The sequence below is a fragment of the Streptomyces sp. NPDC051662 genome, from assembly GCF_040681655.1.
Lineage (GTDB): Bacteria > Actinomycetota > Actinomycetes > Streptomycetales > Streptomycetaceae > Streptomyces.
Genome location: NZ_JBFAZD010000001.1, coordinates 54,202 through 111,200 on the forward strand (window position 1 = coordinate 54,202; position 56,999 = coordinate 111,200).

General features: G+C 69.9%; 52 protein-coding genes (2 of these 52 only partly in view). 28 read left to right on the forward strand and 24 right to left on the reverse strand.

Going from position 1 to position 56,999, the window contains the following annotated elements; all coding sequences use genetic code 11:
• A protein-coding gene (locus AB0M67_RS00300; RefSeq protein ID WP_365740916.1) for a DUF6716 putative glycosyltransferase crosses the window boundary here: on the reverse strand, positions 1-38 show its start. 1,285 nt of this gene lie to the left of the window's left edge; the window shows 38 of its 1,323 coding nt (coding positions 1-38); the start codon lies at positions 36-38; its stop codon lies off the left edge, out of view.
• Between the two features lie 208 nt (positions 39-246).
• Between AB0M67_RS00300 and AB0M67_RS00305 the strand changes: the two genes are divergently transcribed.
• Positions 247-1,227, forward strand: a complete 981-nt coding sequence (locus AB0M67_RS00305) for a glycosyltransferase family 2 protein (protein ID WP_365740917.1) — start codon at positions 247-249, stop codon at positions 1,225-1,227.
• Complete coding sequence (locus AB0M67_RS00310) at positions 1,227-2,591, forward strand: alpha-2,8-polysialyltransferase family protein (protein ID WP_365740919.1); 1,365 nt, start codon at positions 1,227-1,229, stop codon at positions 2,589-2,591. The genes AB0M67_RS00305 and AB0M67_RS00310 overlap by 1 nt, the downstream gene beginning before the upstream one ends.
• Positions 2,592-2,670: 79 nt before the next feature.
• Here AB0M67_RS00310 and AB0M67_RS00315 read toward each other — a convergent pair whose 3' ends face one another.
• The 6 genes from AB0M67_RS00315 to AB0M67_RS00340 form a co-directional block, all read right to left on the reverse strand.
• Positions 2,671-4,854, reverse strand: coding sequence for a polysaccharide pyruvyl transferase family protein (locus AB0M67_RS00315; protein WP_365740921.1), 2,184 nt, complete (start codon positions 4,852-4,854; stop codon positions 2,671-2,673).
• Complete coding sequence (locus AB0M67_RS00320; protein ID WP_365740923.1) at positions 4,851-6,380, reverse strand: hypothetical protein; 1,530 nt, start codon at positions 6,378-6,380, stop codon at positions 4,851-4,853. Before AB0M67_RS00320 ends, AB0M67_RS00315 begins: the two co-directional genes overlap by 4 nt.
• 151 nt (positions 6,381-6,531) lie before the next feature.
• On the reverse strand, positions 6,532-6,705 hold the full coding sequence (locus AB0M67_RS00325) for a hypothetical protein (RefSeq protein ID WP_365740925.1): 174 nt from the start codon (positions 6,703-6,705) through the stop codon (positions 6,532-6,534).
• Positions 6,702-7,259 carry a GNAT family protein gene (locus AB0M67_RS00330; RefSeq protein ID WP_365740927.1) on the reverse strand — a complete coding sequence of 186 codons (558 nt, stop codon included), beginning with the start codon at positions 7,257-7,259 and terminating at the stop codon, positions 6,702-6,704. Before AB0M67_RS00330 ends, AB0M67_RS00325 begins: the two co-directional genes overlap by 4 nt.
• 25 nt (positions 7,260-7,284) lie before the next feature.
• The gene (gene leuE, locus AB0M67_RS00335) at positions 7,285-7,947 is read right to left on the reverse strand and encodes a leucine efflux protein LeuE (RefSeq protein ID WP_365740929.1); all 663 of its coding nucleotides are present in this window, start codon (positions 7,945-7,947) and stop codon (positions 7,285-7,287) included.
• A gap of 70 nt (positions 7,948-8,017) precedes the next feature.
• Positions 8,018-9,616 carry a methylmalonyl-CoA mutase family protein gene (locus tag AB0M67_RS00340; protein WP_365740931.1) on the reverse strand — a complete coding sequence of 533 codons (1,599 nt, stop codon included), beginning with the start codon at positions 9,614-9,616 and terminating at the stop codon, positions 8,018-8,020.
• Between the two features lie 325 nt (positions 9,617-9,941).
• On the opposite strand from AB0M67_RS00340, the gene AB0M67_RS00345 reads away from it, so the two are divergent.
• Entirely contained in the window at positions 9,942-10,898 is a 957-nt protein-coding gene (locus AB0M67_RS00345; RefSeq protein ID WP_365740933.1) for a L,D-transpeptidase family protein, read from the forward strand.
• Positions 10,899-11,109: 211 nt separating this feature from the next.
• Here AB0M67_RS00345 and AB0M67_RS00350 read toward each other — a convergent pair whose 3' ends face one another.
• The 5 genes from AB0M67_RS00350 to AB0M67_RS00370 all read right to left on the reverse strand — a co-directional run bounded on the left by AB0M67_RS00350 (position 11,110) and on the right by AB0M67_RS00370 (position 16,502).
• Positions 11,110-12,285: a hypothetical protein gene (locus AB0M67_RS00350; protein ID WP_365740935.1), complete on the reverse strand. Its 1,176-nt coding sequence runs from the start codon at positions 12,283-12,285 to the stop codon at positions 11,110-11,112.
• Entirely contained in the window at positions 12,285-13,004 is a 720-nt protein-coding gene (locus tag AB0M67_RS00355; protein WP_365741805.1) for an RNA polymerase sigma factor, read from the reverse strand. Before AB0M67_RS00355 ends, AB0M67_RS00350 begins: the two co-directional genes overlap by 1 nt.
• Before the next feature lie 388 nt (positions 13,005-13,392).
• Entirely contained in the window at positions 13,393-14,001 is a 609-nt protein-coding gene (locus AB0M67_RS00360) for a hypothetical protein (RefSeq protein ID WP_365740937.1), read from the reverse strand.
• A 113-nt stretch (positions 14,002-14,114) separates the two neighbouring features.
• Positions 14,115-14,645 (reverse strand): hypothetical protein, encoded by a 531-nt coding sequence (locus AB0M67_RS00365; RefSeq protein ID WP_365740939.1) that lies wholly within the window; start codon positions 14,643-14,645, stop codon positions 14,115-14,117.
• Between the two features lie 225 nt (positions 14,646-14,870).
• Positions 14,871-16,502 (reverse strand): glycoside hydrolase family 20 protein, encoded by a 1,632-nt coding sequence (locus tag AB0M67_RS00370; protein ID WP_365740941.1) that lies wholly within the window; start codon positions 16,500-16,502, stop codon positions 14,871-14,873.
• Between the two features lie 216 nt (positions 16,503-16,718).
• On the opposite strand from AB0M67_RS00370, the gene AB0M67_RS00375 reads away from it, so the two are divergent.
• The 6 genes from AB0M67_RS00375 (at position 16,719) to AB0M67_RS00400 (ending at position 21,844) form a co-directional block, all read left to right on the forward strand.
• Positions 16,719-17,444 carry a 2-oxo-4-hydroxy-4-carboxy-5-ureidoimidazoline decarboxylase gene (locus AB0M67_RS00375; RefSeq protein WP_365740943.1) on the forward strand — a complete coding sequence of 242 codons (726 nt, stop codon included), beginning with the start codon at positions 16,719-16,721 and terminating at the stop codon, positions 17,442-17,444.
• 195 nt (positions 17,445-17,639) lie between these two features.
• Positions 17,640-18,020 carry a succinate dehydrogenase, cytochrome b556 subunit gene (gene sdhC, locus AB0M67_RS00380; protein ID WP_365740945.1) on the forward strand — a complete coding sequence of 127 codons (381 nt, stop codon included), beginning with the start codon at positions 17,640-17,642 and terminating at the stop codon, positions 18,018-18,020.
• A 10-nt stretch (positions 18,021-18,030) separates the two neighbouring features.
• Complete coding sequence (locus tag AB0M67_RS00385; protein ID WP_365740947.1) at positions 18,031-18,522, forward strand: succinate dehydrogenase hydrophobic membrane anchor subunit; 492 nt, start codon at positions 18,031-18,033, stop codon at positions 18,520-18,522.
• Positions 18,523-18,541: 19 nt separating this feature from the next.
• Positions 18,542-20,296 (forward strand): succinate dehydrogenase flavoprotein subunit, encoded by a 1,755-nt coding sequence (sdhA, locus tag AB0M67_RS00390; RefSeq protein WP_365740949.1) that lies wholly within the window; start codon positions 18,542-18,544, stop codon positions 20,294-20,296.
• Entirely contained in the window at positions 20,296-21,084 is a 789-nt protein-coding gene (locus AB0M67_RS00395; RefSeq protein ID WP_249948222.1) for a succinate dehydrogenase iron-sulfur subunit, read from the forward strand. The genes sdhA and AB0M67_RS00395 overlap by 1 nt, the downstream gene beginning before the upstream one ends.
• A gap of 169 nt (positions 21,085-21,253) precedes the next feature.
• Positions 21,254-21,844 (forward strand): hypothetical protein, encoded by a 591-nt coding sequence (locus AB0M67_RS00400; RefSeq protein WP_365740951.1) that lies wholly within the window; start codon positions 21,254-21,256, stop codon positions 21,842-21,844.
• A gap of 1,153 nt (positions 21,845-22,997) precedes the next feature.
• Here the strand turns inward: AB0M67_RS00400 and AB0M67_RS00405 are convergent.
• Positions 22,998-24,032: a multicopper oxidase domain-containing protein gene (locus AB0M67_RS00405; RefSeq protein ID WP_365741807.1), complete on the reverse strand. Its 1,035-nt coding sequence runs from the start codon at positions 24,030-24,032 to the stop codon at positions 22,998-23,000.
• Between the two features lie 203 nt (positions 24,033-24,235).
• Between AB0M67_RS00405 and AB0M67_RS00410 the strand changes: the two genes are divergently transcribed.
• Together AB0M67_RS00410 and AB0M67_RS00415 are read left to right on the forward strand one after the other, a co-directional pair.
• Complete coding sequence (locus AB0M67_RS00410) at positions 24,236-26,716, forward strand: ThuA domain-containing protein (RefSeq protein WP_365740953.1); 2,481 nt, start codon at positions 24,236-24,238, stop codon at positions 26,714-26,716.
• Complete coding sequence (locus AB0M67_RS00415; protein WP_365740955.1) at positions 26,713-28,944, forward strand: family 16 glycoside hydrolase; 2,232 nt, start codon at positions 26,713-26,715, stop codon at positions 28,942-28,944. The genes AB0M67_RS00410 and AB0M67_RS00415 overlap by 4 nt, the downstream gene beginning before the upstream one ends.
• Positions 28,945-29,004: 60 nt before the next feature.
• On the opposite strand, the gene ligD is transcribed toward AB0M67_RS00415, so the two are convergent.
• Positions 29,005-30,021, reverse strand: coding sequence for a non-homologous end-joining DNA ligase (ligD, locus tag AB0M67_RS00420; protein WP_365740957.1), 1,017 nt, complete (start codon positions 30,019-30,021; stop codon positions 29,005-29,007).
• Positions 30,022-30,095: 74 nt separating this feature from the next.
• Here ligD and AB0M67_RS00425 point away from each other — a divergent pair, with 74 nt between their 5' ends.
• From AB0M67_RS00425 to AB0M67_RS00450, 6 genes are all read left to right on the forward strand, one after another.
• Positions 30,096-31,166, forward strand: a complete 1,071-nt coding sequence (locus AB0M67_RS00425) for an ATP-dependent DNA ligase (RefSeq protein WP_365740959.1) — start codon at positions 30,096-30,098, stop codon at positions 31,164-31,166.
• 111 nt (positions 31,167-31,277) lie between these two features.
• A complete protein-coding gene (locus AB0M67_RS00430) occupies positions 31,278-32,339 on the forward strand; it encodes an NAD-dependent epimerase/dehydratase family protein (protein ID WP_365740960.1) in 1,062 nt (353 codons plus the stop codon).
• A gap of 177 nt (positions 32,340-32,516) precedes the next feature.
• Positions 32,517-33,260 (forward strand): glycosyltransferase family 2 protein, encoded by a 744-nt coding sequence (locus tag AB0M67_RS00435; protein WP_365740962.1) that lies wholly within the window; start codon positions 32,517-32,519, stop codon positions 33,258-33,260.
• On the forward strand, positions 33,257-33,889 hold the full coding sequence (locus AB0M67_RS00440) for a DUF2064 domain-containing protein (protein ID WP_365740964.1): 633 nt from the start codon (positions 33,257-33,259) through the stop codon (positions 33,887-33,889). The genes AB0M67_RS00435 and AB0M67_RS00440 overlap by 4 nt, the downstream gene beginning before the upstream one ends.
• A complete protein-coding gene (locus AB0M67_RS00445; RefSeq protein WP_365740966.1) occupies positions 33,886-34,674 on the forward strand; it encodes a class I SAM-dependent methyltransferase in 789 nt (262 codons plus the stop codon). The genes AB0M67_RS00440 and AB0M67_RS00445 overlap by 4 nt, the downstream gene beginning before the upstream one ends.
• A 132-nt stretch (positions 34,675-34,806) precedes the next feature.
• The gene (locus tag AB0M67_RS00450) at positions 34,807-36,381 is read left to right on the forward strand and encodes an NAD(P)/FAD-dependent oxidoreductase (RefSeq protein WP_365740968.1); all 1,575 of its coding nucleotides are present in this window, start codon (positions 34,807-34,809) and stop codon (positions 36,379-36,381) included.
• Between the two features lie 235 nt (positions 36,382-36,616).
• Here AB0M67_RS00450 and AB0M67_RS00455 read toward each other — a convergent pair whose 3' ends face one another.
• From AB0M67_RS00455 to AB0M67_RS00480, 6 genes are all read right to left on the reverse strand, one after another.
• Positions 36,617-37,552 (reverse strand): DMT family transporter, encoded by a 936-nt coding sequence (locus AB0M67_RS00455; protein WP_365740970.1) that lies wholly within the window; start codon positions 37,550-37,552, stop codon positions 36,617-36,619.
• Positions 37,553-37,622: 70 nt separating this feature from the next.
• Positions 37,623-38,261 (reverse strand): TetR/AcrR family transcriptional regulator, encoded by a 639-nt coding sequence (locus AB0M67_RS00460; RefSeq protein WP_365740972.1) that lies wholly within the window; start codon positions 38,259-38,261, stop codon positions 37,623-37,625.
• A 10-nt stretch (positions 38,262-38,271) separates the two neighbouring features.
• Positions 38,272-38,589: a hypothetical protein gene (locus tag AB0M67_RS00465; protein WP_365740974.1), complete on the reverse strand. Its 318-nt coding sequence runs from the start codon at positions 38,587-38,589 to the stop codon at positions 38,272-38,274.
• Positions 38,573-39,778: a Glu/Leu/Phe/Val dehydrogenase dimerization domain-containing protein gene (locus AB0M67_RS00470; RefSeq protein WP_365741809.1), complete on the reverse strand. Its 1,206-nt coding sequence runs from the start codon at positions 39,776-39,778 to the stop codon at positions 38,573-38,575. The genes AB0M67_RS00465 and AB0M67_RS00470 overlap by 17 nt, the downstream gene beginning before the upstream one ends.
• 588 nt (positions 39,779-40,366) lie before the next feature.
• A complete protein-coding gene (locus AB0M67_RS00475) occupies positions 40,367-40,837 on the reverse strand; it encodes a YchJ family metal-binding protein (protein ID WP_365740976.1) in 471 nt (156 codons plus the stop codon).
• Positions 40,838-40,869: 32 nt separating this feature from the next.
• Positions 40,870-41,634: an IclR family transcriptional regulator gene (locus tag AB0M67_RS00480; RefSeq protein ID WP_365740978.1), complete on the reverse strand. Its 765-nt coding sequence runs from the start codon at positions 41,632-41,634 to the stop codon at positions 40,870-40,872.
• A 165-nt stretch (positions 41,635-41,799) separates the two neighbouring features.
• On the opposite strand from AB0M67_RS00480, the gene AB0M67_RS00485 reads away from it, so the two are divergent.
• Genes AB0M67_RS00485 through mmsB form a run of 6 tightly spaced genes read left to right on the forward strand, consistent with a single transcriptional unit; the run spans position 41,800 to position 48,960 of the window.
• Entirely contained in the window at positions 41,800-42,963 is a 1,164-nt protein-coding gene (locus tag AB0M67_RS00485) for a mandelate racemase/muconate lactonizing enzyme family protein (RefSeq protein ID WP_365740979.1), read from the forward strand.
• A complete protein-coding gene (locus AB0M67_RS00490) occupies positions 42,960-43,997 on the forward strand; it encodes an alcohol dehydrogenase catalytic domain-containing protein (protein ID WP_365740981.1) in 1,038 nt (345 codons plus the stop codon). Before AB0M67_RS00485 ends, AB0M67_RS00490 begins: the two co-directional genes overlap by 4 nt.
• Positions 43,998-44,049: 52 nt before the next feature.
• Entirely contained in the window at positions 44,050-45,027 is a 978-nt protein-coding gene (locus AB0M67_RS00495) for a hypothetical protein (protein WP_365740983.1), read from the forward strand.
• Between the two features lie 23 nt (positions 45,028-45,050).
• Positions 45,051-46,157 (forward strand): multiple monosaccharide ABC transporter substrate-binding protein, encoded by a 1,107-nt coding sequence (gene chvE, locus AB0M67_RS00500; RefSeq protein ID WP_365740985.1) that lies wholly within the window; start codon positions 45,051-45,053, stop codon positions 46,155-46,157.
• Complete coding sequence (gene mmsA, locus AB0M67_RS00505; RefSeq protein WP_365740987.1) at positions 46,154-47,704, forward strand: multiple monosaccharide ABC transporter ATP-binding protein; 1,551 nt, start codon at positions 46,154-46,156, stop codon at positions 47,702-47,704. The genes chvE and mmsA overlap by 4 nt, the downstream gene beginning before the upstream one ends.
• A gap of 5 nt (positions 47,705-47,709) precedes the next feature.
• On the forward strand, positions 47,710-48,960 hold the full coding sequence (gene mmsB, locus AB0M67_RS00510) for a multiple monosaccharide ABC transporter permease (protein WP_365740989.1): 1,251 nt from the start codon (positions 47,710-47,712) through the stop codon (positions 48,958-48,960).
• Positions 48,961-49,038: 78 nt separating this feature from the next.
• Here the strand turns inward: mmsB and AB0M67_RS00515 are convergent, their stop codons facing one another.
• From AB0M67_RS00515 to AB0M67_RS00525, 3 genes are all read right to left on the reverse strand, one after another.
• Positions 49,039-49,839, reverse strand: coding sequence for an SAM-dependent methyltransferase (locus AB0M67_RS00515; protein ID WP_365740991.1), 801 nt, complete (start codon positions 49,837-49,839; stop codon positions 49,039-49,041).
• 121 nt (positions 49,840-49,960) lie between these two features.
• A complete protein-coding gene (locus tag AB0M67_RS00520) occupies positions 49,961-50,197 on the reverse strand; it encodes a DUF397 domain-containing protein (protein WP_030350290.1) in 237 nt (78 codons plus the stop codon).
• On the reverse strand, positions 50,198-51,061 hold the full coding sequence (locus AB0M67_RS00525; RefSeq protein ID WP_365740993.1) for a helix-turn-helix transcriptional regulator: 864 nt from the start codon (positions 51,059-51,061) through the stop codon (positions 50,198-50,200). It lies immediately after the preceding gene.
• A 208-nt stretch (positions 51,062-51,269) separates the two neighbouring features.
• On the opposite strand from AB0M67_RS00525, the gene AB0M67_RS00530 reads away from it, so the two are divergent.
• The 3 genes from AB0M67_RS00530 (at position 51,270) to AB0M67_RS00540 (ending at position 53,518) form a co-directional block, all read left to right on the forward strand.
• The gene (locus tag AB0M67_RS00530; RefSeq protein WP_365740995.1) at positions 51,270-51,743 is read left to right on the forward strand and encodes an ATP-binding protein; all 474 of its coding nucleotides are present in this window, start codon (positions 51,270-51,272) and stop codon (positions 51,741-51,743) included.
• Positions 51,737-52,168, forward strand: coding sequence for a hypothetical protein (locus AB0M67_RS00535; RefSeq protein ID WP_365740997.1), 432 nt, complete (start codon positions 51,737-51,739; stop codon positions 52,166-52,168). The genes AB0M67_RS00530 and AB0M67_RS00535 overlap by 7 nt, the downstream gene beginning before the upstream one ends.
• 102 nt (positions 52,169-52,270) lie before the next feature.
• On the forward strand, positions 52,271-53,518 hold the full coding sequence (locus AB0M67_RS00540; protein ID WP_365740999.1) for an ROK family protein: 1,248 nt from the start codon (positions 52,271-52,273) through the stop codon (positions 53,516-53,518).
• Between the two features lie 40 nt (positions 53,519-53,558).
• Here AB0M67_RS00540 and xylA read toward each other — a convergent pair whose 3' ends face one another.
• Positions 53,559-54,728, reverse strand: coding sequence for a xylose isomerase (gene xylA, locus AB0M67_RS00545; RefSeq protein WP_365741001.1), 1,170 nt, complete (start codon positions 54,726-54,728; stop codon positions 53,559-53,561).
• 201 nt (positions 54,729-54,929) lie between these two features.
• On the opposite strand from xylA, the gene xylB reads away from it, so the two are divergent.
• Positions 54,930-56,405, forward strand: a complete 1,476-nt coding sequence (xylB, locus tag AB0M67_RS00550) for a xylulokinase (protein ID WP_365741003.1) — start codon at positions 54,930-54,932, stop codon at positions 56,403-56,405.
• A gap of 103 nt (positions 56,406-56,508) precedes the next feature.
• Positions 56,509-56,999 carry the 5' portion of a Clp protease N-terminal domain-containing protein gene (locus AB0M67_RS00555; protein WP_365741009.1) on the forward strand. The gene runs 241 nt beyond the window's last position, so only the first 491 of its 732 coding nucleotides appear in the window; the start codon lies at positions 56,509-56,511; its stop codon lies beyond the right edge, outside the window.

Below are 56,999 nucleotides of genomic sequence, written 5' to 3' on the forward strand. Positions count from 1 at the left end.
GCGACCCGGACCGCTTGACCGCTGGTACGTGATGGCACGACGAGGACGTTAGAAAGTCATTCCGTTTGTCGCCCCAACTCAATGGCAATAAAGGGTTAACAGCACGTCTACGAATGGCGACGCGGGCCCGGAACGGCCGGAAAACGACCCGGATCCGGACCGCTTCACCATTCCGCCATTCTTCGTTCACCTTCCATGCGCCCGGATGTCAGGCTGCATGACGCGCCGCCGCCTAGCGTCTCGCGGGTGGCCAAGCTCTCTGTTGTCGTGCCGTTCTACAACGTGCAGACGTACGCCCTCGAAACCCTTAGAAGCCTGCGCGCGAACAGCCGCGAGGACTTCCAGTTCGTTCTTGTCGACGACTGTTCGACGGATGGGACCCCACAGATCCTCGAACAGGCGGCGCGCGACCTCCCAGGGGCGGTCCTCCTCAGACATGAGAAGAACGGAGGGCTGGCCACCGCCCGCAACACGGGTCTGGACGCCGCGGACGGGGAGTACGTCACCTTCCTCGACGGCGACGACTGGGTGGCCCCCGGCTACTACGAACAGCTGCTCGCCTCCATTGAGGGGCTGGGCTGCGATTTCGTCCGTACCGACCATGTCCAGTTCACGGCCAGGGCCCGGACGATCCACCGTGTCCCCGTCGGCCGGCGCGGGGAGGTGCTGTCGCCCCGGGACGCGATCCTGCCCGCCGACCGCTCCACCGCGGTCGACTATCCGTACGCGTGGGCCGGCGTCTACCACCGCCGGCTCGTCGACCGCGGTCTGGTGCACTTCCCTGACGGGCTGCGGACCGCCGAGGACCGGCCCTGGATCTGGCGGCTGCACCGCGAGGCGGAGTCCTTCGCCGTGGTCGGACTGCTCGGAATCTTCTACCGGCGGGGGGTCGCCTCGTCGCTCACCCAGATCGGGGACGTACGGCAGCTCGATTTCATCCGCGCCTTCGACCAGGTCATCGAGGAGACCGCGAAAGACGCGGAAGCGGACCGTTTTATGCTGAAGGCCGTGCGCACCTACTGCGCGATCATTTCCCACCATCTGGCGTCCAAAGAGCGATTCGAACCGGCCGTGGCGCGACAATTGCGCACGATGAGTGCCGCCGCTCTGAAACGACTGCCTCAGGACGTCTTGAAGGAAGCGCTGGATTCGATGGACCTGGACCGCTCGGCCCGGCTGCGCCGCCTGCGAAGGCGGCATGTGTCCGCCGGGAAGGCGGCAGCGTGATGGCGTCGTCCCTCTTTCCGAGCGCGCCCGCGGCCGGGCGTACGACGCAGGTCTTCTGCGCCTCCACCCTCTACGGAGCGGCCACCCTGGCCGCCGCGATCGACGCCGGGCTCTTCCCCGCGGCCGGCCGCCGGCTGCTGGTCGTCTGCAACAACGCGGGCTCGCCCGAGCTGACGCCCTCGATCGACGAGATGCCCGGCTTCGACGAGCTGCGCGACCGGTTCGACGACCTCGTGTCGTGGAACGAGACCATCGCGCCGTTCCACCCGGGCAGCTGGGCGCCGCGCGCCGACGACATCCCCATCTGGGAACGCCATCTGCGGCTGGCCTGGCGGCTCGGTGACGACGACGTACAGCTGATCGTCGAGTCGATCCAGGTCAACCCGGCGCTCGCGATCGCGCAGATCTTCACCGGCGCACCGATCGAGGTGTACGCGGACGGGCTGATGAGCTACGGGCCCACCCGCTCGAAGATAGAGCCCCTGGTGGGCGAGCGGGTGCGCAGACTGCTGCATCTCGATCTCGTACCGGGACTCAAGCCGCTGCTCCTGACCGAGTTCGGCGTCGACGCCGAGCTGGTGCCGACGGACGCCTTCCTGCGCGTCCTCGACGAACTCACCGACGCCGAGCGGACCTTCGACACACCGTCGGAGCCCCCGGCGCTGCTCCTCGGCCAGTACCTCTCCGCGCTCGGGATCCTCACCGAGAGCGAGGAGGAGGAGCTGCACATCCGGATGGTGCGGGGCGCGGTCGACAAGGGCCACACCCAGGTGATCTTCAAGCCGCATCCCACGGCCCCGGCCGCCTGGTCGCGGAAGCTGGAGCAGGAGGCGAAGAAGCTCGGCGCCGAACTGACCATCCTGGACAGCCCGGTGCTCGCCGAGGTGCTCTACCGGCGGCTGAAGCCCGCGCTGGTGGTCGGCTGCTTCTCGACGGCGCTGTTCACGGCGTCCGCGTTCTACGGCATTCCGGTGGCGCACACGGGCACGGAACTGCTCCTGGAGCGGCTGACCCCGTACCAGAACAGCAACCGCGTGCCGGTGACGATCGTGGACGCGCTGCTGCCGTCGCTGGACGACAGTGACGCCGACGCCCAGACGCCGGACCCCCGGATCGCGGAACTGATCGCGACCGTCGGGTACGCGATGCAGCACCAGATCTACCCGGGACTGCGGCCCACGGCGGAGAAGTACCTCTCGGAGCATCTCGACACGCACACCTGGCGCTACTTCAAGCGTCGCCGGCTCACGGCGCTGGCACTGCCCGGCGCGGTCCCGGCGCAGCTGGCCCGTATCCCGCGCAACGCGACGGCCCGGCGGATGGTGCGCCGGGCGCGGAAGCTGCGCCGGGCGGTGCTGCGCTAGGTCTCGTACTCCCCATCGCCGGACGGGCCGATACGCGCCGCCCGTCCGGCGGGGAACAGACCGCCCGCCCGGCGGCGGCTCAGCCGACCGGACTTCCGGCAGGCGTCCGCGCGCCCGCCCCCAGGATCGCCCGCAGCTCGGCCGCGTTCGTCTCCGTCACCTTCCACAGCTCCCGCTGTCTGCCGTGTACGTCGGCGACGGACGCCGCGTGATCGTCCAGCAGCCCGAGCGCCCGCTCGGTCAGCACCGCCCCGAGGTTCTTGTCATGGACGGAGACGCCCCACTCCGGGCGTTCGATGTCGGACAGGAAGTACGCCATCTTGGGATGTGAGATCAGGCTGATGATCGGCGTCCCACAGCCGAACGGGATCATCCCCGCGTGCCCCCGCATCCCGATGACCAGCTTCGTACGGGCGTAGATGTCCCGGATCTCGTCGTTCTCCGAGTCGTACATCGGGATCACCGGCAGCGAGATGCCGTGCTCGCGCCGTAGGTCGAAGGCGATCCGCTCGTCGTCCACCGAGTGCGCCACACACTTCACCTCGGCATGACCGCCCAACGCCCTTATCGCCTTGGCCAGTTCGGCGAGGAAGTGCCCGTAGTCATGGCCGAAGCGCAGCCCGGCCCGGTCGTACGCGGCGTTGATCAGGACGGTGTTCTCCCGCTGCGCGGGGTCGGTCCAGCCCTTGACCAGCTGCCGGGTGACGGTGGTCGGGCAGGGCTGGAAGCGCACCTTCCCGTGCAGTTCGGCGGGGAGCAGCGCGCGGACCTTCTCGATCGAGCCGTGGTTGCGCAGCCCGAAGAAGGCGGACCGCTCGACGAGCCGGCGCAGGGCGGCGTTGAAGCGTTCGCGCCGGTAGGACTGTCCGTCGAAGGCGTTGAAGCCGACCGCGTACACCATGACGGGCACATCGATCCGGTCGAGCAGCGCGTCGGGGACGTTCCACTGCCAGGCGCTGTTGCCGTTGGGCGCGGTGTCCGGTATGAACAGCCCGCCGCCCCCGATCACCAGCCCGCGCCGGGCGTTGACCCGCTCCAGCGCGGCTTCGTCGAAGAGCCGGTGGGCGTGGATCGAGTGCCAGCGGCGGGGTCCGGTGTCGGCGTCGAAGGTGAGCCGTACGGACTCGGGCAGCAGCTTGTCCCCTGCGTTGCCCTGCTGGGGCATGTAGTACGCGACATGCGCGAGCTGGTCGCGCGCCGCGCCCTCGCTCGGGTTCGGCTCCGCGCCCAGGGCGCTGCCCAGCGCACCGGTCGTACGGCGCTGCATCTGCCGCGCGCCCCGGTGCGTGGGGTCGGCGGAGAGCCCGTTCATGGCGTGCCGCTGTGCCGTGGTGTCGTCCCCGTGGATCCAGGCGATCTGGGCCAGCCGCGCGAAGGCGGTGGCGGCGCGCTTGGGGGCGGCGGTGGCCAGCAGCAGCTGGGCCTCGGCCTCCTCGTAGCGGGACAGGCTCATCAGAGCGTGCCCGAACACCTCGTGCGGCCAGGCCTCGTTCACCGGGATACGGACCGATCCCAGCAGGTCGGCGGCCTCCTGGAACTCGCCCGCCGCGATATGGGCGAGCGCGACGCGGCGGGCGGTCTCCACATCTCCGGTGCGGGCGATATGCGGGGTCCCGTAGTGCACGATCAGATCGTGGTGGGGGGTGCCGTTCAGCGCGAGGTACGCGGAGTGCAGCTCGGCGTCGGAGAGTTCGTACTCCCTCCGGTCGTCCGGCGACTCGCTGACCGGCGCCTCGCCCCCGGACGTCACCGAGTCCGTGTGGTCCCGCTGGATGACGAGGGTGTCTCCGGGGGTGAAGGCGACCACTCCCTCGCGCAGCCGCAGGAGTGCGCCGAGATCGCCCCGTACGACCGTGCGCGGATCGAGGACGATCACGGTGTCGTAGTCGGGGATACGGATACGGAACAGATCGTGGCGCGAGCCGGTTCCGGCGCTGCCCGCGGGGCGCAGCTCGACGCGCGGGTGGAGCGCGTGGATACGGGCGACGGAGGCGGGCGGCAGACCGGGGCCGCCGTGCAGGACGACGAAGTCCTCGCACACGCCCGGGTTGGACAGGGCGAGGCTGCGCAGCAGCGCCAGGAGGCCCGGCACGTCGTCGTCCCCGACGAGCGCGGCGAAGGCGATACGGCGCTTGCCGGTGAGCGAGTTCGCGGCCCCGGGGTTCGGGGTCGCGGGGCTCGGGGTCGCGGAGCTCGCGGGCACGGAGCTCGCGGGCACGGGGCTCGCGGGCACGGGGCTCGCGGGCACGGGGCTCGGGGTCATCTCAGGGAAATCCTCGTGTCGTTGACGCTCTGGGCGCGTTCCATGACCCATGCCTTCTCGCTGGTCCGCTCGCGCTCGGAGGTGACGGGTACGCGCATCGCTCCGGGCAGGCGGTGGACGCCGCTCTCGTAGAAGTCGAAGCCGAACAGATCGAGCGCCGGGCTGACATCCAGGAAATCAAGGAGCCACAGCGTGTTGAACCCGCTCGTCGGAACGGACGGCCAGGCGTCCCAGTCGACCCCGCCGAGATGGCGCAGCGGCCAGCGCACCGAGTCGTCGGTGACATACCGCTGGGCGCCCGGCACCAGCCGCTCGCGCAGTGAGTAGCCCCACTTCTCCGCGGACCCGCCGAACACCATCCGCGTCGTCACGGGCCGGTCCCAGTTGAAGCCGTGCTCGTGGGCGGTGGCGTGGAGGTCGGTGCGCGTACCGGTGGCCGGCGCGTCGATACGGTACGAGCTGAACCGTACGACCAGGTCGTACGCGTCGATCTCCGGCCCCAGCGAACCGCGGCCGAGGCTCTCCGAGTTGGCCACCAGACAGATGGATTTCCCCGCGATGAGATTCCGCAGCTCACCGACGCCGATCCAGTCGACCCCGCCGAGCGTGGGATCCGCGAGGGGCGGTCGCATCCGGTTCCTGCGCTGTTCCGCGTAGTGGCCGACGAGTCCGCGCAGCCGCGAGGCATCGCCGTCGGCGGCGGCGATCCGCAGGTCGAGGTACTCGCCGACGGCGTTCTGGAGCTCCCCGACCGGATGGCGGTCGCGGCCCATGGCCAGCAGCGCGCCGACGAGGCGCGGCTCGGCCCCCTCACGGTCGCCCTTCTCGTGCAGCCGCAGGCCCTCTTCCCACACGTCCCGTACCTCGGAGGCCGAGGCGGACGCGGCCACGAACTCCTCGGCGCGGGGGCACTCGCGGGCCAGCAGCCGGAGCATCTCCTCCTGCTCCCGGACGGCTGTCCGCAGCCCGGCGAGGCGGGGGGCGACGCCGTACCAGTCGTCGTCGGTGAGCGCGAGATAGCGCTCGTACGCGTCGACGGCCGCGATCTCGTCACCGGCGGCCTCCAGGACCCTGGCCCGCAGCCGCCAGCCGGCGCGGGAGCTTCCGCGCTCGGTCAGGACGGTGGCGCTGATGAGGAGGGCGAGCGCCGGCTCGTCGCCGCCGTCACCACACTCCAGGGCCGCGGTTCCGGCGGCGAGCAGCGCGTCGAACACCTCGTTCGTGCAGGTCCCGGACGCCGGGGAGGCCCCGGACTCCGGAGTGGGCTCCGCCGAGGCGTGCAGGGTGCCCAGGTGCCGCAGCTTGGTGGCGAGAGCGGTGCGCTTGCGGTCGTTCTCCGTACCGGCGGCCGAGAGCCGGTCACTGTGCAGCGCGCAGACGCGCAGACACTCCTCCAGCTCCTTCGAATCCTTGACGTGCGGACCGTCCGACGGCGCGGTGGCGGTACTGCCGGTGTTTCGGCTCCGACCGTTCTCGGCGTTCTTACCGCCGCGCCATATCGGCCACAGTCTTCGGGCCTTCGTCATGCTGCTCCCGGCGTCTACTGCCCCACGGACAGATGGTGAGTCGGTGACAGGGTAGGAAATCTCTCCGCCCCGGAGGTGAACGCACACCATCGGTAAGGGGAACGAAACACTTCGGACATCGGCGGCTGGTAGGCGGAAGGCCTGGCCGCCCTCAGCGGTCGCGGAAGGGTTCGACGACCGCGCGTTCGCCCGGGACGGCACGGTGGGCGAGCCGGTGGCCACCAGTCATCGAGATGATCACGCGGTTGCCGGCGACGGCTCCCACTTCCCGCCGCAGAAGAAGCCAACCACGGCCTTCGGCACCCTCGATGGCTGAGCCGCTCACCGCTCGCTCATCGGGTGCAGTTGGGCGAACTCGTCGGCGAGCATGCCCAGCATGACGAGATCGTGGTGCCGGCCGGCGAAGAACACCTGATCACGGAGGCGGCCCTCCTCGACGAATCCGAGCCGGCGCTGGAGCGCCAGCGATGCCTCGTTGTGCGCGAAGACCCGCGCGCCGCACTTGTGGAAGCGCCGCTCGGCGAACATGAAGCGCAGCAGCAGTACGACGGCCTCCGCCGCATAGCCCTCGCGCCGGTGATCGGCGCCGATCGTGACGCCGTACTCGAACCAGCCCGCGCGCGGGTCGGCGTGGTACGAGCCGACAGCCCCGACCGTCTCCCCCGTCCCGATGGCTTCGATCGCCAACTGGAAGCAGTCGCCGTCGGACGCGGCCGCCGCCTGCTCCTTCGTCCACGCGCGGAAACTCTCGGCCGACCGGGGCGGGCGCAGCAGATCCCCCAGCCGCTCCTCGTCCGTGGCGAAGCGCATGAACGCGGTCCAGTCGTCGGGCTCGATACCACGCAGACGTATCCGCTCGCCCGTCCAGAACGAAGTCATCCCCGATTCGACCACACGGCCGCTCTCAGGCGCTGCTCAGTGACAGCTTCACCGCGAAGCCGAGGAACAGCGCGCCCGCCGCCGATGTCATGCCCGCCGACAGCCGCTTGCGGCGGCGGAAGGCGGCGGCCAGGCGCGTGCCGCCGAAGATCAGGGCCGACAGATAGAGGGCGCTGGCCACGTTGGCGAGGAGCCCGAGCAGGACGAACGAGAGCGCGGGGTGCGCGTAGCCCGGGTCGACGAACTGCACGAAGAAGGAGATGAAGAACAGGATCGCCTTCGGGTTGAACAGGCTGATCACCAACGCCCTGCGATACGGCCGCTCCGTCGCCTTCGCCGTCGGTGAGGTGGCGGACGCGGACGCCGTCTCCGCGCGCTCGTGCCGAGTGCGCCACATCGACCAGGCCGCGCGCATCATCCCGATCGCGAGCCAGGTCAGATATCCGGCGCCGGCGAACTTCACGACGCCGAAAGCCAGCTCATTGGCCTGGAGCAGCGACGCGACACCGGCGGCGGAGAGCACCATCAGTACGGTGTCGCCGCACCAGACGCCCGCCGCCGCGGAGTAGCCCGCGCGTATCCCGCGCCGGGCCGCGACGGAGAGCACATAGAGCGAGTTCGGTCCCGGCAGCAGAACGATCAGTACGAGGCCCACCAGGTAGGTCGGCAGATCAGTCACACCCAGCATGGCCGGAGTGTCGCACATGCGGACCAACACCCGCATGTGTGTTCAGGGGCAGCGAAATGGCAGCGTCGGGTCAGCGCGCGTCCGTCGGTACGTAGGTCCCCCACACCCCCCGCAACGCGTCACACACCTCCCCCACCGTCGCCCGCGCCGCCAGCGCCGTCTTCATCGGCGGGAGCACATTCGCCGTCCCCTCCGCCGCCGCCCGCACCCCCGCGAGCGCGCCGTCCACCGCGGGCTGGTCCCGCTCCGATCGCAGCCGCGCCAGCCGGGCCGCCTGCTGGGCCTCGATCGCCGGGTCGACGCGCAGCGGCTCGTACGGTTCCTCCTCGTCCATGGTGAAGCGGTTGACGCCGACGACCACCCGCTCACCGCTCTCCGTCTCCCGGGTGACGGCGTACGCGCTGCGCTCGATCTCGCTCTTCTGGAAGCCGCGTTCGATCGCGTCGACCGCGCCGCCCATCTCCTCGACCCGTGCCATCAGCGCGACCGCCGCGTCCTCGATGTCGTCCGTCATACGCTCGACGGCGTACGAGCCGGCGAAGGGGTCGACGGTCGCGGTGACATCCGTCTCGTACGCCAGCACCTGCTGCGTACGCAGCGCGAGCCGGGCCGAGGTGGCCGTCGGCAGGGCGATGGCCTCGTCGAAGGAGTTGGTGTGCAGCGACTGCGTACCGCCGAGCACCGCCGCCAGCCCCTGGACCGCCACCCGTACGAGATTGACCTCGGGCTGCTGCGCGGTCAGCTGTACCCCGGCGGTCTGGGTGTGAAAGCGCAGCATCAGGGACTTGGGGTCCCGGGCACCGAACTCGTCGCGCATGACCCGGGCCCAGATACGGCGCGCGGCACGGAACTTGGCGACCTCTTCGAGCAGCGTCGTACGGGAGACGAAGAAGAAGGAGAGCCGGGGCGCGAAGTCGTCGACGTCCATGCCGGCGGCGATGGCCGTCCGTACGTACTCGACCCCGTTGGCCAGCGTGAACGCGATCTCCTGCACGGGCGAGGCCCCGGCCTCCGCCATGTGGTAGCCGGAGATCGAGATGGTGTTCCACTTGGGCATCCCGGCACGGCAGTACTGGAAGATGTCGGCGGTCAGCCGTAGCGACGGCTTCGGCGGGAAGATGTAGGTGCCGCGCGCGATGTACTCCTTGAGTACGTCGTTCTGGACGGTACCGGTCAGCGCGGCGCCCGGTACGCCCTGCTCCTCGGCCACCAGTTGGTAGAGGAGGAGCAGCAGCGCGGCGGGGGCGTTGATCGTCATCGAGGTGGAGACCTGGCCGAGCGGGATCCCGTCGAACAGCACCCGCATGTCGTCGATCGAGTCGATCGCGACCCCGACCTTGCCGACCTCGCCGCTCGCGAGCGGGGCGTCGCTGTCGTACCCCATCTGGGTCGGCAGATCGAAGGCGACGGACAGGCCCGTCGTGCCGTGCGCGATCAACTGTCGGTAGCGGGCGTTGGACTCGGCGGCGGTGCCGAAGCCCGCGTACTGCCGCATCGTCCACGGCCGGCCCGTGTACATCGACGGGTAGACCCCGCGGGTGAAGGGGTACGAGCCGGGCTCGCCGAGCTTCTCCGCGGGGTCCCATCCCGCCAGCGCGCCGGGGCCGTAGACCGGTTCGACGGGCAGACCGCTCTCGGTGAGCCGTTCGCCGCCGGGTTCGCGTGCCATCTGCTCTGCTCCCTGCCTCCGCTGACGGTCCGTCATGACCGACCGGTCATGACGGACTGTAGCGGCGCGCGCACGGCGTGTACGGGGCACACGCGGGGGCGGGCACGGACGCCGGCGCGTGGACACGGACACCGACGCGCGGCCATGCGCGGGATCGTGACGGCCCGAACGGGCAGCATGGCCGGAAGTACTTTCACTCCGGGGAATCGCCCACTGGAATTCGTCTCCCGGCAGGGGAAGATGGCTCCGGGGCAGGATTCCTCGCCCGCTTGGGCAATCGTGTCCGGCGGGGGACTGTCTGAGGGAACACTGAGGAACGCATGCCATGGATCACGGGAGAAACCGGGGGACGCCGAAGATGCTCAGGACATCCGCCCTACGCACAGGGCTCGCCACAGCCGCCGTGCTGGCCGCGGGCGTCGGCTGTACGGTGCAGCCGCTCCCCGGGGCGGCCGATGCCAAGCCGGGCGGCGTTCCCGTAACGGCGAACGGTTCTTCCTCGCCGGTGCCGTTCCAGCCGCCGTCGCCGTCGTCGAAACCGCCGACCGGACCCGCTGTCGGCACCACGACGGCCCCGATGCCCACTCCCGAGCCGCCCAGGACCGCCACGCCGCCCCCGGCGCCGACGCCGAGCCGGACCACGTACCGGCCCAAGACGCTGATGGCGAGCGGTTCTGAGAGCGACCGGGTACGGGAACTCCAGGCGAGGCTCCAGCAGACCGGTCACTTCGAGCTCAACCCGACCGGCTACTACGGCTCCATCACGGTCTCCGCCGTCTCCACCTTCCAGAAGGACCGCGGGCTGCCCGCCACCGGCGCGACGGACACCGTCACCTGGCAGCGGCTGGTCGTGGTGACCAGGATGCCGACCCGTGACGAACTGCGCCCGCCGACCACCAGGCCCGTCGCCAAGCCCGATCCGCGGTGCCTGGAGGGGCGGGTGTTGTGCATCAGCAAGGGCAGCCGCACGCTCACCTGGATGATCGACGGCAAGGTCAAGTCGGCGATGGACGTGCGCTTCGGCTCGCAGTACACCCCGACCCGTGAGGGCACGTTCACGGTGGGCTGGAAGTCACGGGACCATGTCTCGACGCTGTACGACACCCCGATGCCGTACGCGATGTTCTTCAGCGGCGGCCAAGCGGTGCACTACTCCGCCGACTTCGCGGCCAGTGGTTACGAGGGCGCCTCGCACGGCTGCGTCAATGTCCGGGACCAGAAGAAGGTCGCCTCGCTCTTCGATCAGGTCCGCACGGGCGACAAAGTGGTCATCTACTGGTAGGGCTCAGGCCCTGGGAGAGGATGGCGCGGGCGGGACCGGGGGAACGTGTCCCGCCCGCGCCGAGTGCGCCGAGCCGAAGGTACGGGGGGAACCCCGGCTCTCTGCGCGGCCGATGACCAGTCGGCTCACTCTGTACTGCGCCGTGGTCCGAAAAAACGTCACACCTGATGTCCCGGAACCGTAAAGCTCCAGTTCAGGAGGGTGTGGGGAACTATTCGGCAGATCCCGTGTACGCGCCCGTGGGAACCGGAGTCGGGACGGGGGTCAGGACCGGGGTCGGGACGGGAGTCGGGACCGGGGTCGGGAGCGGAGTGGAGACCGGGGTCGGAGCCGAGGCCGGGGGCGCGTACGGCGCGGGCGTCCAGTACGGGGGCGGCGTGGGCGCTTGCTCCGTGGGCACGCCCGGTGATCCCACGAACCCGGCGCCGCCCCCTTCGTCGCCGTCGTCCTCGCCCTCGTCGCCCCCGTAGTCCTCGCCCTTGCCGTTCTTGGTGCTGTGGCGCCGGTCGTCGCCCAGCAGCCGGTCGCAGAAGCGCGCGGCCCCTTCCGGACCGTCGGTCGCCGACTCCAGGGCTTCCTTGCGCTTCGGGTCGAGCACACCGTCGCGGTAGGCGCGGCAGGCCTTGACGGTCTTGTTGAACCACTCTCCGGACATGGAGTTCGAGGGGGGACCCGGCCGGTTGTCCCTGCCCTTCCCGTTCGCACGGCCGTCGCCGCCTTCGCCCTTGCCTTCATTCTCACCGGCGTGGTCACCCTCGCCCGTACCGCCGCCGGGCGTGGGCGACGGGGGTGGCGAGGGCTGTCCCGTACCGGTCCCGCTCGGGGTGTCCGAGGGGTCGGCCGGGTCCCGGCTCCCGTCGAGCGAGCCGGAACCGGAGGCGAGCGGCCTCGGAGAGGCCACCGCCGAGACGGAGTTGACGGGGCTCGGGTTGCGCTCGTCGCCGAAGATCGGGGGCAGTACGCCGGCGCCCGCCGCCGCCGCGATGCCACCGAGCGCGCAGCCCGCCACCGCCGCGGCGAGTCCCCTGCGCATGGGGCGGGCGAACCGCGGCGCGCGTACGGCGCGGGGGTCAAGCGCGATACGTACCGTACCGAGCAGATCCCCGGCGCCCGCGCCCATGGCGCCGCGGTCCCGGACGGCCCCGCGCGCGTCACCGCCCTCGGCCACGGCCTTGCGGAAGGCGGCCAAGGCGGCGGCTTCGCCGGGAAGTTCCTCTTCGTGCGCGTTTGTTTCGTTCGCGTATGTGACGGCGCTCATGTCCCGCAGGGCCTCGGAGAGCTGTTCCGATCGGGCCCGGACGTGTTCGTCCGCCGTCTCGACAGGCTCACCGCGCAGCAATCTCTCCGCCGCGTCCCTGTCAAGCCACGGGTTACGCTCCTCGGCCATCACATGTCCTTCTGCGTCCGCGGGCGCGAATCCGTCACACCCGCGGAGGCCGCGGCTCCGGGCCGCATGGTGCGCTGTGGGGGTACGCCACCGAATCCGCCCTCCCGACCGGGGGCGCCGGGGAACGCACGGGGCGACGCGCCGGGGTGGCCGGGGTGCTCGGGGCCCTCGTCGGCGTCGAGCAGTTCGGCGAGGCGTTTGAGTCCGCGGTGCGCGGCGGTCCGTACCGCGCCGGGCCGTTTGCCCAGCGTCTTGGCCGCGCTCTTCGCGTCGAGTCCGACCACCACCCGCAGGACGACCGCCTCGGCCTGGTCCTGCGGCAACTGCGCGATCAGCGCCATCGTCCGGCCGGTGGAGAGCGCCTCCATCGCCTCGTCCGCCGTGTCCGAATCGGCCGCTTTCCCGGTCAGCTCGGTCTCGTCGGCACCGATCGCGGGGCGTCTGCCACGCATCCGTATGTGGTCGAGGGCGCGGTTACGGGCGATACGGGCGGCCCAGCCGCGGAAGCGGTCGGCGTCCCCGGAGAAGCGGCCGAGGTCGCGGGCGATCTGCAACCAGGCCTCGGAGGCCACGTCCTCGGCGTCCGGCTCACCGACGAGAGTCCGTAGGTAGCCCAACAACCGCGGGTGCACCGCGCGGTACACAGTACGGAAGGCGTCCTCGTCCCCGTCCTGTGCCGCGAGCACCGCGGCGGTCAGCTCCGCGTCGTCCCCCAGCACTCCCACAACCTGTCCTGAAATCGCGGCTGGTCACTGGCCGCGCCGCCCCACGCGACTCTGCACGCTACGGCGTTCCCGGGCCCGCGTCCATGTCTTGTACAACCTGCAACTACACGCTGACATTCTGCGGTGTGACAGAAAACGCATCGGTGGCGCTGATATGAGTACGGGGCCGTGACGCGGCTCCGCCGGACGGCGACCGGGGCCTCTCCTGTGGGGGGTGGCGGCCCCGGTCGTCCTCTCCTCACCAGGTGCGACATCCATGCACAGGCGGGCGAACGGGTACGGTCACCACGGCGAACGGGTCCGGCGCCACGGCCATTTCCGCGCCACAGTCGCCTCCGTCCCACAGTCGCCTCCGTTCCCACAGGCGCTTCCCGCCCCTCGTTCAGCCGCCCGCCCGCGCACGGCGCGAGACCACCGCGCGCAGCACCCGCTGCCCCTCGCTCGACAGGTCCAGGGCCCGGCGCACCCCGGCGGCGCCCGGCGTCTCCGCGAGGACCTCCAGGATCGCGATCTGGCGCCGCAGTTCACCGGCGGCCAGCGGCCCGATCCCGTCCGTGCTCTCCGCGCCGTCCGCCGCGTCCGCCACCGCTCCGCTGTCCTCGCGGCACCGCGCGAGCCGTTCCGCCGCGGCGGCGGGTCCGTCCTCGTCCACGGCGTCGAACTGCTGATGGATCTCCAGCGCGACGACGGAGCAGGTGTCCGCCCAGGTCCGCAGCGAGTCGGCCGCCCATTCCGAGGGCGCGGCACCGAGCATGGTCCGTACGAGCGCGGTGGTGACATCGGGCGCGGGGCCGGCGACGGCGTCCAGGGCGTCCCGTGACGCCGACAGCCGTGCCGACCAGTCCCGTTCGCCGCTCACGACCCCCGCCCAGAGCGGTCGCAGGACCTCGGTCTCCTCGGCGAGCAGCGGCAGACAGCGGTCGAGGCAGGCGAGCCCGCTCGCGGCGAGGCCGCGCTCATCCGCTTCTGTGATCAGCTTCACCAGGCTCATTCACGTCTCCCGTCACGGACGCAGTACTGCCCCCTTGCCCCCTACTGCGCCGAACGGCTGGAATACGTCACTCGTAGATCGTCCGAAGCGGGCCTTCGGCTCGCTCAACGTGGCTATACGCCGGTTTTATCCGGTACGCCCGGGATCCCGAGTCCATCCAGAAGGCGAAAGAATAACTCCTCGCCGAAAGATTCCGGCCGCTTCAGACGCAGCACTTCGAGCAGCGTCCAGGGCTCCACGGCGGCGCTCACCGCGCTGCCCGCCTCGGTGGCCCAGGCGACGGCCCGTCGCGTCGCGTCCTCCGCCGACAGGAAGAGTTCTTCCAGGACCATGTCGTTCGCGGCGAGATGGCGGGCCATCGGCTCCCGCGCCAGACAGGCGTACCAGGACCCGCTCTCGGGGGCCGCCGCCTCCACGGCCACACATTCGCTGCCCATCACGAAGCCGAAGAGCACCGGCGATCCCATGGCCCTGGCCAGCGCGCCCATGTCACCGATGTCGGGCTCGCTCGGATGCCGCCACACCTGCCAGCCGTCCGACCGTTGCTGATGGAGCGTCAGATCGCGTCGTACGGCCGCCAGCGCCGGCTGCTCGGCGAGCGGAAGCTCGCTCCTGCCCACGACGAAATAGCCCCAGAAACCCATAACCCGCTCCCCCGTACCCACGCATATGTGGGCTACAGCCTCACCCGGCGCGTAAGACCCGGAGCCGGGCGGCACGGATCCACCACAAGGCCGCCACTTCTCATCCACAACCGTGCGGGCACGGCGGGCACGAACGGGCACGGCGGGCGGCGCGGGCGGGCGCGCGACAGGCACGGCGGGCGCCGCCACTCCGGCGCCCGCCGTGCCCGCCCTCGTCTCAACCGGTCATCCGGCGCTGGTCACCTTCGTCGCCAGCGACTGGAACGCGCTCCAGCTCAGGGTCGGTTCCGCCGGGTTCCACACCTTCTGGGAGAGCGCCGCGAGCGGCAGCCTGATCCCGTTCGCCACCTGGTCCTGGGTCTGCGCGTTCGGGAAGTCGCCCCAGACCGCGAACAGTCCGCCCTGGATCTGCTTCGAGTACCGCTCGGGCACCGGGGTCGTACCGCGCAGGACCAGCGGGGTCCACTGCTCGTAGATCCGCTTCCCGGTCGGGTAGATGAAGTTGTTGGGCTGACCGAGCACGTAGTACAGGTACTCGTCGTTGAAGTTCACGACCTTGCGCCCCTCGTTCAGATACTCGACGGGAGGCCGGGCCCCGATCTCCCTGCCCGTCCAGTACTGGACCTCCAGGGCCGGATCGGCCTTCACGACACCGCCCCTGAAGAGGCCGTCGTTCCAGACCTTGAACTTCTTCTTGTACGGGGTGAGGGCCGCGGCGCGGGCGTTCGTCCAGGCGGTCGTCAGATCCTGGACCGTGCCGTTCTGCCCGTACTTCTGACGGGCGAGCTTCGCCAGCTTCGGGTACGACGCCTCGGGGTTGGGCACCACCAGCGCCTGGTACTCGTCGGCGCCGAGGTTCCAGTACGGCCCGTTGAACAGCTGGGCGAACTCGCGGTCCAGTTCGTCGATGAGCTTCGCCGCCGCGGGCTGCCCGATGTCGATCGCGCCCTTCGTGGCCACCCCGTTCACGTTGCGCAGCTGAAGCGAGGGGTAGGCGCGCAGTACCGCTCCCAGGTGTCCCGGGGAGTCGATCTCCGGGACGACGGTGATGTGCAGCTGGTCGGCGAGCGCCAGGATCTTCCTGACCTCGGCCTTGGAGAGATGCTGCGGGGAGACGATCTCCGGGTGGGTGCTGGACTCTATGCGGAAGGCCTGGTCGTCGGAGAAGTGCAGACCCAGCTGATTGAGCTTGAGGTCGGCCATCTCGCGCAGCCGGGCCTCGATCCAGCCCGGCGTGTAGTACTTGCGGGCGATGTCGAGGTTCAGCCCGCGCTGCGGACGGGCCGGACTGTCCTGTACGACGCCCTCCGGCAGCACGCCGTCGGCGCGTATGGACTGCTTGAGCGTGCGGGTGCCGTAGAAGACCCCGGCCTGGTCGGGGCCGGTGATCCGGACCCGGCCGCCGCTCGTGGTGAGCGTGTACGACTCGGCGGAGCCGCTGCCGCTCTTCAGCGCCAGCTCGACATCGCCGGCCCGGGCCGCGACCGCGCCCCGGTAGGCGATCCTCAGCTCCTTGGCGAGCAGCTTCCCCTCGTCAGCGAGGCCCCCACTGCCCTTGGCTATGACGACCCCGCTGTTCGAGGCGGGTTTCCAGCCGGGACCGCGCGCGGCCTCGTGCTTCCGTACGGAGGGTATGCCGCGCGGCGGCGTCGAGAGCGGATACGACCGTGTGGGTGACGGCGAGGTGGTGGGGCTCGCGGCGGAACGATCACCCTGGCCGGAGGTGGTCCCCTGCTGCGACCGCGCGTCACCCGGTGAACCGGAGCCCGTGCCCGTGGAGCCACATGCCGACACCGAGACAGCGGCGGCCAGCGCGACGACCGCTCCGGCGGCTCGGGCACCCTTTGATGGCGACATCACTCGTAAACCTCCTATATGCGGCTATCCAGCGAAAGTGCGACACGATTACGGCGAAGGTCGCACGGCGGCGTCCATCTCGCGCGCCGAAACTCTCCCATCCGGGTGAAAATCGCGCATCCGTCGGATGTCTCCGGCGGGGCGTCGATAACGTTTACGAAGCGATTCCCACTCCGTGCTCAACCACACCACGCACGCTCACGTCCTTCCGTACGCATGTCCCCTCGTCCGCCCAGGGCGTCCGCCCACCGCGTCCGCCCTTCGCGTCCCTCACGCACAGCGCACGCCATATCACTTCTGTCACACCGCAGCCGTCCCGCCGCGTTCGAGGAGCCCACGCTGTCCCGCGCGCCCCATCCCGGCCACACGCCCCACCGCACAAGCGGGCCCGCCGACGCCCGCCTCGCCCTCGGCCTGCGCCGTTTCAACGCCCTCCCGCCGGGCGTCGCCGAGGCCGCGCTGCTCGCCTGCTGCGGCAGCCGCCGCTGGGCGCAGCGGATAGCCGCGCACCGCCCGTACCACGATGTCGACTCCCTGCTCGCGGGCTCCGACGAGGCCGGCTACGACCTCTCCCACGCCGACCTCGCCGAGGCGCTCGCCGCCGAGGCGTCCTCGGGACCGCCCCACAGCGCGCCCGCCGCGGCCAGGACCGCGCTGCGCGCCGCGCACGCCGCGTACGAGAGCAGTTTCGGCCACGCCTTCGTGATCAGCCTCGACGGTCACCGCCCGGAGGAATACCTCGACCAGGTGCTGGCGGGGATCCGCGCCCGGCTCTCCCACGACCCGGACCATGAGAGATCCGTCTCCGCCGACGAGCTGCGCAGACTCGCCCGTGGCCGGCTGACCCGCCTGCTGGCCTCCGGTCCCGGTACGGAAACGGAAGCGGTCGCCTCCCCTCCGGTCGCGGCGGACTGTATAGCCGGAGGCGGACATTCAGGCTGATCAATAGCCCGTCCGTGGCTGTTTGATTGCCTGTTTGATCACACCTATGGGCCCCCGGGCGAACGAACCGACAAGTCGTCGCTACGATGGCCGGGGCCGGTGGACCGTACCCGGCCGGGCGCGACCGACACCACTGTGCTTGATTGAGTAGAAGATGGCGGCCGGCCCCGATCCCCGCTCCCGGAGGGTTTTTCCGTGCCGGCTGGAACGCTGTACCGCGGCCGGGAAGGAATGTGGTCGTGGGTGGCTCATCGAGTCACCGGCGTGCTCATCTTCTTCTTCCTGTTCGTACACGTGCTGGACACCGCTCTCGTCCGTGTCTCACCCGAGGCATACGACGACACCGTCGCCATCTACAAGACGCCGGTCGTGGCGCTGCTTGAGTACGGCCTTGTGGCCGCCATTCTCTTCCACGCACTCAACGGCCTGCGCGTCATCGCCGTGGACTTCTGGTCCAAGGGCCCGCGCTACCAGAAGCAGATGCTGTGGACCGCCGTGGGCATCTGGTTCATCCTGATGGTCGGCGCCCTCTACCCCGTGCTCGGCCACGCCGTGCGCGAAGTCCTCGGGAGCTGAGAGTCCGCCGATGTCTTCCAACAACGCAGTCACCAAGACCTCTTCCGCGATCGATTTCGTCGAGAGCGAGAGCCCGTACGACGTCGATCACCCGGCGCCCCTCATCGAGGCGCCGCGCCAGCGGACCAACAAGACCCCGAAGGCGACCCGCGGCAACTTCGAGATGGCCGCGTGGCTCTTCATGCGGCTGTCCGGCGTCGTGCTGGTCGTGCTGGTCATCGGTCATCTGCTGATCCAGCTGGTGCTCGACGGCGGCGTGTCCAAGATCGGCTTCGCCTTCGTGGCCGGCCGCTGGGCCTCCCCGTTCTGGCAGGTCTGGGACCTGCTGATGCTGTGGCTGGCGATGCTTCACGGGGCGAATGGCCTCCGTACGATCATCAACGACTACGCGGAGCGCGCCAACACGCGTCTGTGGCTCAAGGGCCTGCTGTACACCGCCACGGTGTTCACCATCCTTCTGGGCTCGCTGGTGATCTTCACCTTCGACCCGAACATCCGCTAAAGCCGGGGCTGACGAGACAATGAAGATCCATAAGTACGACACCGTCATCGTCGGCGCCGGTGGCGCCGGTATGCGCGCGGCCATCGAGTCGACCAAGCGCAGCCGTACCGCCGTGCTGACGAAGCTGTACCCGACCCGGTCCCACACGGGCGCCGCGCAGGGCGGTATGGCCGCCGCGCTCGCCAACGTGGAGGAGGACAACTGGGAGTGGCACACCTTCGACACGATCAAGGGCGGCGACTACCTGGTCGACCAGGACGCCGCCGAGATCCTGGCGAAGGAGGCCATCGACGCCGTCCTCGACCTGGAGAAGATGGGCCTGCCGTTCAACCGGACCCCGGACGGCACCATCGACCAGCGCCGCTTCGGCGGTCACTCCCGTAACCACGGCGAGGCGCCGGTCCGCCGGTCCTGCTACGCCGCGGACCGTACGGGCCACATGATCCTCCAGACGCTGTACCAGAACTGCGTCAAGGAGGGCGTGGAGTTCTTCAACGAGTTCTACGTCCTGGACCAGCTGCTGACCGAGGTCGACGGCGTCAAGGTGTCCGCCGGGGTCGTGGCGTACGAGCTGGCCACCGGCGAGATCCATGTCTTCCAGGCGAAGTCGGTCATCTACGCCTCCGGCGGCACCGGCAAGTTCTTCAAGGTGACCTCCAACGCGCACACCCTGACCGGTGACGGCCAGGCGGCCTGCTACCGGCGCGGGCTGCCGCTGGAGGACATGGAGTTCTTCCAGTTCCACCCGACGGGCATCTGGCGCATGGGCATCCTGCTCACGGAGGGCGCCCGCGGTGAGGGCGGCATCCTGCGCAACAAGGACGGCGAGCGCTTCATGGAGAAGTACGCGCCCGTCATGAAGGACCTCGCCTCGCGCGATGTCGTCTCGCGCTCCATCTACACGGAGATCCGCGAGGGCCGCGGCTGCGGTCCCGAGGGCGACCATGTCTATCTGGACCTGACGCACCTCCCGCCGGAGCAGCTGGACGCCAAGCTGCCCGACATCACCGAGTTCGCCCGTACGTACCTGGGCATCGAGCCGTACACGGACCCGATCCCGATCCAGCCCACCGCGCACTACGCCATGGGCGGCATCCCCACCAACGTCCAGGGTGAGGTCCTCGCGGACAACACGACGGTCGTTCCGGGGCTGTACGCGGCCGGCGAGGTCGCGTGTGTCTCGGTGCACGGCGCCAACCGGCTGGGCACCAACTCGCTGCTCGACATCAACGTCTTCGGACGCCGTTCGGGCATCGCAGCCGCCGAGTACGCGGCGAAGACCGACTACGTCGAGCTTCCCGAGAACCCGGCGTCGCTGGTCGAGGCGCAGGTCGAGCGGCTGCGGAACTCCACGGGCAAGGAGCGGGTCGCCGCGCTGCGCCTGGAGCTCCAGGAGTGCATGGACGCCAATGTGATGGTGTTCCGCACCGAGCAGACGATCAAGACGGCGGTCGCGAAGATCGCCGAGCTGCGCGAGCGCTATCTGAACGTGTCCGTCCAGGACAAGGGCAAGCGGTTCAACACGGACCTGTTGGAGGCCATCGAGCTGGGCAACCTGCTCGACCTCGCCGAGGTGATGGCGACCTCGGCCCTGGCGCGCAAGGAATCGCGCGGTGGTCACTACCGCGAGGACTACCCGAACCGCGACGACGTCAACTTCATGCGCCACACCATGGCGTACCGCGAGGTGGGCGACGACGGCACCGAGTCGATCCGGCTCGACTACAAGCCGGTCGTCCAGACCCGCTACCAGCCGATGGAGCGTAAGTACTGATGGCTACCCCGACCATGGACAAGCTGGAGGCGCTGGAGGCGGACTCCACCTCCTCGCATCTCATCGCGGTCACGTTCCGGATCCGCCGCTTCAACCCCGAGGTCTCCGCCGACGCCGAGTGGGAGGACTTCCGGATCGACATCGATCCGAAGGAGCGGGTACTCGACGCCCTCCACAAGATCAAGTGGGACATCGACGGCACGCTCACCTTCCGGCGCTCCTGTGCGCACGGCATCTGCGGCTCCGACGCGATGCGGATCAACGGCCGTAACCGGCTGGCGTGCAAGACGCTGATCAAGGACATCATCTCCACGGACAAGACCGGGGCCGTCAGCAAGCCGGTCACGATCGAGGCCATAAAGGGACTCACGGTCCTCAAGGACCTGATCGTGGACATGGACCCGTTCTTCCAGGCGTACCGCGATGTGATGCCCTTCCTCGTCACCAGCGGAAACGAGCCGACGCGTGAGCGGCTCCAGTCCGCCGAGGACCGCGAGCGCTTCGACGACACCACCAAGTGCATCCTGTGCGCGGCGTGCACCTCGTCCTGCCCGGTCTTCTGGAACGACGGGCAGTACTTCGGCCCCGCCGCGATCGTGAACGCGCACCGCTTCATCTTCGACTCGCGTGACGAGGCCGGGGAGCAGCGCCTGGAGATCCTCAACGACAAGGACGGCGTGTGGCGTTGCCGTACGACGTTCAACTGCACGGACGCCTGCCCGCGCGGTATCGAGGTCACGAAGGCGATTCAGGAAGTCAAGCGCGCGCTGATCACGCGCCGCTTCTGAGCGCTGCTTCTGAGCGCTGCTTCTGAGCGCCGGGTCGGCGCTGGGTCCCGGCCGGTTTCCGGCCGGGTCTTGAGGGGCTCGTTTCTGTGGGTACGTCATACAGAAACGGGCCCTTCCTGTGCCAGGATCGAACCTGTCGACAAGCCCAGGGGAACGGGGAGATGACGAGATGACTGAGCCCAATCCGTACGGGGACGGCGAGTACAAGTGGGGTCCGACGCCGGGCACCCCTCCGGGCACTCCGCCGACCGGTGCGCCGGGGGTACCGGAGTACGACTTCCCCAGCCCGACGCTCGCCGACGGAGTGGCGGGTGCCCCCACCGCCGGCTACGGCTACCCCGGCGCCACCCCCGCCCCGGGCTACGGCTATCCGCAGTCCGGCGCGCTGTCCCCGCTACCGCCGGGCGCCAACGGGACACCGCTGGTGTCGATCGGTGACATCACGGTCGTGGGCGACTCGATCATCACCCCGTCGGGCACGCTGCCCCTGAGGGGCGCGGTCTGGAACGCGACGGACATGTCCCGCACGGAGGAGAAGATCCCGACGCACGCCATCATCCTGGCCATCGTCTTCTTCGTCTTCTGTCTGCTCGGGCTGCTCTTCCTCCTGATGAAGGAGAAGACGACGACGGGCTTCATCCAGGTCACGGTCACCAGCGGCGGCAAGCACCACGCGACGATGATCCCGGCCAACAACGCGGGCACGTTCCAGATGGTCATGGGGCAGATCAGCTACGCGCGGTCGATCAGCGCGATGTGAGCGAACTCGGGACGCGTCGTGGGTGGGCAGCTGGGACTCATGCCCCGCTGGTGGGGGTTCGACTTCGGGTGTGGGTCAGTGCCGAGGGGTAGTCGGGGTGACCCGGAAGGTCCGATGGCGGGTGGGGGCCGCCCCTAGGTTTCAGTTTCGCGGTTCCGGGTCGGGCGTCAAGGGCGCTCCTTCGTCGCGTCGGCTGCGCCGATTCCGCTTCGCTCCACCCTGGACACCCAACCCTCCACCGCAAGTGCAGCTTTGAAGGGGGGCGGCCCGGGGGGGGAGGGGTCCCCGGAGAAGCACCCATGTACGGACGGTCCATTCCCGGCCTCGGGTCGGTGGGCCCTGCGGGGCTGCGCGGGAGTGGAGTGGGGCGGCCCGGCACCGGCTCAGCGAGCTGATGTAGGTGGGTAGTTGGGACTCATGCCCCGCTGGTGACAGTCCATTGACGGGTACACCTGTCAGCCGAGCCGACGAGCCCGCCACCTGACCCCTATGTCCCAGTTTGGCGGACCATTCCGGGGCCCTCAGGCAGGTGATGCGTCCTGGGTTCGGTTAAGTCGTCCCCACGACACATCACCTCCTCCGACCCGCCCAATCAGCGCCTCATGAGTCACACCCACCCCACCACCCACACACCCCCACCAGCGGGGCATGAATCCCGGCCCCTTCCCGACGGTCAGTCGCTTTGCCGGGGCCGGGCCGCCCCACTCCACTGCCGCGCAGACCACCCACCGACCCGAGGCCGGGAACGGACCCTCCGCACATGGGTGCTTTCCCGGGGACCCCTCCCCCCCGGGCCGCCCCCCTCAAAGCAGCACTTGCGGTGGAGGGTTGGGAGTCAAGGGTGAAGCGAAGCGGAATCGGCGCAGCCGACGCGACGAAGGAGCGCCCTTGACGCCCAACCCGCAACCGCGAAACTGAAACCTAGGGGCGGCCCCCACCCGTCTCAGAACCCTCCGGGCCACCCCGACTACCCCTCGGCACGAACCCACACCCGAAGTCGAACCGCCACCAGCGGGGCATGAGTCCCAGCTACCCACTCACATCAACCCGCTGAGCCGGGGCCGGGCCGCCCCACTCCACTCCCGCGCAGCCCCGCAGGGCCCACCCACCCGAAGCCGGCAACGGACCGGGCCCATCTACGGATCCCCCCTCCCTAGTGCCCCGAATGCTCCGCCCCCTTCGCGTCCCCCGCCCCCTTCGCGTCCCCCGCCCCCATCGACCCCGGATGGTGCGGCTCGTACCCCGGGATCGTGCCGTCCGGTTTCGCCACCAGGAACAGGCCGGCCATCCCCATGTCCGAGTGGCTCTGGACATGGCAGTGGTACATCCAGGCGCCCGCGCCCACGAGTTCGCCCGCGATGATCTGGAACCCGAAGGAGTCCGCAGGGCCGGTGATCTTGTTGTCGATCACACGGCTGGTGTCCTCCGGGCCGGTGAGCAGGCCCGTTCTGTTGTCCGCCCAGCGGTGACCGTGCATATGGAACGTGTGGTAGAACTCGCCGTGCGTGATCATGATGATCTCGACACGATCCCCCACCGTGGCCTCGAAGTTGGGGCTCTCCGCGCCGGGCTTGTTGTTGATCGTCATGTCGTTGAAGACGATCGTGAACTGCTTGTCCGGGAGGATGTCACCCTTCCTGCGGACAACCACCGGACCGTAGAGGCCCTTCCGGATACCGCCCGTGCCGTGGTCCGTCCCGACAACATGGTCGTGGTAGTGCCAGTACCCCGCGCTGCCCGGCCGGTAGGTGCCGTCCGCGCGCTTGCCGGGTGTATGGGTGCGCCAGGTGTACGTACGCGTACCGCCGGGCTCCACATGGCTCTTGCTCATCCTGGTGCCGTCGTTGGCGATGTCGTAGTCCACGCCGTGGACATGGAGGCTGGCCGCCACATCCGTCGTGTTCTCGAACTCGATATGGAGGGTGTCCCCCTCCGTGATCTCGATCAGCGGGCCCGGGATGCTCGCCTTGCCCTTCTCCAGGCCGTAGCCCATCTGACCGTTCGGCAAAGTCTCGGCGTAGAGCTTGAGATGACGTACCTGACCGCCCGCCGGTGCGGTTCTGGGCGGGGTCACCGCCGCGGGGGCCGAGGTGGCCGCGGGGGCCGAGGCCACCGACAACGATGTCACCCCCGTCGCGGCGACCGCGCCGCCCGCCAACAGCCGCCGATTGAAGCTCCGTCTGTCCATGGCCATACCGAACTCCCCAGTGCCGTACGGATATTTACGGGGCACATGAGGCCCCGGGGACGGCCACACGGTAGACCAGTGATCTTCGTTTATCCACACTCAGGACAAAGTTGGTGGGAATGCGGTCGTACCTATTGGCGAACTGACCAAAGAGGTCTAGCTTCAGGCGCTGTTGCTGTGACCAAAGAGGGGTGGGTGAACACATGCAGCGCGCACCACATCACCGGTCAAGATCCAGGCGCGGAATGGCCGCGGCCCTGGTGGCCGGCACCATGGCGGCGTCCCTGCTCGGCGGTACCGCCGCCACGGCCAAGCCGTACCCGGAGCCGTCGTCGACAACGTTGTCCCTTCCGTCGCCGCCCGGCGGCGAGAAGGTCAAGGTCCTGGTCTTCCACGCCTCGGCCACCGAGGAGTCGCCGGTCGTCAACGCCGGTATCGAGGCCATCGAGACGATCGGGCTGACGGGCCCCGCGGCCGGACGCTTCACGACCGAGGCGACGGACGACGGTTCGGTCTTCACCAACGCCAAGAAGCTCGGCAAGTACAACGCGGTCGTCTTCCTCACGGGCGGCGGCGATGTACTCGATCCCGAGCAGGAGGCGGGTCTCGAAACCTATGTGGAGGCCGGTGGCGGCTTCCTCGGCATTCATGACGCGGCCCGTACGGAGCCGTACTCGGACTGGTTCACCGGGCTGATCGGGGCGCGTCCCACGACCAGCCCCACCACTGTCCAGCGCGCGACCGTCGAGGTGGGCGACCGCGTCAACCCGGCGACCAAGAACCTGCCGCTGGAGTGGAAGCGGCCGGACAAGTGGCTCAACTGGACCACCAACCCGACCGGCAAGGTGCATACGGTCGCCCGCGTCAGGGAAGCCAGCTACAAGCCCGGCACGGGTGCCAACGGCGCCGACCACCCGATCTCCTGGTGCCGTGACTACGACGGCGGCCGGTCCTTCTACACCGGGATGGGCGGTACGGCCGACTCGTACGCCGAGACCGACTTCCGCGCCCATCTGCGCGGCGCGCTCCAGTGGACCACCCGTATCTCCCCCGCCGACTGCAAGGCGACGATCGACTCCAACTACAAGGCGGAGCGCGTCACTCAGCCGAACCAGGCGGGCCAGCAGGACCAGATCGGCGAGCCGCACGGCATGGTCGTGGCGCCCGACGGCCGCGTGTTCTACATCGGCCGCGGCGGTGGCGACAACAGCGCCCCCGTGGTGACCGACTGGGCCGACCCGAACATCGGCAAGGGTCTGGGCCAGATCCATGTCTATGACCCGAAGACGAAGAAGGCGACGCTCGCGGGCGCGCTGACGATCTTCGGCAACAAGGGCGGCGGCGACGAGCTGATCAAGGTCGAGGAGGGGCTGCTCGGCATCGAGCTGGACCCCGCCTTCGAGACCAATGGCTATGTGTATCTGCACTACACCCCGCACTCCCAGCTCAACCGTGACACCCGGATGGCGGAACGCCGCGTCTCCCGCTTCACGCTGGACCTGGCGACCAACAAGCTGGATCTCGCCTCCGAGAAGGTCCTGCTGAAGTGGCCGGTGCAGGTGAACAGCTGCTGCCACGCCGGCGGCGGCATGGCCTGGGACTCGAAGGGCAACCTCTACATCGCGACCGGCGACAACAACTCGTCCGGATTCAGCGACGGTTACTCGGGCAACAACCCGCAGCCGAACTACAAGGGTGTCTCCTTCGCGGACGCGCGCCGCACCGCGGGCAACACCAACAACCTGAACGGCAAGATCCTCCGTATCCACCCGGAGTCCGACGGCACGTACACCCTGCCCGAGGGGAACCTCTTCACGGGCAAGGAGCAGGCCGAGGGCGGCGGCAAGACCCGCGGCGAGATCTATGTGATGGGTGTGCGCAACCCGGCGCGTATCTCCATCGACAAGAAGACCGACACGCTGTACGCGGGCTGGGTCGGCCCGGACGCCGGTTCGCCGTCCACCGTCTGGGGCCCGGCGAAGTACGACACCTTCGCCGCGATCACCAAGGCGGGCAACCACGGCTGGCCGTTCTGCATGGGCAACAACCAGCCCTACCGGGACCGTAATCTGCCCGACCCGTCCAAGCCGCTCGGCTGGTACGACTGCGCCGCGCCGAAGAACGAGTCGCCCAACAACGACGGTCTGGTGAATCTGCCTCCCGTCACGGGCAACACCATCTGGTACTCGCCGCAGGGCGGTGCCCCGGACTACCCGCGTGACGCGAACGGTGTGCCCAGCTACAAGCCGGAGGAGGCCAAGTACCTTCTGCCGTGGCTCAAGGGCGGCGGCCAGGCCACCATGAACGGCCCCCTCTACCGGTACGACGCGCAGAGCGCCAGCACCGAGAAGTGGCCGGAGTACTGGGACGGCAAGTGGTTCGTGGGTGACTTCTACGACGCCGCGGACAGCCCGCGCCACGCGGTGGTGACGGACCCGAAGACCGTCGGCAAGGGCGGTCTGCCCGTCACCGCGGAGTCGCTGAAGAAGATCATTCCGGTCGGTCAGGGCGGTATCCGCAATCTGATGGACTGGAAGTTCGCCCCGGACGGCTCGCTCTATGTCCTCGACTACGGGCGGGGCTTCTTCACCTCGGACAACCAGTCCGCGCTGTGGCGCGTGACGTACAAGGGCGGCGCGGCGACACCCGCCGCCGAGAATCTGGTCAGGAAGGCGGCGCAGTGAGACACCGATCTCTCCTGAGGAATCGGCCTCTACGCCTGTGGACGGCCCTGGTGGGCGCGTTCCTGATGGTGCTGGGGCTGACCTCGACGGCGGCGTACGGGCGTACCGACGACCGTACTGAAGGCGGGAAGGCGGCCGCGGCCCAGGTGCTCACCTGGACGGCCGGCGACCCCATCGACAAGTACCTCTCCTTCCCGACCACCGCGCTGGCCGGGCCGACCACGATCGTCTTCGAGAACAGCGCGGCGACCGGCAACACCACCGGGATGCCGCACACGCTGACGTTCGACGTGTCCGATCCCGAGTACAACAACGACGTCCAGCTGAACATCCTGGCCAACCCCGGTGACGCCAACGGCGGCAAGTACACCGTCGAGGTCAATCTGACTCCGGGCAAGTACCGCTTCCACTGCTCCATCCCGGGGCACGGTCAGATGACCGGTGTGCTCACCGTGACCGAGGTCGGGCCGGGGGACACCACTCCCCCCGAGACCGACGCCAAGGTGGAGGGGCAGCAGAACGGTGACGGCGCGTACGTCGGTTCCGCGACGGTCTCGGTGACGGCGACCGACTCGGGCTCCGGGGTGGCGACGACCGAGTACGCGGTCGGCGCCGACGGACCGTGGCAGCCGTACACCGCTCCCGTGGTGGTCGACCAGGTCGGTGATCACACGATCAGATACCGGGCCACCGACCAGTCGGGGAACGTGGCGGCCGAGAAGTCCGTCTCGTTCAAGGTCGTCGCCCCGCCGACCGATGACACGACCCCGCCGGAGACCTCGGCGACCGTGAGCGGCGAGAAGGACGAGGCGGGCAACTATCTGACGATGGCCACGGTCACCGTCACCGCCTCGGACACCGGCTCGGGCGTCAACAAGATCGAGTACGCGCTCGGGGCCGATGGCGCCTGGCAGACGTACACCGCTCCGGTGATGGTGCACCAGATCGGCACCCACAAGGTCCGCTACCGCGCGAGCGACAAGGCGGGCAACGCGGCGGCCGAGAAGTCCGTCGACTTCACGGTCGTGGAGGCGCCGGCGAAGGACACCACCCCGCCGGTGACCGGTGCGGTCGTGACCGGTGACAAGAACTCCAACGGCGCGTTCATCACCAGCGCCAGGGCGACCGTGACCGCGACCGACTCCGAGTCCGGGGTCGACAAGATCGAGTACTCCCTCGACGGCGGACCGTATCTCGCGTACACGGCGCCCGTGATCGTCGACCAGGTCGGCTACCACGTCCTCGCGTACCGGGCGACAGACAAGGCCGGCAACACCGCGCAGGCCAAGCAGGCGTCGTTCACCATCGCGCAGGGCGGTGGCGTTCCCGCGCCCAACTGCCCGGAGTTCGACGAGCGGTTGACGGTCATCGTCGGTACGGTCGACACGGGTGTGCCGAACCGGCTGACCCGTAACCGGTGCACGATCAACGAGCTGATCGAGGACGAGAAGGACTGGAGCTCGCACGCCCTCTTCCTCAAGCACGTCGACACGGTGCTCGACAAGCTGCTGGCCGACAATGTCATCGACCAGCGCGAGTTCAACAAGATCACCAAGGCCGCCAAGCAGTCCAAGATCGGCAGGCCCGGACAGACCGAGGGCTACCGTTCCCTCTTCGACGGCACGGCGGCGTCCCTCGCCAAGTGGCAGCAGGTCGGCGGCGGTAAGTTCGCGCTCTCCGGCGACGGTGCCATCACCAGCAGCACCACGGTCCAGGGCATGGGCATGCTGTGGTTCCCGGAGCGCAAGTACGGCGACTTCTCGCTGAAGCTCCAGTTCCGCGACGACGCCCCGGGCAATGGCAACGCCAACGGCGGTGTGTTCGTCCGCTTCCCGAATGTCCACGACCACCCGGAGGAGTCCCGGCCGGAGTGGGTCGCCATCAACTACGGCCATGAGATCCAGATCCTCGACCGGCCCGACGGCGACATGTACAAGACCGGCTCGATCTACGGCTTCGACCGCGTGGGTCTGGGCGGCGCCGGGGTCACTCCGAAGGGCACCTGGAACGACTACGAGATCCGGGTGGTCGACCAGCACTTCACGATCCTGCGCAACGGTGTCGTGATCAACGAGTTCGACAATGTGGGCGGGCAGACCTTCTACCCGGAGCGCGCCGGAGACCCCGGCACGGACGGCCGGCGGTATGCCTCCGGCTATGTCGGGCTCCAGGTCCACGGCACGACGGACGTGATCTCGTACCGCGACATCCGTATCAAGGAGCTGTAGGCCGCGGAACCATCACCACGGATGTGCCCCCTCTCCGGTGGAGAGGGGGCACATCCGCGTCTACGGTTCCTCTTTCCTGGCCCGGCTCGGCTGGACCCGCTTCGGCTCCCCCGGCATCTTCGGGTAGTCCGGCGGGTACGGCATGTCCCCCAGGCCATGGTCCCGTTCGTAGCGGTCGGCCAGTTCCAGCAGCCCTTCCAGGCTGTGCGGCCGGTCCGCCATCTCGGCGTGCAGATCGCCCACTTCGGTGAAGCGCACCGGCATCGTCGCCAGATCGAAGTCCCGCGGGGCGACATCGTCCAGCTCGGCCCAGCGCAGCGGCGCGGAGACCGGGGCGTGCGGCTTGGGGCGTACGGAGTAGGCGGAGGCGATGGTGCGGTCGCGGGCGGTCTGGTTGTAGTCGACGAAGATCCGCCGGCCGCGCTCCTCCTTCCACCAGGCGGTGGTCACCCGGCCCGGCATCCGCCGCTCCAGTTCATGGCCGACGGTGATGGCGCACCGGCGCACCTCGGTGAAGGTCCAGCGCGGTTCGATCGGTACGAACACATGGAGGCCGCGTCCTCCGGAGGTCTTGGGCCAGCCGCGCAGCCCCTGTTCCTCCAGGAACGCGTGGAGTTCGTGGGCGGCGGCGACCGCGTCCTTGAAGTCCGTGCCGGGCTGTGGGTCGAGGTCGATGCGCAGCTCGTCGGGGTGGTCGGTGCGGCCCTCGCGCACCGGCCAGGGGTGGAAGGTGAGACAGCCGAGGTTCACGGCCCACAGGACCGCGGCGACCTCCGTCGGGCAGATCTCGTCGGCCGATCGGCCGCTGGGGAAGTCGATACGGGCGGTGGGGATCCAGTCGGGGAGGTTCTTGGGGGCGCGTTTCTGGAAGAAGGACTCGCCTTCGACGCCTTCGGGGAAGCGCTCCAGGGTGGTGGGCCGGTCGCGCAGGGCGCGCAGGATGCCGGGTCCGACCGCGAGGAAGTAGCGCGCGACGTCCAGCTTGGTGAAACCGCGCTCGGGAAAGTAGATCTTGTCCGGGCTGGACAGCCGTACGGCCCTGCCGCCCGCTTCCAGCTCCACCGCTGCACCACCCATGTGCGCCACCGTAGGCCGGGCCCGCGCGGAGCGCATATCGGGCGCGGCCCGCCGTTCCCGAGCACAATCGGGGCATGGATCTGCCGGTGATGCCTCCCGTGAAGCCCATGCTCGCCAAGTCCGTGGCGCGTATCCCGCCCGGGATGCAGTACGAGGCCAAGTGGGACGGCTTCCGGGCGATCGTCCACCGGGACGGCGACGAGGTGGTGATCGGCAGCAGGACCGGGAAGCCCCTGACCCGGTACTTCCCGGAGCTGGTCAGTGCCCTGCGCGCCGAGCTGCCCGGACGCTGTGTGGTGGACGGTGAGATCGTGATCGTCCATGAGGACCGGCTGGACTTCGACCGGCTGACCGAACGCATCCATCCGGCGAAGTCCCGGGTGGACCTGCTCGCCGAGCGGACCCCGGCGAGCTTCGTGATCTTCGATCTGCTGGCCCTGGGGGACACCTCACTGCTCACGATCGCCCTGGCGCGGCGCAGAGAGGCGCTGGAGGCCACCTTCGCGGTGCTGCACCCCCCGGTGTATCTCGCGCCCGCCACGAGCGATATCGAGGTGGCCCGGGAGTGGTTCGAGCGGTACGAGGGCGCCGGTCTTGACGGGGTGATCGCCAAACCTCTCGATCTGCCGTATCTGCCGGACACCCGGTCCATGTACAAGATCAAGCACGAGCGGACGGCGGATGTGGTCGTCGCCGGCTACCGCCACCACAAGAGCGGCCCCGTGGTGGGCTCGCTGCTCCTGGGGCTGTACGACTCGGCGGGCGCGCTCCAGCATGTCGGGGTGTGCGCCGCGTTCCCGATGAAGCGCCGGGCGGAGCTGATCGAGGAACTGGCCCCGCTGCGCATGGAGTCGGCGGAGGGCCATCCCTGGGCCGCGTGGGCGGAGGAGTCCGCGCACGAGAGCGCCCGGCTGCCTGGCGCGCCGAGCCGCTGGTCCGGGACGAAGGATCTGTCGTGGCTTCCGCTGCGGCCCGAGCGGGTGTGTGAGGTCGCGTACGACCATATGGAGGGCGACCGGTTCCGGCACACCGCGCAGTTCCGCCGCTGGCGGCCCGACCGTACGCCCGCGAGCTGCACGTACGCGCAGTTGGAGGAGCCGGTGCGGTACGACCTCGCGGACGTGCTGCGGGCGCCCGGTCCCTGAGCGCGCCCCGCGCACACCCGGTCGGCCACACGGGGGCCGCGATCTTACGGACCTGTGACGCCCCGGCGCGTGGCCGCGCGCGGCGGCCGGGGTCCGCATAGCGTCCCCGCCATGCGTGTACTCGTCACCGGAGGCGCGGGCTTCATCGGCTCGCACATCGTCACCGCTCTCGGCTCCCTCGGCCATCGGCCCGTCGTCCTGGACGCCCTGCTGCCCTCGGCGCACCCCGTCCCACCACCGTGTCCACCGGAGGCGGAGTGGATCCACGCCGACGTACGGGACCGTTCGGCCCTCGCGGCAGCCCTGGCCGGTGTGGACGCGGTCTGCCACCAGGCGGCGATGGTCGGGCTCGGCAAGGACTTCGCGGACGCCCCGGACTACGTCGGCTGCAACGATCTGGGCACGTCCGTACTGCTCGCGGCCATGGCGGAGGCGGGGGTGCGGGATCTGGTGCTCGCCGGGTCGATGGTCGTCTACGGCGAGGGCCGCTACGACTGCCCCCGGCACGGCCGGGTCGCGCCGGGGCCACGGACTGTGGCCGACCTGGACGCCGGGCGCTTCGAGCCCGGCTGCCCGTCCTGCGGTGCGGAGTTGGCGCCGGGGCTGATCGATGAGGACGCGGCCACGGATCCGCGCAATGTGTACGCGGCGACGAAGCTGGCCCAGGAGCATCTGGCGGCGGCCTGGGCGCGGGCGACCGGCGGCCGGGCCGTCTCGCTGCGCTACCACAATGTGTACGGGCCGGGGATGCCGCGCGACACCCCGTACGCGGGGGTCGCCTCGTTCTTCCGCTCCTCGCTCGCCAGGGGCGAGGCCCCTCGGGTCTTCGAGGACGGCGGGCAGCGGCGGGACTTCGTCCATGTACGGGATGTGGCGGCGGCGAACGCGCTGGCGCTGAGTGCCGTACGGATCCGGGAGCCCGGCGTGCTGACCGCGTTCAACACCGGCAGCGGAGAGCCGCACACGGTCGGCGAGATGGCCGGGGCGCTGGCGGCGGCGCACGGCGGCCCCGAGCCGGTGGTCACCGGGGAGTACCGGCTCGGCGATGTCCGGCACATCACGGCGTCCTCGGAGCGGCTCAGGGCGGAGCTCGGCTGGCGGCCCTCGGTCGGATTCGCCGAGGGCATGGCGGAGTTCGCCGCGGCCGGCCAGCGGGCGCCCGCGGTTCTCTGAACGTCGCGTACGCGCGGCCCGGAGCGGTACGGCGTCCCGGGCCGGTCCCGGCTGCCCTGGCGCGATCCCGCGCGGTGTGCTGTGACCCGAACGGCCCGGGGCCGGTCGCCACCCCGTGGATGTCCGTGTTTCGTAAGGCCTCACATCCCTTTTGTCGGTTCCCGAATTCATACGGTGATGGACGTGACCTCCTCCGAACCCACGACGGTTGACGTCGTACTCCCCTGCCTCGACGAGGCCCGCGCCCTGCCCTGGGTGCTCCAGCACATGCCGGACGGCTGGCGCGCGATCGTCGTCGACAACGGCTCGGCCGACGGCTCCGCGGAGATCGCCGCCGGGCTCGGCGCGACGGTGGTGCACGAACCGCGGCGCGGGTTCGGCGCCGCCTGCCACGCCGGACTGCTCGCGGCCGAGGCGGAGTTCGTCTGCTTCTGCGACTGCGACGCCTCCCTGGACCCCGGGCTGCTGCCCGCCTTCGTGGCGGAGATCGCGGCGGGCCGGGCCGATCTGGTGCTCGGCCGCCGCAGGCCGCAGACAGGCGGAGCCTGGCCCGCCCACGCGCGGGCCGGGAATCTGGCGCTGGCGCGGATGCTGCGCCGCAGAACCGGCCTGCGGCTGCGTGATCTCGGCCCCCTGCGCGCGGCGCGCCGCGAGCCGCTGCTCGGACTCGGTCTCACGGACCGCCGTAGCGGCTATCCGCTCCAGATGGTCGTACGGGCGGCCGACGCGGGCTGGCGGGTGGTGGAGCGCGATGTGCCGTATCTGCCGCGTACCGGCAGGTCGAAGGTGACCGGCACCTGGCGCGGCACCTGGCAGGCGGTGCACGACATGCGCGGGGTGCTGGCGGAGCCGCCGGCCGGGGCCGGCCCGGACGGCTCGCGGGCCGGGCGGAGCGGGACGAGCCGGGCGGGTGCCCGATGACCACTCTCCTCGTACTGGCGAAGGCGCCCCTGGCCGGGCGCGTCAAGACGCGGCTCACTCCCCCCTTCCGGCCGGAGGAGGCCGCGTCGCTCGCGGAGGCGGCGCTGTGCGACACCCTCGCGGCCGTGCTGGCCGCGCCCGTACAACGGCGGTTGCTCGTCCTCGACGGTGTCCCGGGAGGCTGGCTGCCGGCCGGGATCGAGGTCATACCGCAGTCGGGCGGCGGGCTGGACGAGCGACTGGCCGCCGCCTTCGGGCTCTGTACGGGGCCCGCCGTGCTCGTGGGGATGGACACTCCGCAGCTCACCCCGGAGCTGCTGGCCCCCGCTCTCGCTCCCGACGCCTGGCAGAACACCGACGCGTGGTTCGGGCCCGCTCTGGACGGCGGGTTCTGGGCGCTGGGTCTCAAGGCCCCTGACCCCGCCTTGCTGCTGGGCGTACCGATGTCGGTGCCCGAGACCGGGGCCGTACAGCGCGCGCGGCTGCTGGACGCGGGGCTCGCCGTACGGGATCTGCCGCCGCTGCGGGATGTCGACACCGCGCGGGACGCCACACTGGTCGCGGCCGAGGCACCGGACAGCCGGTTCGCCGCGGCCCTCGGCCGGCTCGCCGGGGCCCGGGTGCGATGACGACCGCCGAGACCACCGCCCAGGCCCAGTCCCAGGCCCGTGTCCAGGCCCACGCCCCGGCCCCGCCCCGGTCACCCGCCGCGGGCGCCCTGCGACCGCGCCGTACGGCTCCCTGGCAGGCGGACCCGTACACCGACGCGCTGCGTACCGGCCGCGGCCCGCTCTTCCTGCGGCGTTCCGACGGCTGGCTGCTGCCGCTGGAGGTGGAGCGCTGGTGCGCGGAGCCCGACAGCGCGGATCTGACGGTGCTTGAGCGCTGCCGGGGCACCGTACTCGACATCGGCTGCGGTCCCGGCAGGCTCGTGGCGGCGCTGGCGTCCCGGGGCCGCCCCTCCCTGGGCATCGACATCAGCCCGGCGGCCGTGGCGCGCGCCGTACGCGCGGGCGGCAGCGCCCTGGTGCGGTCGGTGTTCGATCCGCTGCCCCGGGAGGGCGGTTGGCACACCGCGCTGCTCATGGACGGCAATATCGGTATCGGCGGGGATCCGCCGGCGCTGCTCTCCCGGCTCACCGGGGTGGTCGGCACGGCGGGTTCGCTGATCGTCGAGGCGGCGGCGGCCGGAACGGACGCCGAGTTGGACGAGCGCGTCCGGGTACGGGTCGACAATGGCAACGGCGCTCCTGGCGAGGCGTTCTCGTGGGCCCGGGTCGGCGCCCGCGCGCTCGTACGGCACGCCCGCGCCACGGGCTGGGCGCCGTCCGAGCAGTGGACGGTGGCGGGTCGCCGCTTCGTCGCGCTGGAACGTCCGGACGGCGCGGCCGTGCGCGGGTCGCACACCTCTTAGGGCCGGTCCGGCGGATACGGGCCCGATCCCACGGTATTGATTCAGGAGTCAGCGCGCAGATTTCCCATTTACTGACTGCTGAGTCAATCAGTATTCGTTGCGATCCGGGACAGGAGCGTGTTACCAAGAGTCATGGCTGCACAAGCGGAATTCACCAAGGACGTCTACGACGTCGTCATTGTCGGCGGTGGTCACAACGGGCTGGTGGCCGCCGCGTATCTCGCTCGGGCAGGGCGTTCGGTGCTCGTTCTCGAACGTCTCGGTGTCACGGGAGGCGCCGCCGTGTCGACCCGGGCCTTCGCGGGCGTGGACGCGCGTCTGTCCCGCTACTCGTACCTCGTCTCCCTCCTGCCGTCGAAGGTCGTCGACGACCTGGGGCTGAGCTTCGCCGTACGGAAACGCTCCGTGGCCTCCTACACGCCCACGGTGCGCGACGGGCGCCCGACCGGGCTGTTCGTCGGGGGCGGTGAGGAACGCACCCGCGCGTCCTTCCGGGCCCTCACGGGATCCGACGCCGAGTACGAGGCGTGGCAGGACTTCTACGCCACGACCGGGCGCGTCGCGAGGAGCGTCTTCCCCACGCTCACCGAGCCGTTGCCCACCCGCGAGGCGCTCCGCGCGCGGATCGGCGACGACGCCGCCTGGCACATGCTCTTCGAGCAGCCGCTGGGTGTCGCGATCGAAGAGCGGTTCAGGGACGACCTGGTGCGCGGTGTCGTCCTCACCGACGGCATCATCGGCACCTTCAGTGACGCGCACGACCCGTCGTTGGCCCAGAACATCTGCTTCCTGTACCACGTGATCGGCGGTGGCACAGGAGACTGGGACGTTCCGGTCGGCGGTATGGGCGCCTTCACCGACGCGCTGGCCCGCGCGGCCCGCGCGGCCGGCACCGAGATCGCCACCGGCCACGAAGTGCTCCGTATCGACCCGGACGAACCCCACTCCGTCGTCACGTATCGCTCCCGTACGGGAGAAGGCACCGTCGCGGCGCGCAAGGTCCTGGTGAACGCGTCCCCCGAGGCCCTCGCCCGGCTCGTCGGCGACGAGACTCCCGCCGACCGGCCCGAGGGCGCCCAGCTCAAGGTCAATATGCTGCTGCGCCGGCTGCCGCGGCTGCGTGACACGTCCGTCGACCCGCGCGAGGCGTTCTCCGGTACGTTCCACATCGCCGAGGGATACGGCCAACTGGCCAGGGCCTACCGGGAGGCGGCCGGAGGCGCGCTGCCGTCGTCACCGCCTTCGGAGATCTACTGCCACTCGCTGACCGACCCGACCATCCTCGCCCCCGAGCTGGTCGCCCGCGGCTACCAGACGCTGACGATGTTCGGAGTCCACACTCCGGCGCGGCTGTTCACGGAAGACCACGACACCAAGCGGGAGGCCCTCCTCAAGGCGACTCTCGCCGAACTCGACGCGGTGCTCGACGAGCCGATCGCCGACTGTCTGGTACGGGACGAGGACGGCAGGCCGTGCGTCGAGGCGAAGACACCCCTCGATCTGGAGGAGGAGTTGCGACTGCCGCGGGGGAACATCTTCCACCGGTCGCTGGCGTTCCCGTTCGCCGACGAGGAGAAGGGCACCGGCCGCTGGGGAGTGGAGACCTCGCACACGAACGTACTGCTCTGCGGCGCGGGCGCGGTGCGCGGCGGTGGTGTGAGCGGTATCCCCGGGCACAACGCGGCCATGGCCGTGCTGGAGCGGTGAGTTCGCCGTTGCCGTCGCGCGGAGGCCGGGCCGTCCCTGTACGGGGCGTATGCCGCCGTCCACGCCCATGGCAGCGAGGGCATCAGGAGGGCGGCCCGCGCCGGCGTCCGCTCCATCGAGCACGGCTGCTACCTCGACGACGAGGGCATCGAACTGATGCTGGAGCACGGCTCCTATCTCTCCGCCGACCTCTGGTGGAGCGACTGGCTGGCCGAGAACGAGGTCCGCCGGGCTGTCATTCGTCCCGCGCGACCGCGAGCGGATCGGCGAGCGGCGGCGCGACCGGACGGTCGACACGGATGACGAGATACATCGCCAGCAGGATCAGCAGGCCGCCGACGATCGTCCGGTTCGCCAGTGGAGCCCCGACGAGCAGGCTGAAGAGGGCTACGAACAGTGGTTCGCAGGCCATGACGACCGCCGCGCTCGCGGCGGTGATCCGGGACTGCGCCCAGGTCTGCACCGCGTACATGCCGAGCGTCGCCAGCAGGGTCGAGTAGGCGAGCCAGCCCCAGCCGGCCGGGGTGTCCGGGAGATCGATCCCGCTCGGTACCGCCCAGAACGAGGCGAGTACGCCGGTGCCGAGGATCTGCAGCGCGGCCAGCCCATAGACCCTGTCTGCCGACGCGTACGCCGACAGGAGCGCCATGTGCACCGAATACGACAGCGCGCCCGCCAGGGTCAGCCAGGTGCCGAAGCTGAAGGAGACCCCGTTGAAGGCGATGACGCCCAGGCCGACCGTCGCGGCGATCACACCGCCCCAGACGCCCCTCGTGACCTTCGTCCTGAACAGAGTCCATGCCACCAGCGGAGTCAGGATCACGAAGAGCGAGGTGAGGAAGCCGGACTGGGAGGGCGGGATGTAGTGCTGGCCCTGAATCTGGAGGAGCGTTCCGGCGCCGAGGAAGCAGGCGAGCCCCAGTCCGGCGCAGGTGTGCCGGAGGCCGAGCGACACGATCGCGCGGGGTCTGACCGCCACCATGATCAGTCCGGCGAGGAGGAAGCGGACGGCGACCAGACTCGCCGTGCCCATCTCCGGGAGGAGCCAGCGCGTCGCCAGATAACTCCAGCCCCAGACCGCGGTGGCGCATGTCAGCGCCACGAAGGCGAGTCGGCGCCCTGAGCCTCCCGCGCGGTCGGAGACCGGCCCGGCCCGATGTCCGGTTGTCACTGAGCCCCCCTCACTCCCGCGTTCCCGCACTCCCGGTACGCGGAGACGGCGTACGGTCCCGGCGCGCGCCTCAGGACAGGTCGGCCTTCTGTACGGCGGCACGGCGCGGCCCGAGGGCCGCGGGATCGATCCCGAGCTCCGCGGCCACGTGCTCACGCACCCACCGCGAGGCTTCCGCTTTCTCCAGGGCTCCGCGCCGGGCGATGAGCTGCACGGCGAGACCGTCGAGGAAGAGTGTGATCCGCCACGCCGCGACCCGGGCGTCGGCGCAGTGGAACTCGCCGTTGTCGATTCCCTCTTGGACCAGCGACATGATGCGGGACTTCCACTCCTCGTCCATCTCCCGCATCACGTCGTGCAGACCCTTGTCCCGCATGCCCGCCGACCAGCCGTCGATCCACAGCCGCCAGCCGGGCGCCTGTCCCGTCGGCGCGTACAGCCGGATCAGCGCTTTCATCCGGGTCACCACGGAGCCGGACCGGGCGACCGTCGTCCGCAGAGCCTCCATCTCACGCCGCGCCGCGTAGGCGAAGGCTTCCTCGACGAGCAGTTCCTTGGTGGCGAAGTGGTAGTGGACCAGCCCACTGCTCACCTTCAGCGCCCCGGCGACATCGGCGACGCGGGTGGTCGCGATGCCCCGCAGCTTGATCTGCTCCACTGTCGCTTCGAGGATTTCCTCACGCCTCAGGACAACCTTTTTGCGTGTCACGGAGGACACCTTACTCGGGCCTCCTGACTCGGATGTCAGGAAAACCCGGCCGTCCGGCGGCCCGTTGGCGCCCGGTCGGGCAGTCGGTCGGGCAGTCGGTCAGGATCTTACGGTCGCCGTCCGGACCGCCGTCCCTGCCACCGGCCAGGTGGTGGACGCCGTCGCCCCGCTCGTGGAGAACGCTGGGCCACGCGGGGGCCGCCGGGTCCAGCCGCCGGAAGTGGAATGTGTCCTGCTGTGTGACGGTCAGCGGGGGCAGGGTGAGGTGCTTGCCGAGCAGCCCCGCCGTCCACGCTCCGGCCGCGACGAGTTCAGCGCCGGTCGTCATGGCCGCCTCCCGTGCGGTGTGTTCCGGTCGTGCCGGTGTGCCGGCCGAACCTGGCCTCGATACGGGCGAGCTGGCGGTCGACCACCCCGAGTGCCGCTTCACGCGGTGTGACGCCGCGCTTCTCGGCGTCGGCGAGCATGTCGCCGGTGAGGCGGCGCATGGCCTGTCCGACCTTCGCGTGGGCCTGGCCGGAATCGGCGCCGATGTCGCCGAAGAGCGTCCACCACCACCAGGCGTTCGTCGCCGAGTTGGCCACGAAGTCCGGCAGGACCAGGATGCCGCGTGCGTGCAGCGCGGCCTCCGCCTCGGGGAGTGTGGGCATGTTGGCGGCCTCGGCGATGATCCGGGCCTTGATCCGCGCCTGGTCGGACGCGTCGATGCAGTAGGAGACCGCCGCCGGGACAAGGATCTCGCAGTCGAGGTCGAGCCAGGCGCCGTCGGCGGGCTGGGAGTCGCCGGGGCGCAGCTGCGCGCGGTCGATTCCGCCCAGGGCGTCGCGCGTGCGGAGCAGCCGCTCGACATCGAGCCCCTCGGGGTTGACGATCACACCGCGGGCGTCGACCAGACCCACCACGGTGACACCCGCCCGGGCGAGGTAGCGGGCGGTCGCGCCGCCCATCGATCCGAAGCCCTGGACGACGGCCCGTGCCGACGTGCGGGCGATGCCGAGGCGGTCGAGCGCGGTGAGGGCCGATTCGGCGACACCGAGGCCGCCGACGAGTTCGGGGAGCGGGATTCCGCCGACCTCGACGGCGAACGCGTCCGCCAGTCGCCGGCGTGCTTCCGCGGGGTCGTCAAGCAGTGGGTAGATGGCCTCGATGGAGCTGTCCAGGCCCAGTTCGGTGAGGACTTCGTCGATGGTGTCCTGGCGCACGCCGAGGTCTTCGCCGGTGGTCCAGTGGTGCTTGAGGACGGACCGTACGGCGTCGAGGAAGCGGCGGAGGACGGCGCGTGCCTCCGGGTCGTGCGGGCTGCAGTCGATGCCGCCCTTCGCGCCACCGAGCGGGACATAGCGGCCGGCCGGGTCGTAGTGGAGCGCTTCCTTACGGGTCATTCCGGCCGCCAGGCCGCGTACTTCGTCGAGCGTGCAGCCCTCGCGCATACGGAGTCCACCGCTGGCGACACCTCTGACCAGCCGGTCGATGACGACGAATCCCTGCCGTCCGGTGACCGGATCGGTCCAGATCATCTGAAGGTGCGGCGGTGCGTCGACGGTGGTGGTGCGAGGGGTACTCAGTGGGCCGGCTGTCATGGCTTCCGTCCGGTGTGGGGCACTCGTCGCAGACGGTGCGTTCGCGGGGGATACGGGGGCGGCCCTCCGGTGGCGGGGACGCCGTACGGAGCGGTGGGACGCCGGGAGCGGTCAGGTCCTCCGGACCGCCCCGGGAGGGGCGCCGGCGGGGCGGGCGGCGACGGTACAGGCTGGGCACCACTCACGGTGATGGGAACGGCGCCCCGGTGCGAGCCGGCGCGTGGGATGGCCCTCGGAGGGGGCGTTTACTGAACGGCGATGCAGTAGCGGAATCGCACCTGTCAATACCGGATCGTCGGCATTCCCGCGCGGCGGGTGAGCCGCCGTCCGCCCTGAGCGGCGGGCAATCGGACACCCGCCATACTGATCGATCTGTACCGGCGGGGGCCGGCTGGACCTGGAGGCGTTCGTCACCGAGACCATCGCACCGGACAGCGTCGAGGAGGCGTTCACCCGGAGCACCAGGGCGATGTGCTCCGCCCGGTGGTGGTGCTGTGACCGGAGACCACTCGGCAAAGGTGCCGCTCAGGCGGGCCCCACATACACCCAGGCCCCGTCGTGGCGCGCGAACCGGCTGCGCTCCTCCAGGACATCCGGCTCGCCCCGCTGGGTGAAATGGGCCCGGAAGGTGACCGTGCCCGTGGTGTGGAACGGGCTGCCGTCGGTGGTGTCCAGGACCTCCAGGCCGGTCCACCGCGTCGCGGGGTCGAGATCGACGGCCGGCGGACGGGTGGCGGGGTCCCAGGAGCGCAGCAGATAGGCCGCGTCGAGGACGGCGAAGGCGCTGTAGCGGGAGCGCATCAGCAGCTCGGCGGTGGGCGCGGTGGCGGGACCCGTGTGGAACCGGCCACAGCACGCGCCGTACGTCGCGTCCAGCCCGCAGGGGCAGGGCGAGCCGGCGGTGACGGCGGACCGGCCACTGCGAGCGGGGCGGCCGGTGCGAGCAGTGCGAGCAGTGCGAGCGGATCGGCCGGGGTGAGCGGGGCGTCGGGGCATACGCCCATTCTCGCCTCCGAGGCCACGGTCGCTCACCCGCGGTGACCGAGCCGCGCCGAAAGCGCGCCCGCGCCCTCCACGGCGAGCCGGGCGAGCTCCTCCTCGCGCGCGTCGCTCCACCGGATCATCGGCACGGAGATGGACAGGGCCGCGACGACCCGGCCACCGCTGTCCCGTACCGGCGCCGCCACACAGCTCACATCGGGGTTGGACTCGCGGTGCTCGACGGCGACACCGCGCTCCCTGATCCCGGCCAACTCCGCCCGCAGTACCGCCGGATCGGTGATGCTCGCGGGCGTCATCGCGGTGAACTCATGCCCGGCGATACGGTTCTCCAGCTCATCGGCGGGCAGTGAGGCGAGCAGCATCTTGCCGACCGAGGTGCAGTGGGCGGGCAGTCTGCGGCCGGCCGCCGAGACCATCCTGACCGCGTGCGTGGAGTCCACCTTCGCGATGTAGATGACGTCGGTCTCCTCCAGGATCGCGACATGGACGGTCTCGTCGCATGTCTCGGCGATCTCACGGGCGACATGCCCGCCCTCGGCGGCGAGATCGAGCTGTTCCGCGTATCTGCTGCCGAGTTGGTAGGAGCGCACACCGAGGCGGTAGCGCCCGGGCTGTCCCGGGACGGCCGCCAGATACGAGCGGGCCGCGAGCGTGGTGAGCAGTTCGTGCACGGTGGTGCGCGGCAGTTGGAGTTTCCTGATGACATCGGGGGCGGAGAGCGTGCCGTCGCCGTCCAGGAACAGTTCGAGTATGTCCAGGGCCCGCGTCACCGCGGGGACCAGCCGTCCCACGACCGCTCACCCACCCCTCCTGTTCGGTACCTCGACCATTGGCCGGAATGACGAACACAGACTAACCGGCGCGCACCCCATTGACACCCCTCGGAGTGCCTGAATACCGTCACGCCACGATTTCGAACGGGTGCCGAAATACCGAACGAGATGAGGGCAACTACCGTGCGCATCACGGGAATCAGCACACATGTGGTCGGTACGCCCTGGCGTAACCTCACCTATGTCCTCGTTCATACGGACGAAGGGCTCACCGGGGTCGGCGAGACCCGGATGCTCGGCAGAACGGACGCGCTGCTCGGCTATCTACGCGAGGCCGAGGCCAACCACATCCAGGGCTCCGACCCGTTCGCCGTAGAGGATCTCGTACGGCGGATGAAGTACGGCGACTACGGGCGGGCCGGCGAGATCGTGATGTCGGGCATCGCCGTCGTGGAAATGGCCTGTTGGGACATCAAGGGCAAGGCACTGGGCGTACCGGTGTGGCAGCTGCTCGGCGGCAGGGTCACCGACCGGGTCAAGGCGTACGCCAATGGCTGGTACACCACGGAACGGACCCCGGAGGCGTACCACCGGGCGGCCGGGGCGGTGATCGCGCGCGGCTACCGGGCCCTGAAGATCGACCCGTTCGGCACCGGCCACTTCGAGCTGGACCGGGCGGCGTCGAACGAGGCGGTGGCGCTGATCGAGGCGGTACGGGACGCGATCGGGCCCGACGCGGAGCTGATGCTGGAGATGCACGGCCGCTTCAGCCCGTCGACCGCGGTACGGCTGGCGCGCGAGATGGCGCCGTACGCCCCGGCCTGGCTGGAGGAGCCGGTGCCGCCGGAGAATCTCAAGGCCCTGAGCAAGGTCGCGGAGAAGGTCGAGTCGCCGATCGCGACCGGTGAACGGATCCATGACCGGATCGAGTTCCGGGAGCTGTTCGAGTCGGGGGCCGCCGACATCATCCAGCCGGACGTGGGGCACATCGGCGGCATCCTGGAGGCCCGGAAGCTCGCCGCGACCGCCGAGACCCACTACACACTGATCGCACCGCACAATGTCGGCGGTTCGGTGCTGACCGCCGCGAGCCTTCAACTGGCCGCCTGCACACCGAACTTCAAGATTCTTGAGCACTTCAATGACTTCGCGGACGCGGAGATCAAGAAGGTCGTCACCGGCGCTCCGGAGGTCGATCCCGTGACGGGGTGTTTCGAGGTGTCGTACGCGCCGGGTCTCGGGGTCGAGTTCGATGTGGCGGCGGCGGCCGAATTCCCTCAGCAGCACGCGCGGTTCGATCTGTGGGCCGAGGGCTGGGAGAAGCGCGAGCCGAGGAAGCCGCGGTGACGGGCCCGACGGCGGACGCGGCGGTCAGTCGGGCGATCGTCGTCGACCGGCCAGGTGTCCACCGGCTGGTGAGCGGCCCTTTACCCGTCCCCGGGCCCGGCGAGGTGCGGGTACGGGTCGCCGCCGCCGGGATCTGTATGAGCGACCGCGAGGTGTACGACGGCCATCGCGACGCGGCCCATGTGCGCTATCCGGTGACTCCGGGGCATGAGTGGGCCGGGACGGTCGACGCGGTGGGCGAGGGCGTCGACGCACGGCTGACCGGCCGCGCCACGGTCGCCGAGGGGTTCCGTGCCTGCGGGATCTGCGCGCGGTGCCGGGCGGCCGAGACCTCGCTGTGCGCCGGCGGCTACGACGAGACGGGCTTCACCGTTCCCGGTGCGTTCGCCGACCATGTCGTGGTACCCGCACGGCTGTTGCATCCGCTCGCCGACGACGCGGATCTGCGGGCCGCCGCCCTGCTGGAACCGGCCGCCGTGGTGGCCGCGGCGATACGGTCCTGCCGGCCCGAGCCCGGTGAGCGGATCGCGGTGGTGGGCGCGGGCACTCTGGGGCTCCTCGCCGTGCAGCTGCTCACGGCCTCCTCCCCCGCCGAGCTGGCGGTGATCGATCCACGGTCCGAACAGACCCGGCAGGCGACGCGGTTCGGCGCGACCCTGACCGGGACCCCCGAGGACGCGAAGGAACTGCGGGGCCGGTACGACCTGGTGGTGGAGACCGCCGGCGCACCGTCCACGGCCGCCTCGTCCTGTCTGCTGGCCCGGCGCGGCGGCCGGGTGGTACTCACCGGCATGTTCGCCCCCGGCGCGACCGGGATCGATCCCGCGCTCCTGACGGTGCGTCAGCTCACGGTACGCGGTGTCTTCGGCGCGCCGTCCGCCGCCTGGACCTTCGCCGTACGGGCCTTCACCGCCGGGCTGCTGGCCCCGGCTCCGCTGATCACCCACGAATTCCCGCTGGAGCGGTACGGCGAGGCCGTGACGCTGGTCGGCGGCGGCGCTCCGGGCACCGGAAAGGTGCTGCTGCGCCCCTGACCCGAGCCGGACGCGCACCACACCGCGCACCACTGAACCGGAGGACACGTCCGTGACCGACGTATCAGCCCCCGCCCCCCGCCGCCCCGGCGAACAGGCGCTCACCACGATCGGACTGACCGCGCCCGCACCCCACCCCGCGGACGCCTCCCCGCACGCTTTCCCCGACGGTGGCCGCTGGCGTACCGAGGTCCCCTCGGTGGAGGGCCCCGAGTGTCTGGCGGAGGTCCTCAAGGAGTCGGCCCGTCTCGATGTGCCCATCCACCGCGTCAGCCAGGGCAGCGGTGTCTGGATGCTCTCCGACGCCGACATCACCGAGATGGCCGACGCCTGCGCGTCCCGCGGCATCGAGCTGTGTCTGTTCACCGGGCCGCGCGGAACGTGGGACACCGGCGGCTCGACCCGTACGGATTCCGGCGGCGCGGGACTGCGCGCCCGGGGCCATGACGCCCTGGCCGGCTGTGTCGAGGACGCCCTGCGCGCGACCGGACTCGGGGTGAGGTGTCTGCTCGTCGCGGACGAGGGCGTGCTGTGGACCCTGCACCGGCTGCGCGCCCGGGGCGTACTGCCCGCCGACACCACGTTCAAGGTGTCGGCGCTGATCGGCCCGGTCAACCCGGCGTCGTACGCGGTGTTCGAGCAGCTGGGCGCCGACTCGATCAATATCCCCTCGGATCTGGCGCTCGCGCATTTCAGTGAGATCCGCCGGGCGAGCCGGGCGCCGATGGACCTCTATATCGAGGCGCCGGACGATCTCGGCGGCTATGTGCGGATGTACGAGACGGCGGAGCTGATCCGCCGCGGCGCCCCGCTCTATCTCAAGTTCGGGCTGTCGAAGTCGCCCGGAATCTATCCGTACGGCGCCCAGGTGCGGGACACCGCCCTCAGCAGCGCCCGTGAACGGGTCCGCCGCGGCCGGCTCGTCCTCGATCTGCTCATCCGGCACGGCGCCGACGGCGGAATGTCGCCGCCCGGCTCCCGGCTGCCCGGTCCGCTCAGCCGCTTCCCCCTGACCCCAGACCAGTCATGACCCCGGACAAGGACTGATGCCCCATGCGCACTCGCCGAGCCGCACTCGCCGTCACCGCCGTATCGCTGGTCCTCTCGCTCGCCGCCTGCGGGCAGAGCGGTGAGGGCGGCAGCAAGGACGACACGAAGGGCGGCAAGGGTTCCACCATCGGCATCTCGATGCCCACCAAGTCGTCGGAACGCTGGATCGCCGACGGCAACAACGTCGTCGGCGAACTCAGGAAGCTCGGCTACGAGACCGACCTCCAGTACGGCGAGGACAACGTTGCCCAACAGGTCGCCCAGATCGAGAACATGATCACCAAGGGTGTGAGTGTCCTGGTCGTCGCGGCTATCGACGGCAGCGCCCTGAGCGATGTCCTCCAGCAGGCAGCGGACCACGACATCAAGGTGATCTCGTACGACCGGCTGATCCTCGGCACCAAGAATGTCGACTACTACGCGTCGTTCGACAACGAGAGGGTCGGTGTCCTCCAGGCCACCTACCTGATCGACAAGCTGGGTCTGAAGGACGGCGGCGGGAAAGGCCCGTTCAATATCGAGCTGTTCGCCGGCTCCCCCGACGACAACAACACCCAGTACTTCTTCAACGGCGCGATGAAGACCCTCAAGCCGTACATCGACGACAAGCGGCTCGTCGTCCGGAGCGGACAGACCCGGCTGAACCAGGTCACCACCCTGCGCTGGGACGGCGGCACCGCGCAGAAGCGGATGGACGACCTGCTCACCAAGTCGTACGGCTCGCGGCACGTGGACGCGGTGCTCTCGCCGTACGACGGCATCTCCATCGGCATTCTGTCGTCGCTCAGGTCCGATGGCTACGGGACGTCGGCGAAGCCGTATCCGGTGGTCACCGGGCAGGACGCCGAGGTCGCCTCGGTGAAGTCGATCATCGCCGGCGGGCAGACCATGACGGTCTACAAGGACATCCGCCTGCTGGCCAGGACGGCCGCCCGGATGGCGGACGCGATGCTGAAGGACGAGAAGGTCGAGGTCAACGACGAGAAGTCGTACGACAACAAGGCCAAGGTCGTCCCGGCGTATCTGCTGAAGCCGGTCAGCGTCGACAAGGAGAACTACCGGAAGGAACTGGTGGACTCCGGCTACCTCAAGGCGAGTGACCTGACGTGACGACGCCCGTCCTGGAGATGCGCTCCATCGTGAAGACCTTCCCCGGGGTCAGGGCGCTCTCCGATGTCAGCCTCACGGTCGCCCGGGGCGAGGTGCACGCTGTCTGCGGCGAGAACGGAGCGGGCAAGTCGACCCTGATGAAGGTGCTCAGCGGGGTCCATCCGCACGGCAGTTACGACGGCGAGATCCTCTTCGAGGGCTCCCCCTGCGCCTTCCGCGACATCAGGGCCAGCGAGGCCCAGGGCATTGTGATCATCCATCAGGAACTCGCCCTGATCCCCTACCTGTCGATCGCGGAGAACATCTTCCTCGGCAACGAGCACGCCACCCATGGCTTCATCAACTGGAACGACACCCTCGGACACGCGGCCTCACTGCTCGAACGGGTGAGTCTGGACGAGCGTCCGGGGACCCGGGTCGCCGATATCGGGGTCGGCAAGCAACAGCTCGTGGAGATCGCGAAGGCGCTCGCGAAGCGGGTGAAGCTGCTGATCCTCGACGAGCCGACCGCCGCGCTCAACGACGGCGACAGCGCCCAGCTCCTGAGGCTGATCAGGGAGTTGAAGGAGCAGGGCATCACCTCCATCATCATCTCGCACAAGCTGAACGAGATAGCGGAGGTGGCCGACTCCGTCACGATCCTGCGGGACGGCCGGACCGTCGAAACCCTCGATGTGAAGGCCGAGTCGACCACCGAGGACCGGATCATCCGGGGCATGGTCGGCCGCGATCTCGACCACCGCTTCCCCGAACGCACCCCCTACGAGGGCGATCCGGGCGCGCACCCCGCGCTGGAGGTGCGCGACTGGACGGTGCACCACCCGATCGACCAGCAGCGCAAGGTCGTCGACGGCGTCTCGGTCCAGGTCCGCAGGGGCGAGATCGTGGGGATCGCGGGGCTGATGGGCGCGGGCCGCACCGAACTGGCCATGAGCGTCTTCGGCCGCGCGTACGGCACGAACATCAGCGGGACCGTACTCAAGGACGGCCGGGAGATCAGTACCCGGACGGTGCCGGAGGCCGTCGGGCACGGCATCGCGTATGTCACCGAGGACCGCAAGCGGTACGGGCTCAATCTCATCGACACCATCGGCCGGAACATCACCCTGAGCGGTCTGTCGAAGGTCGCCCGGCGCGGGGTGGTCGACGAGCACGAGGAGACACGGGTCGCCGAGTCGTACCGCGGGAGCATGAACATCAAGGCGCCGACGGTCTTCGAACAGGCCGGCCGGCTGTCCGGCGGCAATCAGCAGAAGGTCGTCCTGAGCAAATGGATCTTCGCCGGACCCGAGGTGCTGATCCTCGACGAGCCCACGCGCGGTATCGATGTCGGCGCGAAGTACGAGATCTACACCGTCATCGACCAGCTCGCCGCCGAGGGCAAGGCCGTCATCCTCATCTCCTCCGAACTCCCCGAACTGCTCGGTATGTGCGACCGCGTGTACACGATGGCGGCCGGCCGGCTCACCGGTGAGATCCCACGGGCGGAAGCGACCCAGGAAGTCCTGATGCGTCAGATGACTCACATGACCAAGAACACGAGGTAGTCGACATGGGTCCGGTCACCACCGATACGCCGAAGGGCGACACACCGAAGGAATCCCCACCGGCGCCTCCCTCCGGGCGAAGCGGTACGGGGGCGCTCCTGCTGGAGGCGGCGCGCCGCAATATGCGGCAGTACGGCATGCTGATCGCGCTCGGCCTGATCGTCGTCCTGTTCGAGATCTGGACCGACGGCGTCCTCCTCAAGCCGAACAACGTCACCAATCTGGTGCTCCAGAACAGCTACATCCTGGTCCTCGCCATCGGCATGATGATCGTCATCATCGCGGGCCATATCGATCTCTCCGTCGGCTCGCTGGCCGCGTTCGTCTCCGCCGCCTGCGCGGTGATGATGGTCGAGCACGACATCCCGTGGGTGCTCGCGCTGGTCCTCGGACTGCTCATCGGGGCCGTCGCCGGTGCCTGGCAGGGGTTCTGGATCGCGTATGTCGGCATTCCGTCGTTCATCGTCACACTCGCCGGCATGCTGCTGTTCCGTGGCGGTACGCAGATCTTCCTGGGGTCGCGTTCACTCGGCCCGTTCCCCGAGGGCTTCCAGAAGATCTCGACCGGCTATCTGCCCGAGATCGGCCCGGCCACCAACTACCACAACCTGACCCTGCTGATGGGGCTGGCGCTGCTGGCGTTCGCGCTCTTCCAGGAGTTCAGGGACCGGCGCCGGCAGCGGGCGTACGACCTGGAGGTGCTTCCCCGTAGCCTCTTCCTCGTCAAGTGCGTGGCGCTCGCCGCCGCCGTACTCGCCTTCACGATGACACTGGCCAGCTATCGCGGGGTGCCGGTCGTCCTGCTGCTGCTCGCGGCGCTGCTGATCGGCTTCGGTTATGTGATGCGCAACGCGGTCGTCGGCCGTCATGTGTACGCGCTCGGTGGCAACCAGGCCGCGGCGAAGCTGTCCGGGGTCAAGGACAGGCGCGTCACATTCCTCGTCTTCGTCACCATGGGGGTGCTGGCGGCGCTGGCCGGAATCGTCTACGCGGCCCGGCTCAACGCGGGTGTGCCCCAGGCCGGGATCAACTTCGAACTGGAGGCCATCGCCGCCGCGTTCATCGGCGGCGCCTCCATGAGCGGCGGCGTGGGCACGGTCTTCGGCGCGATCATCGGCGGGCTGGTGCTCGGCGTGCTCAACAACGGCATGTCGCTCGTGGGCATCGGCACCGACTACCAACAGGTCATCAAGGGGCTGGTGTTGCTGGCCGCCGTCGGCTTCGACGTCTGGAACAAGCGCCGCGTGGGCGCCTGAGGGGCAGCGGTCACCACTCTTGCGCGCGGCGTCGCAGCACACCTGAATAGTGCTGCGACGCCGCGCCCCCGTTACCGGTTACAGCTTGCGTGCCACGGCCGCGTACCCGGGGATCGGCTCGTTGCCGGGGACCGGCACGACCTCACCCAGCTCCGGCCGCCAGTCGGCGGCCAGCGAGACGCCGGGCTCGACCAGATCGAGCCCGGTGAAGAACGCGGCGAACTCGTCCCGCGAACGGAGGGCCAGGGTCAGACCACGCTGCTGGTACAGCGCACGGGCCTGGTCCGAGCTCTCCCGGTCGAAATCGCCCGTGGCGTGGGAGATGACGAGATAGCTGCCGGACGGCAGCGGGTCGAACAGCCGGCGCACCAGCTCGTACGCGCCGTCCTCGTCCGAGACGAAGTGGAGCAGCGCGACGAGCGAGAGCGCGACCGGACGGGTGAGGTCCAGGATCTTCCCGGCGGCCTCGATGATGCTCCCCGGCTCGCGCACATCGGCCTGGACATACTCGGTGACGCCCTCCGGGGTGCTGCGCAGCAGCGCCTCGGCGTGCCGGAGGACGATCGGGTCGTTGTCCGTGTAGACGATCCGGGAGTCGGGTGCGACCTCCTGGGCTATCTGGTGGAGATTGGGCTCGGTGGGGATGCCCGTACCGATGTCGAGGAACTGGCGCACCCCGCCCTCGGTGCCGAGCCAGCGGGTGGCGCGGTGCATGAACGCCCGGTTGACCCGGGCCATTTCGGGACCCCTGGCGTCGAGTGCGAGAAGCTGCTTCGCCATCTCCTCGTCCACCGGGTAATTGTCCTTGCCGCCGAGGAACCAGTCGTACACCCGGGCCGGATGCGGCCTGGTGGTGTCGATCGGGTCATGCCCGGTCATGTGCGCTCCATGAGTCTCAGGTCAATGAGTCGTCGATGAGTGGAGATATACAGCTGTGGAGAAGGGGAGAACGGAAGAACAGGGGTTGAGCTGGTTCGGCTGAGCAGGACCGGCCGATGGATCAGGTGAGCAGGAAGTCCGCCTGGCCCGACTTGGCACCCTGGATGAAGGCGGCGATCTCGTTGGTGGTGTAGATCAGCGCGGGGCCGTCTGGGTCGGCGGACTGGCGCACCGCGACTCTGCCGTCGGCCAGCTTCATGGCCTCGATGCAGTTGCCGCCGTTACCACCACTCCACGGCTTGTGCCAGCCTTCGGCGCCGAGGTCGGCGGCGGGCATGCCGTTGTATATGGGATCCATTCACAGCTCCTTGCGGACATCCTTGAGGATCTCCTTCGTGCGTTGTGCAGTTGCGGCCTGGGCCGCCATCCGGTCCATGACCTCCAGGTGGGTGGCCACTTCGGGACGAGCGTCGAGATAGACCGCACCGGTGAGGTACTCGCTGTAGACCATGTCCGGCAGCTCCGGTTCGGCGAAACGGAAGATCACGAACGGCCCGTAGGTACCCGGGTGGTGTCCGGTCGAGAATTCCGCGATCTGGAGGGTCACATGGGACAGGGCGGTGGCTTCGAGCAGCCGGTCGATCTGTTCCCGCATGATCTCCGGGCCCTCGCCCACCGGGCGGCGCAGCACCGTCTCATCCATGATCACCCAGAATTTGGGCGCGTCCGCACGGGTCAGGAGCGACTGGCGTTCCATCCGGAGCGCCACATGGCGCTCGATGTCCTCGGGCTGCGCCTGTCCCACCGCTCCGGCGTTCATCACGGCGCGCGCGTAACCCTCGGTCTGGAGCAGCCCGGGGACGAAGTGCGGTTCGTACGCCCTGAGCAGCGCCGCGGACCCCTCCAGGCTGACATACATGCTGAACCAGTCGGGCAGGATGTCGTGGAACCGCTGCCACCAGCCCGGCTTATTGGCTTCCTCGGTGAGCTCGACGAACGCGTCGGCCTCGTCCTCGGGGATCCCATAGGCCCTGAGCAGCACCTGCACATAGGGGATCTTGAGAGCGACCTCGGCCGTCTCCATCCTGCGTATGGTCGCCGGTGCCACGCGGAGGAGCTTGGCGGCCTCCTCGCGCTTCAGGCCGACACGCTCCCGCAGATCCTGCAGACGTCTGCCCAGTACGACCTGTCCCACGGTCGGGGCGGACCGCGGCTCACTCACTTCTGGGTCCTCCCCACGCACGGTTGACAGCAGTCTGCCATGTCTCTTCCACGAAGAACACGGCACTCTGAAAAATTCAGAGTGCTACTTGCCAAGTGTCCTCGGCGGGTGGAGAGTGGATCGGTGAACCAGTTCACGCGGTTGTCGCGCTCTGCCACGGGAGAGGTCTTGCGCGCGAACGCTGCTCCCCCACCGTTAGGAATCGGTCGTGGCACCTGGTAACGCGCTCACCCCCCAGCTCATAGCCCTGTGCCCTGGCAACGTTGTCCGCCGTTACGGGTTCCAGTTGCCGGCTCACGCCGAGTCCGTCTGTCGTGCCAGACAGCTGACCCGCGACCGTCTCGTCACCTGGGGCGTGGACGAGGAGTCCCGCGAGACCGCGGTGCTCGTCGTGTCGGAGCTGGTCACCAACGCGGTGGTGCACGCGGCGGGCGACCATGTCATCTGCGAGATACGGCAGAGCGACGGAAAGCTGCGGATCGCCGTGGAGGACCAGGGGTACGGGCCGACGGGGCCGCAGCTGCACCGCACCGCGGAAGGCGAGGCCGAGGGCGAGGGCGGCCGTGGACTGTTTCTCGTCGAGTCCATATGCAGTGGCTGGGGAGCCCACGACACCTCGGGATACGGACCCGGGCGGGTCGTCTGGGCGGAACTGTCACACGGAGCGGAGCAGTCATGCTGAAGACCGCGCTACAGCGCCTTTCGCGCGGCCTGCGCACCGAGTCGTCTCCCGGATACGTACAGCTGCCGCTGCCGCCGACCCTGCCCGCCTCGCTGGGGTGCGACGCCGTGGGTATCCCGGCGGAGCACGGCTTCCGGCTGATGGCCCGGCTGCCGAGGAAGGGCTGTGTCTTCGCCGACGCCGAGTGGTGGTGGTGGATCGTTCCGGCGGGCTCTGACCTCGATCTGACCTGGCCTTCCCCGGCCCGCTATGTCGCGGGGACGACCGTACCCGCGGCGCACCCCCGGCTGATCCACTGGCCGGAGGACCCCACGCCCTACACCCCGCCGATCCCCTTCTACCTCATGGTCTGCCAGCTCACCGGCACGGCCCCCTCCTGGACGCCGGACGGCACGGCGGGGACGGTCCCGGCACAGCGGGGCTAGAGCCTCTCGACCGACAGGACCTGGGAGGGCCGACTGATCGGCCGGTCGGCTTGGCGCTCCGCTCCCGCCACCGCGGGCCGATCACATAGGCTCGTCTGCGAGATGAACAACAACCACACTTCCCTCGGCCCGAAGGCCGACAAAGAGACCGTGCGCCGGCACAATCTCAGCCTTGTGCTGCGAGCGGTACGGGACGAGGGCGAGGCGACCCGGGCCGGTGTCGCGGCGCGGGTGGGCCTGACCCGGGCGGCCGTGTCGTCCCTGGTCGAACAGCTGCTGGACAGCGGGTTCCTCTCCGAGTCCGGCAAGACGTTCAGCGGCCAGGCCGGGCGCCCCGGCACCGTACTGAAGGTGACGCGCACGGGACCCGCGGGGATCGGCGTCGAGATCAATATCGACTATGTGTCGGTGTGTGTGGTCGACCTGTCCGGCACCGACCGGGTCCGGCTGACCGAACACCTCGACAACCGGGGCTCCCGGCCCACCGATGTACTGGCCCGCTGCGCCAGGATCGCCGCTCGCACCCTGGAGTCCGCCGCCCAGCAGGACTTGCTGCCGGTCGGGGTCCAACTCGCCCTGCCGGGGCTGGTGTCGGGCGGTACGGTCCGACAGGCCCCGAACCTCGGCTGGAATCTCGTCCCCGCCGACGAGCTGTTCGCCGCCGCGCTGGCCGAGCTGCGCCCCGAACTGCCCCCGCTGCCGGTGAGTTCGGAGAACGAGGCCAATCTCGCGGCGCTGGCGGAGCTGTGGTTCGGCGAACTCGGCCCGCTCCGTACCTTCCTCTATCTGACGGGTGAGATCGGCGTCGGCGGCGCGCTGGTGCTCAATGGCGAACTGCTGCGCGGGGCCCATGGGTTCGCCGGGGAGATCGGCCATGTGGTGGTCGATCCTGAGGGTCCGCTGTGCCGTTGTGGCTCCCGGGGGTGTCTGGAGCAGTACGCGGGCCAGTCCGCGCTGCTGCGGGCGGCGGGGATCGACGAGAACGCCGGGGTGCCGGGCGTGGCCGAGCTGGGGCTGCGGGCGAGCGCGGGCGACCCGGAGGCCGTCGCCGCCGTGGAACGGGCCGGGCGGGTCCTTGGCCGGGTGCTGTCGGGTGCGGTGAATCTCTTCGATCCGGACGCGGTCGTCCTGGGCGGGATCTACCGGGAGCTGATGCCCTGGCTCTCGGCCGCCGCCGACCGGGAGCTGACCGCCCGGGTGGTGTCGGGCCTGTGGGAGAGCGACAGCGGGCGGCTGCGCGGGTCCTCCTCGGCGGGCGACGCGGCACGCGGCGCGGCGGCTCTGGTCGTCCAGGCGGTGCTGGCCGATCCGGTGGCGTACGTACACCGCGAGGCGCGCGGAACGGGCTGACGTACGCCCGTCCCGCGCGCCTCGCGGCGCGGTCCCGACGTCAGCGGACGCCGAGGAGGTGGTCCATCGCGAGCTGGTCGAGGTGCTCGAACGCCATACCGCGCGCGGCGGCGGCATCGACATCGAACTCCTCGTAGGCGGCGCGGTCGGCCAGCAGGGCGGTCACGCCCTCGGGGGCGGTGGGCTGCGCCAGTTCGTCCACGCGGGAGGCGCGCAGCGCCTCCTGGACGAGCGGGTCGGCGCGGAAGGAGGCGGCGCGCTCCTTGAGGATCAGATAGTTGCGCATACAGCCGGCGGCGGAGGCCCACACCCCGTCGATGTCCTCGGTGCGCGGCGGCTTGAAGTCGAAGTGCCGCGCGCCCTCCCAGCCCGCGTTCTCCAGCAGGTCGACCAGCCAGAAGGCGGCGCGCAGGTCGCCGGCGCCGAACCGCAGGTCCTGGTCGTAGCGGGTGCCGTGCTGGCCGTTGAGGTCGATGTGGAAGAGCTTGCCCGACCAGAGCGCCTGGGCGATGGCGTGCGGGAAGTTGAGCCCGGCCATCTGCTCGTGGCCGACCTCCGGGTTGACGCCGAACAGATCGGGGCGCTCCAGGCGGTCGATGAACGCCAGGGCGTGACCGACGGTGGGCAGCAGGATGTCGCCGCGCGGCTCGTTGGGCTTGGGCTCGATGGCGAATCTGAGGTCGTAGCCCTGCTCGACGACATACTCCCCGAGCAGGTCGAACGCCTCCTTCATCCGGTCGAGGGCAAGGCGGATGTCCTTGGCACCGCCCGACTCCGCGCCTTCACGGCCGCCCCAGGCGACAAAGGTCTTGGCGCCCAGTTCGGCCGCGAGGTCGACATTGCGCAGCACCTTGCGCAGGGCGTAGCGGCGGATGTCGCGGTCGTTCGCGGTGAAGCCGCCCTCCTTGAACACGGGGTGGGTGAAGAGGTTCGTGGTGACCATCTCGACCGTGATGCCGGTCGCCTCGGTCGCCTGCCTGAACCGCTTGATGTGCGCTTCGCGCTCCGCCTCCGTCGAGCCGAACGGAATGAGGTCGTCGTCGTGGAAGGTCACACCCCACGAACCGAGCTCCGCGAGTCGGTGAACCGATTCGACGGGATCCAGCGCCGGGCGGGTCGTGTCGCCGAACGGGTCCTTGCCCTGCCAGCCCACCGTCCAGAGACCGAAGCTGAACTTGTCCTCGGGGGTGGGTGTGAAGCGTTCCGTCATGACTCTGGCCGCCTTCGATACCTCAGGTCCGGCACGTGCCGACCTCATTTGTTTTCTGACATGACTAATAATGCACGGGTATGCGGGTACGGAAAAGCCCCCGCACGCCCATGGACACAGGATGATGATCGTCGGCACGGTTCCCGTGTGTCAGGCCATCGCGTAATTTGTTTCCCCGACGCCCAATCTGGAGGTACGCCCATGTCGCGGAACCCGGTCGTGATCGGCGTGGACAGCTCCACCCAGTCCACCAAAGCAGCCTTCACGGACGCCACCACAGGCCGGCTGCTCGCCGTGGGCCGCGCACCGCACCGGGTGACCGGTGAGGGCGGCGCCCGGGAGACGGATCCGGAGGTGTGGTGGAACGCGCTGCGCGAGGCGGTCGCCGCCGGTCTGAAGGAATCCGGGGTGGACGCCGCGGCCGTGACCGGCATCGCCGTCGCCGGGCAGCAGCACGGTCTGGTGGTGCTCGACCGCACCGGCAGGCCCCTGCGCCCCGCGCTGCTCTGGAACGACACCCGCTCGGCCCCGCAGGCCGCCGCGCTCACCGAGGCACTGGGCGGCCCGGACGCCTGGACGGCGCGCACGGGCTCCGTGCCGGTGGCCTCGATGACGGCCTCCAAGTGGCAGTGGCTGCGGGAGAACGACCCCGCCATCGCGGAGGCCACGGCGGCCATCAGGCTCCCCCACGACTTTCTCACCGAGCGGCTCTCGGGCACCGCGGCCACCGACGCCGGTGACGCCTCGGGCACCTGCTGGTACTCCACGGCCACCGGCGAGTACGACCCCGAACTGCTCGCGCTCCTCGGCCTCGACGCCGATCTGCTGCCCGCCGTCGCCGCGACCGGAGCGGCGCGCGTCGGCTCGCTCACGGCGGGATCGGCGGCGGAACTGGGCCTGCCCGCGGACATCGCCGTCGCCGCGGGCACCGGCGACAACATGAGCGCGGCCGTCGGTCTCGGCTTCGGCGGCGCCGGGCTGCTGGACCATCCGGTCCTGAGTCTCGGCACCTCGGGTACGGTCTTCGCCGCCACCCGCACCCGCCCCGGCTCCCCCGCGCTCGCCGGGTTCGCTGCGGCGGACGGTACGTTTCTGCCGCTGGCCTGCACGCTCAACTGCACGCTCGCCGTCGACAAGGTGGCCTCACTGCTCCGGCTCGACCGGGAGGACGCCGTACCGGGCGGCGAAGCCGTACTGCTCCCCTATCTGGACGGCGAGCGCACCCCCGACCTCCCCGCCGCCTCGGGTCTGCTGACCGGGCTGCGCCATGACACCAGCCCCCAGCAGCTGCTGGGGGCCGCCTACGAGGGCGCGGCCGTCACCGTACTGCGCGCGCTGGACGAGGTGCTGCGCGCCTGTGGCCTCGACCCCGCGTCCCCGGAGGCGGCGGGCCGCCCGCTGCGCCTGGTCGGCGGCGGCGCGCAGGGCCGGATGTGGGTGGATACGGTCCGCAGGCTCTCCGGCCGCCGGGTGATCGTCCCGACGAGCGGCGAACTGGTCGCGCTGGGCGCCGCCGCGCTGGCCGCGGGCGCGGCGACGGGCGAGGACCCGGTGGCGATCGCGACCTCGTGGCGGACCGGCGAAGGAACCGAACTGCCCCCCGTGGAGCGGGACATGGAGACCTGGGAGCGCGTGGGATCGGTACTGGACCGGGCGGCGCCGAGCCTGCTGAGCTGAACCGCCGCGCGCGATCACCGGGCGGAGGATCGTCGCGCTCACCCCTCACCATGGTGTCAACCATGGGTTGACACCATGGTGACTGTCAACCTAGGGTTGCCTCATGGTGAAACCCACTCAGGTAGACAATCCCGTCCGTCTCGACGACCTCATCGAGGCGATCAAGAAGGTGCACGGAGACGCCCTCGAACAGCTCCAGAGCGCCGTCGTCGCCGCTGACCACCTCGGCGAGGTGGCCGATCATCTGATCGGCCACTTCGTCGACCAGGCCCGTCGCTCCGGCGCCTCCTGGACCGAGATCGGCAAGTCCATGGGGGTCACACGGCAGGCCGCCCAGAAGCGGTTCGTGACGAAGGACGAGCCCGCGTCCGACGCGAACCAGAACTTCGGCAGGTTCACCCCGCGAGCCAGGAGCGTCGTCGTCGCGTCCCAGAACAAGGCCCGCGAAGGCGGTCACACGCAGATCGGCACGGAGCATCTCGTGCTCGGTCTGCTCGACGACCCGGAGGGGCTGGCCGCACAGGTACTCATCGCCCAGGGCGTCCAGCTGGAGACGATCGGGGCCGCCGTGGCCGAGGCGCTGCCGGAGCCCTC

Bases quoted from the DNA above. Each gene is read 5' to 3' on its own strand.
- AB0M67_RS00310 (WP_365740919.1), top strand. From the start codon at position 1,227: ATGGCGTCGTCCCTCTTTCCGAGCGCGCCCGCGGCCGGGCGTACGACG.
- AB0M67_RS00315 (WP_365740921.1), bottom strand. From the start codon at position 4,854: ATGACCCCGAGCCCCGTGCCCGCGAGCCCCGTGCCCGCGAGCCCCGTG.
- AB0M67_RS00320 (WP_365740923.1), bottom strand. From the start codon at position 6,380: ATGACGAAGGCCCGAAGACTGTGGCCGATATGGCGCGGCGGTAAGAAC.
- AB0M67_RS00330 (WP_365740927.1), bottom strand. From the start codon at position 7,259: ATGACTTCGTTCTGGACGGGCGAGCGGATACGTCTGCGTGGTATCGAG.
- leuE (WP_365740929.1), bottom strand. From the start codon at position 7,947: ATGCTGGGTGTGACTGATCTGCCGACCTACCTGGTGGGCCTCGTACTG.
- AB0M67_RS00340 (WP_365740931.1), bottom strand. From the start codon at position 9,616: ATGGCACGCGAACCCGGCGGCGAACGGCTCACCGAGAGCGGTCTGCCC.
- AB0M67_RS00345 (WP_365740933.1), top strand. From the start codon at position 9,942: ATGGATCACGGGAGAAACCGGGGGACGCCGAAGATGCTCAGGACATCC.
- AB0M67_RS00350 (WP_365740935.1), bottom strand. From the start codon at position 12,285: ATGGCCGAGGAGCGTAACCCGTGGCTTGACAGGGACGCGGCGGAGAGA.
- AB0M67_RS00360 (WP_365740937.1), bottom strand. From the start codon at position 14,001: ATGAGCCTGGTGAAGCTGATCACAGAAGCGGATGAGCGCGGCCTCGCC.
- AB0M67_RS00365 (WP_365740939.1), bottom strand. From the start codon at position 14,645: ATGGGTTTCTGGGGCTATTTCGTCGTGGGCAGGAGCGAGCTTCCGCTC.
- AB0M67_RS00370 (WP_365740941.1), bottom strand. From the start codon at position 16,502: ATGTCGCCATCAAAGGGTGCCCGAGCCGCCGGAGCGGTCGTCGCGCTG.
- AB0M67_RS00375 (WP_365740943.1), top strand. From the start codon at position 16,719: ATGTCCCCTCGTCCGCCCAGGGCGTCCGCCCACCGCGTCCGCCCTTCG.
- AB0M67_RS00385 (WP_365740947.1), top strand. From the start codon at position 18,031: ATGTCTTCCAACAACGCAGTCACCAAGACCTCTTCCGCGATCGATTTC.
- sdhA (WP_365740949.1), top strand. From the start codon at position 18,542: ATGAAGATCCATAAGTACGACACCGTCATCGTCGGCGCCGGTGGCGCC.
- AB0M67_RS00395 (WP_249948222.1), top strand. From the start codon at position 20,296: ATGGCTACCCCGACCATGGACAAGCTGGAGGCGCTGGAGGCGGACTCC.
- AB0M67_RS00400 (WP_365740951.1), top strand. From the start codon at position 21,254: ATGACTGAGCCCAATCCGTACGGGGACGGCGAGTACAAGTGGGGTCCG.
- AB0M67_RS00405 (WP_365741807.1), bottom strand. From the start codon at position 24,032: ATGGACAGACGGAGCTTCAATCGGCGGCTGTTGGCGGGCGGCGCGGTC.
- AB0M67_RS00410 (WP_365740953.1), top strand. From the start codon at position 24,236: ATGCAGCGCGCACCACATCACCGGTCAAGATCCAGGCGCGGAATGGCC.
- ligD (WP_365740957.1), bottom strand. From the start codon at position 30,021: ATGGGTGGTGCAGCGGTGGAGCTGGAAGCGGGCGGCAGGGCCGTACGG.
- AB0M67_RS00425 (WP_365740959.1), top strand. From the start codon at position 30,096: ATGGATCTGCCGGTGATGCCTCCCGTGAAGCCCATGCTCGCCAAGTCC.
- AB0M67_RS00430 (WP_365740960.1), top strand. From the start codon at position 31,278: ATGCGTGTACTCGTCACCGGAGGCGCGGGCTTCATCGGCTCGCACATC.
- AB0M67_RS00435 (WP_365740962.1), top strand. From the start codon at position 32,517: ATGGACGTGACCTCCTCCGAACCCACGACGGTTGACGTCGTACTCCCC.
- AB0M67_RS00440 (WP_365740964.1), top strand. From the start codon at position 33,257: ATGACCACTCTCCTCGTACTGGCGAAGGCGCCCCTGGCCGGGCGCGTC.
- AB0M67_RS00445 (WP_365740966.1), top strand. From the start codon at position 33,886: ATGACGACCGCCGAGACCACCGCCCAGGCCCAGTCCCAGGCCCGTGTC.
- AB0M67_RS00450 (WP_365740968.1), top strand. From the start codon at position 34,807: ATGGCTGCACAAGCGGAATTCACCAAGGACGTCTACGACGTCGTCATT.
- AB0M67_RS00465 (WP_365740974.1), bottom strand. From the start codon at position 38,589: ATGACGACCGGCGCTGAACTCGTCGCGGCCGGAGCGTGGACGGCGGGG.
- AB0M67_RS00470 (WP_365741809.1), bottom strand. From the start codon at position 39,778: ATGATCTGGACCGATCCGGTCACCGGACGGCAGGGATTCGTCGTCATC.
- AB0M67_RS00475 (WP_365740976.1), bottom strand. From the start codon at position 40,837: ATGCCCCGACGCCCCGCTCACCCCGGCCGATCCGCTCGCACTGCTCGC.
- chvE (WP_365740985.1), top strand. From the start codon at position 45,051: ATGCGCACTCGCCGAGCCGCACTCGCCGTCACCGCCGTATCGCTGGTC.
- mmsB (WP_365740989.1), top strand. From the start codon at position 47,710: ATGGGTCCGGTCACCACCGATACGCCGAAGGGCGACACACCGAAGGAA.
- AB0M67_RS00515 (WP_365740991.1), bottom strand. From the start codon at position 49,839: ATGACCGGGCATGACCCGATCGACACCACCAGGCCGCATCCGGCCCGG.
- AB0M67_RS00520 (WP_030350290.1), bottom strand. From the start codon at position 50,197: ATGGATCCCATATACAACGGCATGCCCGCCGCCGACCTCGGCGCCGAA.
- AB0M67_RS00535 (WP_365740997.1), top strand. From the start codon at position 51,737: ATGCTGAAGACCGCGCTACAGCGCCTTTCGCGCGGCCTGCGCACCGAG.
- AB0M67_RS00540 (WP_365740999.1), top strand. From the start codon at position 52,271: ATGAACAACAACCACACTTCCCTCGGCCCGAAGGCCGACAAAGAGACC.
- xylA (WP_365741001.1), bottom strand. From the start codon at position 54,728: ATGACGGAACGCTTCACACCCACCCCCGAGGACAAGTTCAGCTTCGGT.
- xylB (WP_365741003.1), top strand. From the start codon at position 54,930: ATGTCGCGGAACCCGGTCGTGATCGGCGTGGACAGCTCCACCCAGTCC.